A 54061-nucleotide genomic window follows, 5' to 3' on the forward strand; every position below is an offset into this window, starting at 1 on the left:
CGGCAGGTCTGGCAGTGAATCGCGGCATCAAGGTGGATGCCAGCCTGCGCAGCAGCGATGCGGCCATCTTCGCACTGGGTGACTGCGCCGAGATCGAAGGCAAGGTGCAACCTTTCGTGCTGCCAATCATGCATGCGGCACGCGCACTGGCGAAGACGCTGGCAGGCGAAGAGACTCCGGTGGTGTTCCCCGCCATGCCGGTGGTGGTCAAGACACCCGCGCATCCGGTGGCGGTGTTGCCGGTGGCGCGCGACGCGGTCGGCAACTGGCAACTGCGCGCCAACAGCGACGGCGTGAAGATGGCTTTCCTCGATGCGGACGCGCGCATGAGCGGCTTCGTGCTCACCGGCCGCTACGCCGCCGAACGCAACGAGATGAGCAAGCTGCTCGGGCAGCCGTTGCCGGCGGGTACATCGCATGAGGCAAAGGTGTAACATCATCGGTGCAGGGACATGACGCACCATCCATCAACCAACGTGTGAAGGAGAACCATCATGAGCAAGAGCAAACCCGTCGCCATCAACATCGGCATCAACGACAAGGACCGCAAGAGGATCGCCGACGGCCTCAGCCGTATGCTGGCCGACACCTATACGCTGTATCTCAAGACCCACAACTTCCACTGGAACGTGACCGGTCCCATGTTCCAGACGCTGCATCTGATGTTCATGACGCAATACACCGAGACCTGGAATGCCGTCGACCTGGTGGCCGAACGTATCCGCACGCTGGGCTATCCCGCACCGGGCAGCTACAAGCAGTTCGCCGCACTCACCAGCATCAAGGAGAGCGACGGCGTTCCCAGCGCGAAAGAGATGATCCGCCAGTTGGTGGAAGGTCAGGAGACCGTCGCGCGCACCGCACGAGAAGTGTTGCCCATCGCCGAGAAGGCGGGCGACCAGCCCACGGTAGATCTTCTGTCAGCACGCATGGAAGTGCATGAAAAAAACGCGTGGATGTTACGCAGCCTGCTGGAGGATTAGCCGTAAGAAAGAGTGTCGCTGCACTCATGCATTTTTTCGGTGGAGACTCATGCGACAGTCTCATCGTCGCGTGATGTCGGAACCAAAAGAACGCCTGGATGCTCCGTAGCTTGCTCGAGGAGTAAGTGAACGATCGCCCACGGAAATTCTGGCGTTCTTCCGGTGAAGGCTAATATGGCGCTTGCGCCATGTTACGCCGTAGCCCAAATATTGCGTGGATGTTGCGTAGCTTGTAAGAAAGGTGGGCGCAATTGGCAACAGCCATTGCACCGGATGAATGGTCCTGCCTGTCACCGCAGCAGATAATCCCCCGCCACGCCCACGAACACCGCGGCCCCGAACCAGTTGTTGTGCAGGAAGGCCTTGAAGCAATCCTCGCGCTGGCGATCCCTGATCAGCGTGTAGTGGTGCACCGCGATGCCTGCAGCGACCAGCAGCCCGATGAAATAGAGCCAGCCCAGACCGGCCATCACACCCGCCAGCGCCAGCAGGATCAGTGTGATGACGTAGCACGTCATCACCGCCGCCACATCGAAACTTCCGAACAACAATGCCGAGGAATGGATGCCGAGATGGATGTCGTCATCACGATCGACCATCGCGTACTCGGTATCGTAGGCGATGGCCCAGAACACGTTGGCGAGCAGCAGCACCCAAGCCGCCGGCGGCACATGGCCGATCTGTGCGGCGAAGGCCATGGGGATGCCGAAGCCGAAGGCGATGCCGAGGTAGGCTTGCGGGATGGCGAAGAAGCGTTTTGTGAACGGGTAGCTGGCGGCGAGGAAGACAGCGGGGAAGGCCAGAAGCCAGGTGAGCGGGTTGAGTGGCAGGATGAGCGCGAAGGCGAGCAGCGCCAGTATCACCGCCAGCCACACCGTCTCGCGTTCGCTCACCTTGCCGCTGGTGAGCGGGCGATGCTGGGTGCGTTCCACATGCAGGTCGATGTGACGGTCGGCATAGTCGTTGATGGCACATCCGGCGGAACGCATCAGCACCGTGCCCAGCGTAAAGATGAAGATGATGAGCAATGAGGGACTGCCCGCACCGGCGATCCACACCGCCCACAAGGTCGGCCACAACAACAGCAGGATGCCGATGGGGCGGTTCAGGCGGGTGAGCTGGATGTAGAGCGAGAGGCGTTGTTTGAGGTCCATGCCGGGATTTTACCCGAGCGACTCAGCGCTTGAGCTTCAATATCTCGGGCAGAAAGACTTCGGTCACCAGCAGCGGGGCGCCGTGCAGGGTGAACAGCGAGCGGCGCGCCCAGAGTCTTTCCGGGCGGGCGGCGATGGCACAGACGGCACTTTGATACAGCGGGTGGTGTGGGCGCAGGGCGGCGAAGTGCAGCGGGTGGCGCACGACCAGCGGATGGGTGAATAACAGGCTGCCGAGCGAGCGGTTGCCCAATCCCTTCATGGCCTGCCAGGCGCCGCGCAGGTCGTCGGCATGGCAGGCGCTGTGCGCGAACACCACTGGCTGACCGTCGGCATGCAGGAACACCTCGCGCGAATACGCGAGTCGATGCGGTGCGATACCCAGCACGGCTGCTTCGTCGCAGGCGATGCGCGCGAGGCCGCTGCGCACCGGGCGCACCGCGAACTGAGCGCAACGCTGCTGGATGCGCGCAGTGAGCGAGCCGTGGTCGTTCAGCCACGGGCGCATGGCTGCGCTGCAACCCAGCGCGGAGCCGTTCCAGTAGGGATCAGACTTGCAGGAAGTCATGCTTGTTCGCCATCCATCTTTGTAAATGCGTGCGCACCGCGTCCGGGTGGTCGCGCAGCAGTTCTTCAGCGATCTCTCGCGCCATATCCAGCAGCTCTTCGTCTTCACTGATGTCGGCGAAGCGCAGCATCGCCACGCCGCTCTGGCGCGCGCCCAGCAGTTCGCCGGGGCCGCGCAATTGTAAGTCCTGCTGCGCGATGATGAAGCCGTCCGTGTTCTCGTAGATGACGCGCAGGCGTTCGCGCGCGAGCTCCGACAGCGGCTGCTGGAACAGCAGCACGCACATGCTCTCCGCCGCGCCGCGTCCCACGCGGCCGCGCAACTGGTGCAGTTGCGCCAGCCCCATGCGCTCGGCGTGGTCGATCACCATCAGGCTGGCATTGGGCACGTCCACGCCGACCTCGATCACCGTGGTGGCGACCAGCAGTTGCAGTTCGCCTGATTTGAAGGCGGCCATGGTGGCGGCTTTCTCCTCGCTGTTCAACTTGCCGTGGGCGAGTCCGATGCGCAGCTCGGGGAATGTCTCGGTCAGTGTGGCGTGCGTTTCCAAAGCGGTCTGTAATTGCAGCGCTTCCGATTCGTCGATGAGCGGACACACCCAGTACGCCTGTCGTCCCGCAAGGCAGGCGGTACGCACGCGCTCGAACACTTCCTCGCGTCGCGCGTCGCTCACCAGTTTGGTGACGATGGGTGTGCGCCCCGGTGGCAGTTCGTCGATCACCGACACGTCGAGGTCGGCGTAATAGCTCATGGCCAGTGTGCGCGGGATGGGCGTCGCGCTCATCATCAACTGGTGCGGTTCCTTGCCCTTGTTGCGCAACGCCAGCCGTTGCTGCACGCCGAACTTGTGCTGCTCGTCGATGATGGCGAGTCCGAGTTTGTGGAACTCGACATCCTTCTGGAACAGCGCGTGCGTGCCGATGGCGAGCAGGGTATCGCCCGATGAGATGCGCGCGGCGGCCTCGGTCTTGGCCTTCTTCTTCAGGCTGCCGGACAGCCACACCGGTGCAATGCCTAGCGGCGTCAGCCATTCGTGCAGCTTCAGATAATGCTGCTCGGCCAATATCTCGGTCGGCGCCATGAACGCGACCTGATAGCCGTTCTCTATCGCCTGCAGGGCGGCCAGTGCGGCGACGATGGTCTTGCCACTGCCCACGTCACCCAGCAACAGGCGCTGCATCGGGTGTGATTGCGACAGGTCGTGCGCGATCTCGCGCCACACTTTCTGTTGCGCGCCGGTGAGCCGGAACGGCAGCTTGTCGAGCAGGGCATGCGTGAGCTTGTCGTGTGCGGGCAGGGCGGGGGCGGCGCGTTTGCAGCGTTCGCGGTGATGTACGCGCATCGACAGTTGCTGCGCCAGCAACTCGTCGAACTTGATGCGTCGCCATGCGCGGTGGCTGCGCTTCTCCAGCGTGGCGGCGGAGATGTCTGGCGTGGGGTTATGCAGCAGGCGCAGGATGTCGGCGAAGTCGGCGAGTGCCAGGCGCTCGATCAATGCAGCGGGCAGCGTGTCGCTGAGCGGGATGCTTTCCAGTGCGTTGGCGATCAGCTTGCGCAATACGGTCTGCGACAGCCCCGCGGTGGTCGGGTACACCGGCGACAGGCTCTGCGGCAGCGGCGTGTCTTCGTCCACGGCCTTGCATTTCGGGTGCACCATCTCCAGCCCGAAGAATCCGCCGCGCACCTCGCCGATGGCGCGGATGGTCTTGCCGACCGCGAGTTGTTTCTGCTGGCTGGGGTAGAAATTCAGGAAGCGCAGCGTGAGTTCGTCGCTGCCCTGCCGGATACGGCACACCAGCGTGCGGCGCGGGCGGAACATCACTTCGCAATGGGTGACCTCGCCCTGCACCTGCACCGTCTCCCCCGGTAGCGCTTCGCCGATGGGCGTGATATGCGTCTCGTCCTCGTAGCGCAGCGGCAGATGCAGCAGCAGGTCGGTACGGTGATGGATGCCGAGCTTGGCCAGTTTGGCCAGCGTGGCCGGCGCGATTTTCAGCGGCTGGCTCAATCCTGCAGTACGAGCACCCCGTCCGCTTCCACCAGCGCGCCTCGCGGCAGGGTGGCGACGCCGACGGCAGCGCGTGCCGGGTAGGGCTGGCGGAAGTAGCTCGCCATGATCTCGTTGACCTTGGCGAAGTGGATCAGGTCAGTGAGGAAGATATTGAGCTTGACCACGTCGTCCAGGCTGCCGCCGGCGGCATTGGCGACCGCACGCAGGTTCTGGAACACACGGTGGATCTGCTCTTCGATGCCGTCCACCATCTGCATGCTTATCGGGTCTAACCCGATCTGGCCCGACAGATAAACGGTGTCGTTGACGCGCACCGCTTGCGAGTAGGTGCCGATGGCGGCAGGTGCGTCGGGCGTTTGTATGATGGTCTTTTGTGCCATGACATGTTCCTCCTTAAAAAGGACGCGATTCTAACTGACCAGACGCGAGATGCGTTCATCCGCCAAGCGCAGGCGTTCGGCCAGCACGTAAAGGAAGGCCTGATTGAAATGCCCCTGGCAACTGTCGGAAAGTTGCGCGATCTGTTGCGGGTCGAGCTTCATCACCGAGATCTCGGTGTTGGCGGTGACCGTAGCCGAGCGCGGCAGCTGTTTGCCGCGGATGTAGGCCATCTCGCCGCAGCAGTCGCCACCGCGCAGGGCGATCAGCAGGCGCGAGCCGCGCGTGACGCTGACACTGCCGTCGATGATGAAATAGATGGCGTCGCTCATCTCGTTCTCGCGCATCAGCACTGTCTTCTCCGGCTGCTTGTGCCACTCGGCGATGCGCAGCACCTCCCACAGTTCCAGATCGCTGAAGTCACTGAAGAACTTCATCTTGCGCAGGATCTTGAACTTTTCGTTCTCGGCCACCTCGAGGTCGCTTTTCTCGAAATGGCCGAGTGCAGCCAACTCGTCGCCGAACTCGCGCCAGCTGGCATAGCGGTCCTCAGGCTTCTTCTGCAGCGCGCGCATCACGATGCGTTCCAGCTGCGGCGGCAGGTCCTTGCGCAGGGAGGTCGGCATTGGCGGCATCTCGTTCATGATCTGCTGGTACAGGTGCGCCAGATTCTTCGGGCTGTAGGGAGAATGACCGGTGAGCAGTCGGTACATCACCACGCCCAGCGAATAGATATCGGTCAGGTGCGACAGCGATTCGCCGCGCACCTGTTCCGGCGACATGTAGTTGGGCGAGCCGACGTTGCTCTGTGTCTGTTCGATGTCCATGCGCACTGCCGCGCCGAGGTCGGAGATCTTGACGTGCCCGTCCGCGGTCAGCAGCAGGTTGGCCGGCTTGATGTCGCGGTGGATGACGCCGTTGTATTGCGCATAGTTGAGCGCGCGGCAGCATTCGTACATGCGCTCCACGACCGCATCCAGCGGCAGCAGGTTGTCGGAGCGGATATGCTGTTCCAGCGTGCCGCCGGGTACGAACTCCATCGCGATATAACTGATGTCGTCGGCGATCACCGCCTCATAGATATCGACGATGTGCGGGTGGTTCAGCGTGCCGGCCAGTGCGGCCTCGTTCTGCAGATGCTTGCGGTTCTGGCGTCCGTTGCGCGTGTCTTCGAGGAAGGATTGTTTGATGACCTTGATCGCGACTTCGCGCTTGTTGAACGGGTCGAACCCGAGGAACACATCGCTGGTCGCGCCGTGGCCGATCATGCGCAGGATGCGGTAGTTGCCAAGGAAGGCGGGCGGCTGGGTGGTCTGCGGGGATGTGGTGGCTGCGTCCATGCGCGGCAATTTACACCAAGAGGGGAAGCGCGAACAGCCTGCCAGCTTGTCCAGGTTGGCGCTTTAGCCGATAATTCCACGGCACCGAATGCCGGTCATGCCGCATTCGGTTTTTTCCAAGCATGGGACCATCCATTGAACATCGATTTCCAGAGAGCCGTCGACCGGCTGGCCGGAGTACCCATTTGCGCAGCCCTGTCGCTCTATGAGCGGCTGAAGTCGGCGTTCGTCGCACCTGCCACGGTATCCCAGCCCAAGCGCATCCTCATCGTGCTGCTGTCCGAGATGGGCAGCCTGGTGCTGGCGCAGCCCATGTTCGCCGAACTCAAGCGCCGCTATCCGGATGCCGAGTTGTATATGCTGATGTTCCGCAAGAACCGTGAGGTGCTCGACCTGCAGGGCGTGATGCCGAAGGAGAACGTCATCACCCTCAACGACAAGGCGCTGGGCGAATTCGCCGGCGACAGCCTGCAAGCCATCCGCAGGATGCGTGCGCTGGATCTCGACGTGGTGATCGACTGCGAGCTGTTCACGCGCATCAGCAGCATCTTCTCCTACCTGTCCGGCGCCAGGGTGCGCGTGGGGTTCGAACCGCACACCCAGGAAGGCCTGTACCGCGGTTCCTTCATGAACCGCAAGGTGATGTACAACCCCTATCAGCATCTGTCGCAGCAGTTCCTGACCATGGTCGAGGCCATAGAGTCGAAGGGCCGTCCTATCGCCAAGCGCGTGCCGGAAGCGGTCGGCGCACCGCCGCTGCTGAAGTTCGAGGACGGCGAAGTGGCGCGCGAGATCGCGCAACTGGAGCGGGATTTCCCCGTGCTGGGCGGCCGGAAGCTGGTGCTGGTCTATCCCGACGGCGGCATCCTGCCCATCCGTGCCTGGCCGCCTGAGTATTACGAGCAACTTTGCGATGCTTTGCTGGGCGATGGTTATGTGGTCGGCCTGATCGGTCTGCCCGATGCCAAGCCGCTGGCCAAGCGCATCGTCGCGCATTGCAAACACGAGCATTGCATAGACCTCACCGGCTACACGCGCAACGTGCGCCATCTGCTGGCAGTGTTCCAGCGCGCAGTGCTGCTGGTGACCAACGACGGCGGTCCCGGCCAGTTCGCCGCGCTCACTTCGCTGCCGACGCTGGTGTTCTTCGGCCCCGAGACGCCCGCGCTGTACAGCCCGCTGGCGCCCAACATCCATTGCTTGTTCACCGGCCTGTCTTGCTCGCCCTGCCTGACGGCGTATAACCACCGCAACTCCCCGTGTGACGGGGACAACCAGTGTCTGAAACGCATCACCCCTGCTCAAGTATTGGCGCGCGCTCGCGAACTGCTGCAGGAGCAACCGGTCGCATGACGCCGTTCAAGCTCCGCATGCGCACCGCTTCGCTGCTGCGGCGCATCTTCTCCCTGCGCTTCCTCAAGTTCGGCACCGTCGGCGTGTCCGGTATCGTGGTCAACCAGGGGGCGCTGTATGTCATGCAAGAGCATGTCTTCCATGTGCAGAGCGTGGCGGGGCAGGTCGACTGGGTGCTGCTCAATGTCTCGCTATCCGTGGCGATCTTCCTGGCGACACTGAACAATTTCTTCTGGAACAGGCTGTGGACCTGGCGTGATCGCGTGCAACATCAGCACCGCCCGTGGATCGTGCAGTTCGGCCAATACACGCTGGCCTGCGGCGTGAGCATCGCCCTGCAGTTCATGTTCACCAACCTGCTGGCACCGCACGTCTATTACCTGATCGCCAACTTCATCGCCATCGGTGTCACCAGCGTGATCAACTTCCTGCTCAACGACATCTGGACATTCGGCCGCTTAAAGCTCAAGGCTGCGGCTGCACGACAACGCCACGACTGACATGTTGCGCGACCCGATGAGACATCTTGCCGAATCGCGTCCGCTGCAATACCTGGCGGCTGTGGCACTGGCCGTATTCGTCTACTTCTACGCGCTTGATGGTCTGCACATTCCGCGCAACGGCGACGAGAACGTGTATGCACATATCACGCATTTGACCGCGCAAAGCGGCGACTGGCTGCCATTGCAGTCGAATCTGGACAACATGCGCAACACCAAACCGCCGCTGCTGTTCTGGCAGGGCATCCTCTCTACTGAATGGGCGACGGAATGGGACCGCTGGCATCTCCGCTATCCCAGCGTGCTCTACACATTGCTCACCGCCTGGCTGGTGTTCCTGCTCGGGCGCAAGCTGGGCGGCGAGTGCGTGGTGGGCGCGACGGCGGCGCTGGCCTTCCTCGCCTTCTTCAGCACCTACCGCTTCGGTCGCCCCTATCTGGTCAATCCGGCCGAGACGTTCTGGCTGTTCCTGCCGTTCTTCACTCTGCTGTACTGGCGCGAGCGCGCTTTCGATTCGCGCATCGCCGTGCCGCTGTTGCTCGGTGTCTTTACCGGCATCGGCCTGCTGTATAAATCGTTCGCGCTGCTCGCGCCGGTCGGCATCGCGCTGAGCTGGTGGTATCTGAGCCAGCGCAGCTATCGCCTGCGCCCCTTCCTGTTGCACGATGTGATGAAGCTGGTGATCGTCGGCGTGGTCGCGCTGGGGCTGTTCGCGCTGTGGTTCGCGCTCGATCCCGATCCGCAGGCGGTGTGGCAGGAGTTCGTGCTGGGCGAGAACGCCGGAAAGTTCGACCCGCACGGCGGCAGCTACTGGGCGAAACTGCTGTGGGGCGGCAGCAGCGTCTGGGTGCTGCTGCTCGGCTATCCGCTCAACGCCGGTCTGCTCGCCTTTCCGGTGATGGCATTGTTCGTCATCGCCTGGCAACGACGCTATCGCATGAGCGACGAAGAGCGCCTGTTGTGGATGTGGATGATAGCCCTGTTCGTGATCTTCGCCATCCCCAGCCAGCGTTCGGCGCGCTACCTGCTCGATGCCATGCCGGGCGTGGCTTTGCTGCTTGCGTTGAACTGGCAACGCATCCCGCGCGCCGCGTTCGTTGCCAGCCTGCTGGCCTCGGTCGCGGTGCTCGCCTTGTTCGGCTGGCTCGCGTACAACCTGGAAGCGCAGATGGGCGGTTTGTACGACAGGCTGTTCTGGGCAGTACTGATCTTCACTGCTGTGCTTGTCGCCCTGGCGATCTATGCGAAACGCTGGACGCGCGGCCTGACCTCAGTCGTGGCCTTGCTGACCTTGCTCGTGCTCGCCATGTTCCTGCGTCCCTTCGACGGCGCGGCGGGCCGTTACGATGCGGCCGCACAGAAGGCGACGCAGGACCACGATGTGTGGGTGCCATGCGATTTCCGCGCCAGTTGGGAAGACTATCGATTCCTGCTGCCCGCAGCGCGCATTCACGGTTACCATGCGCAGCCGCCGGTGCCGCTGGATGAACTGAAAGCGCACTACGCGCTATTCGCGGTGCAGTTGCCTTTGCAGGACAAGCCCTGTGATGAATGTGAAGTGATCGGTTCCCGTCTGGAGATACGCGGCCGGCATAACGATGCGGAGATCAAAGCCATGCTGGGCGGCGACGTGATGCAGCAACTGTTCGTGCGCGAATGGCTGCTGCGTGCCCCGGCGGGCAACGGAGAGGGAATGCAGAATGAGGAAGGGTGTCGTTGATGGGGAAATATAAGCGCCTCGCTCTGTTGGCGTTCGTGCTGGCGGCGTTCACACTGGCCTTGTCCAAGGCCGCGAGCTGGCAACTGGGTTTCGATTTCCGCCTGCCGGAGCCGGTGGTGCTGGATGCCGAACCTGCACCCGCGCCGGTGGCGAAGAAGCGTCGCGGGCGCCGTGCCGAACCGCCCGAGCCGCGCGTGGTGATGGGCAAGCTGGAAGCGCATCTGGTGTCCAGCCGCCAGCTAACCTCGACCCACGCCGCTTCGCTGGTGGAACTGAAGGACGGCCGTCTGCGCGCGTTCTGGTTCACCGGCAGCCGCGAAGGTGCGGCGGATGTCACCATCAACAGCGCCATCTACGACCCGACCGCGAACACCTGGTGGCGCGAGCATGAAGTGGCGGGGCGCAAGAGCACGCAGCTCGGTCTGCACCGCTACATCGCCAAGGTCGGCAATCCGGTGGCGGTACGCGCGGCCAACGGCGAGCTGTGGCTGTTCTATGTGACGGTGTCGCTGGGCGGCTGGGCCGGCAGCTCCATCACGCTGATGACCTCGAACGATGAAGGCGAGAGCTGGAGTGCGCCGCGCCGTCTGGTCACTTCGCCGTTCATCAACATCAGCACGCTGGTCAAGGGTGCGCCGTTCTTCTATGCCGACGGCACCATGGGCCTGCCGGTGTACCACGAGTTCATCAGCAAGTTCTCAGAGATCCTGCGCCTCGACCATTCTGGCAAGGTGATCGACAAGCAGCGTCTGGCAGCGGGCGGGCAAGGTACTTTGCAGCCGGTGGTGCTGGTGCGCAGCGAGAAAGATGCGCTGGTGCTCAACCGTTATTCCGGCAAGGACGCGGACAAGCGCGTGGTGGTGATGACGACCGACGACGGCGGACGCCATTGGGCGGCACCGCACAAGAATTCCATGCGCAACCCCGATGCCGCGCTGACCGCGCTGGCGCTGGAGGACGGCCGCTTGCTGGCGGTTTTGAACGACCAGCAGCACGGCCGCGAATCGTTGAGCCTGCAACTGTCGGAGGACGGCGGCGCAAGCTGGCATGAGCTGCACCGCCTGGAGGAGATGAACGTGCTGCGCGATATGGAGATGTCCGAGGGTGTCTGCCTGGATGTCACGGAGAAACTGCTGCGCAGCAGCGATCCTCTGTTGCTCAAGGCGGATGCGCAAACGCTGGCACCCTATGTCGAGTCGGCGCGTCCAAAGGTGGTGGGTGGCGGGAACTGCCATTTCGAGTTCTCCTATCCCTACATGATCCAGACGCATAACGGCGACATCCATCTCGCCTACACCTGGAACCGCACCTTCATCAAACATGTGCGTATCGATGCCCTCTGGTTGAAGAACCGGCTGGCTGCGAAAGGAGGCCAGTGATGCTGTTCACCGACTGGATGGGATTGAGCGGACTGGCGCTGGTGTGGCTGCTGTTGGTGTTGCGTCTGCCGTATGCGCAGCGTCTCGACGGCAAGCGCCGTGCATTGCTGGCGGGGCTGGGCTATGTGGCAGTGATGTTCCCGATCGCGGGCTGGTCGCTGGCGATCTGGCTGCGCGGCATGGTGGGTGATCTGAGCATCACCAGCATGCTGCTGTTGTCTTTTGCGGTGTACGCGCGACTGTTCAAGGTGACGCCGCCGTGGGATGCGCGCGAGCGCAGCGCGCTGCTTGGCTTCCTCGCCGTGCTGGCGTTGCTGCTGTATCCGTTCGCGCTGGGACTGGGATCGCTCGATCCGTACCGCTCCGGCTATGGCGGCGTCGGCCTGCTGTTGATGCTGGCTCTGCTTGCGCTGTGGCTGATGCGGCGCGGCTTCTACCTGTTGCCGCTGGTGTTCGCGCTGGCCGCGAGCGGCTGGAGTTTCAACCTGCTCGAATCGACCAACCTGTGGGATTACCTGATCGACGCGCCGCTGGCGATCTATGCCGTGTGGGTGACCATCAAGGTGAACCTGCAATATGTCTTGCGGAGGAAACGTGTCCAGCCTGACGCGCAATGATTACCGCACGCTGACGCTGGCCGCACTGGGCGGCGCGCTGGAGTTCTACGACTTCGTCATCTTCGTGTTCTTCGCGGCGGCCATCTCGCAACTGTTCTTCCCGCCCGACATGCCCGACTGGCTGCGCCAGGTGCAGACCTTCGGCATCTTCGCCGCCGGTTATCTGGCGCGCCCGCTGGGCGGCATCATCATGGCGCACTTCGGCGACCTGTTCGGCCGCAAGCGCATGTTCATGCTCAGCATCCTGCTGATGGCCGTGCCCACGCTGCTCATCGGTCTGCTGCCCACCTATGCCGCTTGGGGCATCGCCGCCCCCTTGCTGCTGCTGGCCTTGCGCGTGCTGCAGGGCGCGGCCATCGGCGGCGAGGTGCCGGGTGCCTGGGTGTTCGTGGCCGAACACGTGCCGCCACGGCATGTCGGATTCGCCTGCGGCACGCTCACCGCCGGCCTGACCGGCGGCATCCTGCTCGGTTCGCTGGTGGCGACGGCCGTCAACCATGCCTACGATCCCGCTGCGCTGCTGGCCGAAGGCTGGCGCGTGCCGTTCATCCTGGGCGGCGTGTTCGGCCTGTTCGCCGTGTGGCTGCGCCAGTATCTGCACGAGACGCCGGTGTTCAAGGAGATGCAGGCGCGCCAGCAACTGGCCGACGAGTTGCCGCTCAAGAAAGTGGTGCGCGCGCACCGCCCGGCTGTGGTGCTCACCATGCTCATGACCTGGCTGCTCTCCGCCGCCGTGGTGGTGATGATATTGATGACGCCGACCTTGATGCAGAAGCTGTTCGCCATCCCCGGCGCCACCGCGCTCACCGCCAACAGCTTCGCCACCTTGGCGCTGACCATAGGTTGCATCGTGTTCGGTGCACTGGCCGACCGCTACGGCGCGGGGCGCGTACTCGCCTACGGCTGCGTGGCATTGGGCGCGACCTCATGGTTGCTCTACCAGCAACTGGCGAGCGGCACGGAACACTTATATATGTTGTACGCCCTGAACGGTTTCTTCGTCGGCGTGATCGGCGTAGTGCCCAGCGCCGCCGTCATGCAGTTCCCGCCCGCCGTGCGCTTCTCCGGCCTGTCCTTCTCCTACAACGTGGCCTACGCCGTGTTCGGCGGCATGACGCCGGTGCTGGTCAGCCTGTTGCTGCCGGTGCTGGGCGCGCAGGTGCCGGCCTGGTATGTGGTGGCGCTGAGTGCGCTGGGGGTAGGCATCGGCCTGTACCTGATGCGGTGCCAAAAGGCCCATTTATGAGAGAATGCGCGCCCAAACTTAGAGAGCGCGTTACGCGCCGGTTCCGATAGGGGAGATCCTTGGATAGTCTGAAAGAGTTGCTTGCGCCGGATATGGCAGCAGTGGATGCGGTGATCCGCGCGCGCCTGCATTCCGAAGTGGTGCTGGTCAACCAGGTCGGCGAATACATCGTCAACAGCGGCGGCAAGCGCTTGCGCCCTGCGCTGGTGCTGATGTCGGCACAGGCATTCGGCTATCAGGGGTCGCAGCATCACAACCTCGCCGCCGTGGTGGAGTTCATCCATACCGCGACCTTGTTGCATGACGACGTGGTGGACGAGTCCGAGTTGCGCCGTGGCCGGGAGACCGCCAATGCACTGTTCGGCAACGCGGCCAGCGTGCTGGTGGGCGACTTCCTCTATTCGCGCGCGTTCCAGATGATGGTAGAGACCGGCGAGATGCGCGTGATGGAAGTGCTGGCCGATGCGACCAACGTCATCGCCGAGGGCGAGGTGCTGCAACTGCTCAATTGCCACGATGCCGATGTGGATGTGGCCAACTACATGCGCGTCATCCATTGCAAGACGGCCAAGCTGTTCGAGGCGGCGATGCGTCTGGGGGCCATCCTCGGCAAAGTCTCGGCGGAAGAGGAAGCCGCCGCCGCGAAATACGGCATGCATCTGGGCACGGCCTTCCAATTGATCGACGACGTGCTGGACTATTCCGCCGACGAGGCGCAGACCGGCAAACATCTGGGCGACGACCTGGCCGAGGGCAAACCGACGCTGCCGCTGATCCACGCCATGCAGCACGGCACACCGGAACAGGCCGCCTTGGTGCGGGCCGCCATCGAGGAAGGCGACGTGGCGCGTCTGCCGGAAGTGCAGGCCATCATCGAGGCGACCGGCGCGCTGGATTTCACGCGCCAGCAGGCGTTGCGGGAAGCCGAGGCGGGATGTGCGGCGATTTCTGCATTGGCGGATACTCAATTCAAACGCGCTCTGTTAGAATTGGCACACTTCGCGGCAACGCGACAGTTCTAAGCAGTTTCAGCAGCACTTCGGAGCGTGGCTCAGCCTGGTAGAGCACTGCGTTCGGGACGCAGGGGTCGGAGGTTCGAATCCTCTCGCTCCGACCAATTCAAGTTGGTCGGTCTTTCTCCAAAACCTATCATCATCCCCAAACAAGACAACGATCCCCGCACGACAGCCTATGTCCGTGCGGGCCTTGTCGCAAAACCTACAAGCTCGCCACTCCGTCTTGTTGCACACAGCGGGGTAGAGCGTACCCGCAAAATAACTTCCATATAAAACAGTAGATTGCATTTCCGGCACGGGCTGGCACACAGCTTGCACTTGATAGGTCGTACCCAACCAATCAAGGAGCCGAACATGATCACTCTCACCCCGACCGCCGCCACTGCCGTGGAGCGTTTCATCAAGGGCGCCGCCGAGCCGGTCGCCGGCCTGCGCATCGCCATCTCCGGCGGCGGCTGTTCCGGCTTCCAGTACGGCATGTCGCTGGAAGAAGCCAGGAACGAAGACGACGTGGTCGTCGAAGTCGGCACCGTCACCCTGCTGGTCGATCCCTTGTCCGCCCCCTTGCTGGAAGGCGTGACGGTGGACTACGTGGAAAGCCTGACCGGCAGCGGTTTCAAATTCGAGAACCCGAACGCCAGCTCGACCTGTGCGTGCGGCTCTTCCTTCAACGCTTAAGGAGCATCGCCATGTGGGACTACTCTGAAAAAGTCAAAGAACACTTCTTTCAACCGCGCAACGCCGGTGTGCTGGAAGGCGCCAACGGCGTGGGCGACGTCGGCTCGATCTCCTGCGGCGACGCGCTGCGCCTGATGCTCAAGGTTGAGCCGGAGACCGACATCATCCTCGACGCGCATTTCCAGACCTTCGGCTGCGGCTCGGCCATCGCGTCTTCTTCGGCGCTGACCGAGATGATCAAGGGCAAGACGCTGGACGAAGCATTGAAGGTGAGCAACCAGGACATCGCCGATTACCTCGACGGTTTGCCGCCGGAGAAGATGCACTGTTCGGTGATGGGGCGCGAAGCACTGCAAGCTGCGGTCGCCAACTATCGCGGCGAGGTGTGGAGCGACGACCACGAGGAAGGCGCGCTGATCTGCAAATGCTTCGCCATCGACGCGGTGATGATCGAAGACACCATCCGTGCCAACAACCTCTCTTCCGTGCAGGACGTGACCAACTACACAAAGGCGGGCGGCGGCTGCTCCTCCTGTCACGAAGGGATCGAAGAGATCCTGGTGAAGGTGATGGCCGAGCGTGGCGACAGCTTCAAGCCCGGCACACCGGCCAAGGAAGAGGCCAAGCCTGCCGGCATGACCAATCTGCAGCGCATCAAGAAGATCGAAGCGGTGCTGGAATCGGTGCGCCCGCAACTCAAGCGCGACGGCGGCGACATCGAATTGCTGGATGTGGACGGCAAGACCATCTACGTCAGCATGACCGGTGCCTGCGCCGGTTGCCAGATGGAAGCGCTGACGCTGCAAGGTATCCAGCAGAAGCTGATGGAGGAGCTGAAAGAGTTCATCAAGATCGTGCCGACCAAGGCAGGGGCGTTGAGCAGGGCGACCTGCCATCCGTAAACGAGTGCTGAGTGCAGAGTACTGAGTACATCAGGCTCGGCACTCGGAACTCAGTGCTCAGTACTGAATTTAGGGGAATTAAATGACCGGCATCTATTTCGACAACAACGCCACCACCCGGGTGGATGAGCAGGTGGTGGAGGCGATGTTGCCTTACTTCACCGAACAGTTCGGCAATCCCTCGTCGATGCACAGCTTCGGCAACAAGGTCGGGCTGGCCATCAAGAAGGCGCGCATGCAGGTGCAAGAATTGCTCGGTGCGGAACACGACTCCGAGATCATCTTCACTTCCTGCGGCACCGAGTCGGATTCCACCGCCATCCTGTCGGCATTGAAAGCGCAACCGGAACGCAAGGAAATCATCACCACCACGGTCGAACATCCCGCCGTGCTGACGCTGTGCGCCTGGCTGGAGAAGGATGGCTACAAGGTGCATTACCTGCCGGTGGACAACAAAGGCCGTCTGGATCTGGATGAGTACAAGAAACTGTTGAGCGACCAGACCGCAGTCGTGTCGGTGATGTGGGCCAACAACGAAACCGGCACTTTCTTCCCTGTGGTGGAGATGGCCGAGCTGGCGAACGCTGCCGGTGCGATGTTCCATACCGATGCGGTGCAGGCCGTCGGCAAGGTGCCGCTGAATCTGAAAGACACCAAGATCGACATGCTGTCCGTGTCCGGTCACAAACTGCATGCGCCCAAGGGCGTCGGCGTGCTGTACCTGAAGCGCGGTGTGCGTTTCCGTCCGCTGCTGCGCGGCGGTCACCAAGAGCGCGGTCGCCGTGCCGGTACCGAGAACACCACCTCCATCGTCGGCCTGGGCAAGGCTGCCGAGATGGCGATGGAAGCGATGGAGTTCGAGAACACCGAAGTGAAGCGCCTGCGCGACAAACTTGAAGCCGGCATCCTCGCCAAGGTGCCGCGCTCTTTTGTGACCGGCGATCCCGATAACCGCCTGCCCAACACCTGCAATATCGCGTTCGAGTTCATCGAAGGCGAGGCCATCCTGCTGCTGCTGAACAAGTTCGGCATCGCAGCCAGCTCCGGCTCCGCCTGCACCTCCGGCTCGCTGGAACCTTCGCATGTGATGCGCGCCATGGGCATCCCCTACACCGCCGCGCACGGCACGGTGCGTTTCTCGCTGTCACGTTACAGCACCGAAGCCGAAGTGGATCGCGTCATCGCCGTGGTGCCGGAGATCATCGCGCAACTGCGCAAGCTGTCGCCATACTGGGAAGGCGACGGGCCAAAAGAGGAGGCGTTCGCGCCTACCTACGCATGAAAACCTTGAGCAAAGCCATCAAGCAGACACACGAGACGACACAGGTCGGCATCGCGCTGTTCGCCATGTGGATGAGCTGCGCCGTCCTGCTGATCGTGGATTGAGAGGCATACCGTGTCCCGCTTCATCACCATCGATGACACCACCCTGCGCGACGGCGAACAGACCGCCGGGGTGGCGTTCACGCTGGAGGAGAAGCTGGACATCGCACGTCAGCTCGATGCGCTGGGCGTGCCGGAGCTGGAAGTCGGCATCCCGGCCATGGGACAGGAAGAGCGCGACAGTATCAATGCGGTTGCGTCACTCGGACTCAATGCAAAGCTGATCGCCTGGAACCGCATGTGCATGGACGACGTGCGGACCTGCGAACAGATCGATGTGCAGATGCTCGATCTGTCCATCCCCGTGTCTGACATCCATCTGCAGAAGAAACTCAAGCGCGACCGCCAGTGGGTGATCGACACCATCTATGAAGTGGTGCCGCGCGCGTACCACATGGGCATGGAGATCATCGTCGGCTGCGAGGATGCATCGCGTGCCGATCCGGAATTCATGCTGCAGGTGGCTGAGGCGGCGCAGGTCGCCGGTGCGCAGCGTCTGCGCTTCGCCGACACACTGGGTGTGATGGAGCCGTTCGGCGTGCACAAGGTGATCTCGGCGATACGCAGTGTGTGCGACATCGAGATCGAGATGCATGCGCACGACGATCTGGGTCTGGCCACCGCCAACAGTCTGGCCGCCGCGCTGGCCGGTGCGACCCACATCAACACCACGGTGAACGGCTTGGGCGAACGTGCGGGCAATGCGCCGCTGGAGGAAGTCGCGCTGGGTTTGAAGAAACTCTACGGTATGAGCACCGGCATCGACCTCACGCATTTCCCTGCGCTGTCGCAAATCGTTGCTGCGGCATCGGGACGTCCCATCCCCTGGCAGAAGAGTGTCACCGGCGAGGGTGTGTTCACCCATGAGGCCGGCATCCATGTGGACGGCCTGCTGAAAGATCCGGACACCTATCAGGGTTATGACCCGGTCGAAGTCGGTCGTCAGCACAAGCTGGTGGTGGGCAAGCATTCCGGCGCGCACGGAATCATCGCCGCCTACGCAAATATGGGGCTGAACCTGAGCCAGGCCGAGGCGCGCGCACTGCTGCCGGACATCCGCAGCTTCGCCGAGCGCGCCAAACGCTCGCCCGCCGATCAAGAGTTGTTGTTCATCTACCAGAAGTTCATCGGCCAACATCACGGCGGGCGCAGCGAGCCCGGCTTGATGGCGCACTAGGAGAACAACATGAACGATACGATGACCGCCACCATTGAAATTGAGAAGCCGTCCCTGCCATCACTGTTGCAGTTGCTGCGCGAGGATGTGCGTTGCGTGTTCCAGCGCGATCCCGCCGCGCGTTCGCGCTTCGAAGTATTGACCACCTATCCCGGTGTGCACGCCATCCTGTTGCAGCGCATTGCGCACAAACTGTGGACCATGAAGCTGCGCTATCTGGCGCGCCTGCTCGGCTGGTTCGCGCGCCTGCTCACCAATATCGACATCCATCCCGGTGCCACCATCGGTCGCCGCTTCTTCATCGATCACGGCGCGGGCGTGGTGATCGGCGAGACCGCCGAGATCGGCAACGACGTGACGCTGTATCACGGTGTGACACTGGGCGGCACGACATGGAACAAAGGCAAGCGTCACCCGACCCTGGCCGACGGCGTGGTGATCGGCGCGGGCGCAAAGATACTGGGCGCGATCACACTGGGCGAGAACGTGCGCGTGGGCGCCAACTCGGTGGTGGTGAAAGACGTGCCCGCACACCGTACCGTGGTCGGCATCCCCGGACGTATCGTTCTGCGCACCGAAGAGGCGGATGCGAACAACATCTACGGTATCAACCTCGACCACCACCTGATCCCCGACCCGGTCGGCCGCGCCATCGCCTGCCTGATGGAGCGCATCGAAGTGCTGGAAGGCCAGTTGCGCAAGCAGGGTGAGCCGGTGGACGGGCAATGCCACACCTGCGAAGCGGACGATCTGTGCGGCACGGAAGTGGCGCGTCAATTGAGGAAAGAATGATGGACCTGCTGGATTTCGACCAAGCCGAACTGTATTTCGACGAGCCGCTGGCACAGGATGTCGCGCGCCTGCTGGTGCAGGCGGCGGACACCTACGGCAGCGAAGAGAGCGAGGGCTATCTGCTGCGCGCCAACCTGATGGCGCCGCAACACCTGATGGTGCTGGTCGCTCTGTACCGCTATTACTTCTACCAGCACAGACTGGACGATGCACTGCTGGTGGCCGAGAGCGCGCTGGCAGTGGTCGGTCGGCGACTGGCGTTTCCCGACACCTGGATCTATCTGCGCGAAGAGAACATCGGCGCCGGTGTGATGCGCTCGATGGGGCTGGTACGCTTCTACCTGATGGTGCTCAAGGCGGCGGGCTATATCAATCTGCGTCTGGGCAATCGCGAGACCGGCCGGGCCATGCTGGAGAAGTTGGTGCAACTGGACAGCCACGATCGCATCGGCGGCAAGGCGCTGCTGGAAGTGGTGAGTGAAGTAGAACATGAAGAAAGGAATATGTGATGACTGACGATCTGACTCTGGAAGAAGCGATGGAGGATCTGGTATCCGCAGAGGATTTCCTGAACTACTTCGAAATAGATTTCGATCCGTCCGTGGTGCATGTGAACCGTCTGCATATCCTGCAGCGTTATCACAACTACCTGAGCAAGGAAGCATTGCCGGAAGACGAGGCCGCGCAGCGTGAGGTCTACACCCGTCTGCTGATCCGAGCCTATCAGGATTTCGTCGAGTCCGACGCGCTCACGGAGAAGGTGTTCAAGGTTTTCCATATGCACGAACCGCAGGTGAAGTTCGTCCCGCTCACCTCCATCACTGTGAACAAGAAAGATGCTGCCTAAGTTCGAATTCGGCGACGAAGTCCGCATCGTGCGCAATGTGCGCAACGACGGCACCTATCCGGGCGTACCCACCGGCACGCTGCTGATCCGTCGCGGCACGACAGGCTTCGTGATGAATGTCGGCACCTTCCTGCAGGACCAGCTGATCTATACCGTGAAGTTCCTCGACCCGGACAAGATCGTCGGCTTCCGCGAAGAGGAACTGATCGGCATCGACGACGAATGGGTGCCCAGCAAATACGAGAGCCGCGAGAAGGTGCGCAGCAAGATCACGCTCACCGTGCGCGGCGAGGTGCGCGCGTCGCCGGGCATGGAGGGCGAAGTGCTGAAGGTGCTGCGCGACGAGGACGGTGGTGTGCAGTATCAGGTCATCTTCCACGACCATGTGTTGCAAGTGCCGGAAGCGACCATCGAGGCGGTGCATGTATATGACGACAGCAAGGAGGCGAACCATGCCTGAAGTGATCGAGAGCGGCGTCGCCTATCTCGCACTGAAAGCCGCGCAGAAACTGTACGGTAAAGCGCCCGCCGCGCTGGAAGCGGACGAGACAGAGCGCGTGCAGAGCATGGCGCAGAAACAGTTCGAACTCGAAGCGCTCATCCTTGCTGCCCCCGAGGCGCGCGACGCGATGGTGCCGCCCGCCACGCTGAAGTCCGCGCTGCAGGAGATTCGCGGCCGCTACGAGAACGAGGACGACTTCGCGGACGATCTGGCCAGCAATGGTCTGAGCGAAACGGCGTTCGCCGCAGCACTCGAGCGGGAGCTCAGGGTGGAAGCCATCCTGGAAAAGGTCGGCACGCATGCCGAGCATGTCACCGACACCGATGTCGAGTTGTACTACCAGTACCATCCCGACCAGTTCCGGCGACAGGAGACACGGCTGGCGCGCCACATCCTGGTCACCATCAACGAGACCATCCCGGAGAACACGCGCGAGGCGGCGCTCCAGCGCATCACAGAGATCGCAAAGCGTGTGCGCAAGGAACCGGGGCGCTTCGAGGAGCAGGCACTCAAGCATTCCGAATGTCCCACCGCGCTGGAAGGCGGCAAGCTAGGCGACCTGCCGCGCGGCAAACTCTTCCCGGAACTGGAACAGGCCCTGTTCGCACTGCAGGCGGGTGAGGTCAGCGACGTGATCGAATCCGAACTCGGCTTCCACGTGTTGCGCTGCGACACCATCACCCCCGCCAGCGTGCTGGACTTCGCGCAGGCGAAATCATCCATCCGCAAAGTGCTGGAGAAGAAGCGCAAGCGTGCGGTGCAGCAGGGGTGGATGAAGGTTTTGTTAGGGAAGTGAGGCTGCCTTTTGCGGCTAACAATTGCAGACCAGCAATCCATCCCATTCTGTCGTATAGCGCCGCGAACCGCTCTCCCTGCGCATCGCCCAACTCTGGTTCGCTCCTTCTCCCAGCAATCTGAGCGTGCCGCTGCCCATCCGGCGGTTGATGTGGTCGAGGGTGTTCATCAGCGATCGTGATCTTTCGCGCGCGGCATCGTCGTCGAACAAAGTGCGCGGGCGTTCGCTGGCAGGGATGATCTCGGCCAGCATCACGCCGACCTTCTGGTAGGCGTAGCCGCTGCGGTAGATCTGGCGCAGGCCGTGCAGCGCCGCTTTGCAAAACGCGCGCGTGTCGTCGCCGGGTTCCTCCAGCGGCACGAGTATGCCTTGCTGGTATTGCTTGTCCTGCTCGCGGTGTGGGTTGGTGCGCACGTAGATGTGCAGCGCACCGGCGAGGGATTTTTGCTGGCGCAGTTTCTCCACGGCGCGCGTGGTGTAGGCGATGGCCGCCTGTTCCAGATCGTCCAGGCTGGAAGTGAGCATGCCGAACGAGCGCGAGCAGATGATCTGCTGCTTGTCGTGCGGCAGGTCGTCCAGCTCCAGACAGGCCACGCCGTTCAGTTCCGACACGATGCGTTCGAACACCACGCTGAAGCGGGTGCGCAATTGCATGGCCGGTGCGCGCTTCAGATCGAGCACGCTGCGGATGCCGATCTCCTGCAACTTCGGCGCGGTGCGCCGACCCACGCCCCACACCTCGCCCACCTCGATGTTGGCAAGCAGCGCATCCAGTTCATATTCATCCATGCTGTTGAAGTCGCACACGCCGTTGCGCTGCGGCTGCTTCTTGGCGACATGGTTGGCCAGTTTGGCCAGCGTTTTGCTCGGCGCGATACCCACGCACACCGGGATGCCCACGCACTGGCGGATGGTGTGGCGCATAAGTTGTCCGTACTCGGTATGGCTGCCGGGCATGCCGGTCAGCTCCAGAAATGATTCGTCGATGGAATACACCTCCTGCTGCGGGCTGAACTGCGACAGCAGCGACATCACGCGGTTGGAGATGTCGGCATACAAGGCATAGTTGGAAGAGAAGGCCACGATACCGTGCCGTTTGGCGAGCGCCTTCATCTGATACCAGGGCGCCGCCATCTTCATTCCGAGGTCCTTAACCTCCTGCGAGCGCGACACCACACAACCGTCGTTGTTGGAAAGCACAACCACCGGCTTGCCTTCCAGCTTGGGCTGGAACAGGCGTTCACACGAAACGTAAAAATTATTGCAGTCGACCAGTGCGATGGCGCGCTTCATTCCGGGGACCTCTGAAAATTCAAAGTAAGCGCTGATTGATTCGTCATACCGGCGGAGGCCGGTATCCAGCACAAAAGACTAACCCGCGAAGCGGACAACGCCATGATGTTGGCTCACTTTCGTGGGAACTTGTTTAATCATCTGGATTCCGGCCTTCGCCGGAATGACGGGTTCCTTCTAATGGAAACCAGGGTTCAAACCTTGTGCACATTCCACTGCACCACCCCCCAGATGGAAAAATCCTGTTCGTCGCTGATGACGATGTCGGGATAGTCCGGGTGGGCGGCGCGTAGCACTTTTCCTTGCGGGGTGTAGTGCAGTTGCTTCACGGTGAACTCGCCGTCGATCACAGCGACCACCACGCAGTCTTGCGTGGCGGGCAGGGCGCGGTCGATGATCAGCAGGTCGCCGTCATAGATGCCCAGCTCGCGCATGGAGTGGCCCGCCACGCGCATGAAGAAGGTGGATTCCTTGTGCTGGATCAGGTGCTCGTCCAGGCTCAGGCGGCGCTCCACATAGTCGTCGGCGGGCGAGGGGAAGCCGGCCGGAACGGCTTTGCGCAACAGCGCGCGCTGCTTCTCGAACATGGTGCGGTTGGGGCGGGTCAGCGACAGCAGCGCCGAGTGGGGCATGTGCGCGCCGCGCAAGGCGGTGTTGGGGGGCAAACGGATCATGGCAATCTCACACAGAACGAACGTTCTTCGCACTGTAAAGAACGTTCGTTCTGACGTCAAGCGCCAATCATGCTGTACTGCGTATGACTCTGTTCTTACCGGCATCTTTTGCCGCATAAAGGGCTTTGTCCGCCGAACCCAGCAGCGCATCGAGGTTGCCGTTGGCGGGCCCGAGAGTGGCGACGCCGATCGAGATCGTGAAGTTCTGGATCAGGCTTGGGGGTGCCATGACTTGTGCATTGGCGATGTTCTCCCTTAATCTTTCGGCGACCTCTTGTGCATCATCGATACCGGTCTCGGGCAATATCACCGCGAACTCCTCGCCACCGATGCGACCGGGCACATCGACCTCGCGCAGGGTGGCGCGGCAGACTTCCGCGAGTTTCTTCAATACTTCGTCGCCCGCCTTGTGGCCGTGCGTGTCGTTGACCTTCTTGAAGTCGTCGATATCCATCATCAGCAGGGACAGCGGCTGGGCATACCGCAAGGCACGGGACACTTCGAGTTCGGCCCGTTGCATGAAGTGGCCGCGGCTGTGCAGTCCGGTCAGATTGTCGTGGTGGGCCTGTCGTTCGAGCTCCGCCTGCAGCCGCTTGCGCTCCGTTATGTCGCGCACCACCGCCTGCAGCACATGCCGCCCGTTGAAGTCCATGGCGTTGAGCAGCACCTCGGCGGGGAAACTGCGGCCGTCATCCAGGCGCTGGTGCACCCATTCGAAGCGGTTGCTCGATTCGCGCATGGCCTTCGCGATCTGCTGCTGGGCCAGGGCGTCTGAGTCGGTGCCGTCGGGTTGTTGCGGCGGTGACAGGTCGGCCGGTTTCTTGGTGACGAAGACCTCCTTCGACGGGCAGCCGAACATTTTCAGCGTGGCCGGGTTGCATTCAAAGAACCCGCGCTCGTCGAGCAGCATCACCGCATCGCTGGTACTTTCGAACAGGGTACGCATGCGGATCTCGGATTCCCGGATCAGTTGCTCGTTGCGCTCCCAGGTCATCAGCAGCATGCCGATCACGGTCAGCAGCGTGGAGACGATAGTCATCAGGAAGGTCAGCGTCTGCAGCGGGCTGGAAGCGGTGATGGTGGAGATCGGCAGCGATCCGTTCAGTGCGCCCAGCAGGCGCATGAGCATGACCACGATAAGGAGCAGCGTGCTGGCCATCACCACATAGCGCCCCCGGCTCTGGAAATCGCTGCGGTAAGCGAACCATCCGATGAGACCGCCTTGGAAGATGTAGACCACGGCACTGAACACGACGCGGGCGATGAAGTCGTCCAGCAACAGGCTCAGGCCGAGTGCGATGATCGGCACCGGTACCCAGATCAGCCACAGGTAGGGTCTGCGGCCGCTGATATTGCGTATCCCGCCCGCAAACAAAGCGAGCATGGTGGAGATGGCGGTGCTGGCGACGACGATGCTGAGGAAGTCGCTGATCTCCCCGCGCAGGCTGAAGAAAACATAGGCGATGCCGTGCAGCGCGAGCCCGAATGCCCACGGCATCAGTCCGTGCCTGCGGCCGAGGCTGACCATGGCGATCGCGGCGGCGAGCGCGAAACTGATCGTAATGATAACAAGGAAGATAGTAGGGATATGAGCTTGCATGCGTACAAGATAGCAGCACGGCGTATGTTCGTCACCGTATCGGATGCCTGGACGGGAAGGAGGGATGTTGTATCAGGAGGCTACGTCTAGACCGGCATTTGCAGGAGTGCGCCAGCCTGTTCCCGACAGTTGGTGCTTATCACCTTGTCCAGCGTGTCCAGCCAGTCCTTGCGCATGCCTGCCATCCCATACATCGCCCCCGCCAGCATGCCGGCGATGGCACCGGTGGTGTCGGCATCGCCGCCGCGATTGACTACATCGACCAGGCAATCGTGCAGATCGTCGGTATCGAAGAAGCTCTGGAACACGGCTGGCATAGTGTCGGCGATGTAGCCGCTGGGATTGGCGGCGGGTTTGACGGCGCGGAATTTGAACGAGGGATGTTGTTGCGCGAGGGGGTGGGCGTGTTTGTGTAGCAGGTCGTTCTTGCTTGCGCCGCGCAGTGCGTCTTGCACCATCAGCACCAGACATTCACAGGCAGCATCCGATAGTGCGCAATGGTGGGTGACGTGCGCCTGTGCGCGGCAGGCGGCGCGCACCGCGTCTTCGCTTTGGCCGAAGGTGGCGAGCGCGACGGGCAGCACGCGCATCGCTGCGCCGTTGCCTGCGTCGTGGTCGGAGTAGGGCGCTTCGGGATTTCCGGTCTTGCGGAATTGCAGAAGGTTGCGGCGCACGGTGTTGCCGATGTCCACCGGCTTGCCGCGCATCCAGTCGTCGAAGGCTTGCGCGGCGGACAGCGCGTCGACCTTGCCTGCTTTGAGTATGGAGGTGCCGAGTGCGAGCGACATGGTGGTGTCGTCGGTGACCTGGCCGGGTTTTAGATGCAACCAACCGCCGCCGATTAGTTTGTCATGTACGCCGTATTTCGCTTTGATCTCGCGCGGCGTCATGAACTCCACCGTCGCACCCAGCGCATCGCCGATGGCGAGGCCGAGGTAAGCGGCGATGGCGTGGTCAGAAGCGGACATTTTGCAGTGGCTCCGTCATTCCCGCGAAAGCGGGAATCCAGCCGATTCAAAATCCTCCCGCGAAGCGGTGCAACAGCGGTTTTGACTGCTTCGCAGGATGTGTGAAATTCGCTGGATTCCCGCCTGCGCGGGAATGACGGTGCACATTTATTCTTCAGGCCCGAAACATTTCTGATAATCCGCACACACCTCACAACTCGGTGCACGGCAGACGCGTATCTCTTCCCTTTCGCACAGTTGCTTGTAGAGGAACTTCTTCCACTTCATGTCCTTGTCGTTCTTGGCGGCAAGGGTGGGGAAGTTCTGCGTCATCAACTGGCTGAGATATTTGCGCGACCACAGGCCGAGGTCCTGCCACAGGTGGTCGTTCGCCATGCAGGCGGCGGTGACGATCTCCGCCATCCAGCGCTCGGATTCGTCGTGCAGCGCGCGATGTTCGAGAATCAACGCGAGCACGTCGTCGCGCTCCAGCGCGCGTTCATCGGCATCGGGTGCGGCGGCTCGCAGTACCAGTTGCATGCCGGGGAAGTGGCGCGACAACAGCGCGGCGAAGTCGTCCTCGCCCAAACCCAGACCGGGCGGCAGTGCGCCGATGCCGGCAGTCTGGCTGGCGATCATCTGCGCGAATATCTCATCATTGGGCAGCCCGGCCGCGTGCGTCATCAACTCCGCATGCAGGCCTTCCGGCTGCGGGGGCGTTCTGGTTGCGAGCATGACGGCGGGCTGCATGATCGGCTCCTATTTGCTCGGGTATTCGATCAGCACGTCTTCGTCGCGCAGCACCATCTGGCAAGCCAGACGCCATTCGCTGGTGACTACGTCGTTCACCTTCATCGCTTCGATCTGCGCGGCGGTGATCTTGCCTTCCTGCTTCAGAACGGTGATCTCGCGGTCGGTCAGCGGACCGGCCATCGGGCCCTTGTTGGAGAGGTTGGTCACCTTCACCAAGCAAGTCGCGCATTCGCCGTTCTCGCAACCGAAGTCGATGGGGATGTGATTGTCCTTGGCCAGTTTCAGCACGGTCATGGTGTGGCTGCCCGCTGTCGCGTAGACGGTCTTGTCTTTGTGCAAGGGGCTGGAAAAAGTGATGTTAGGCATTGCAATATCTCCTGGTTAAAAAGTAAAAAATCATCAGTCCACGAAAAACACTAAAGTCACGAAAAAGAAACCTTCACGTCTTGCTGGTTGTTCGGTAGCGATACGTGGGGTGGGTTCGTTCGTGTCATTTCGTGTTTTTAGTGGACAGTCATTACGCCTTCACGACGATATCGCCGCCCAGCACCTGCGCCTGACAGGCGAGGCGGTGGCTGCTGCCGGCCATGTTCTCTTGCAGCACTTTGTCTTCCAGCACCGAGCGCTCGCTCATGTGTTCCATGCCGGAAACGATCTTCATGATGCAGGTGCCGCATTCGCCTTCGCGGCAGCCGTAGGTGATGCTCGCGCCCACCTTCTCGCTGATCTCGATCAGGCGCGTGCCTGCCGGGACGCTGATGGTGACGCCGAGTTTTTCGAAGGTGACGTTGGCCTTAGGCATGCGATTGCTCCTAGGAAAGTAGTTCTGACATGGAGATGACGCGGCGTTGCAGATTGCCGGTCAGATGTTGTGCAAGTTGTTTGCCCAGATCGCGGCAGCGCTGCAACTCTTCCTCGTTGGGGATCAGCTTGGCGCGCACGCCTTTTACCGGCACACGCAGCTTGAGTCCGCGCAGGCGGTCTTCGATCATGTTGATCGCTTCGCCGCTCCAGCCGTAGGAACCGAACGAGGCGCCCAGCTTGTCGCGCACCTTGATCACCGCCAGCGAAGACAGCAGATCCCACACCGGCTTCACCGCATCGCCGTTGATGGTGGGTGAGCCGATGGCGATGCCGTCTGCTTCCTCGATCAGATCGACGAAGGGCAGGCCGCCGCTGGCTTGCAGGTCGTATAGCGACACGCGCACACCGGCTTCCGTCTCCGCGCCTTCGGCCACGGCCTGCGCCATCTGCGCGGTGTTGCCGTAGGAGGAGATGTAGAACACCAGCAATGACTTGTCGTTCGCGCCGACCTCGTTGTGCAACAACGGTGCGGCCAGTTGTTTGTAGCGTTGCAGATAACTTTGCGGCGCGTCGCGCAGGATGGGGCCGTGCGCGGGTGCGATGGTCTTTAGCTCCAGTGGCTCCAGCAGTTCGAGTGCTTCCAGCACATGCTCGCGGAACGGCCGCATGATGTGCTGGTAGTAATACTCGAACGAGAAACGGAAATCGCCGACCTTGTCGTTGAACAGACGCGGGTCACAGAAATGGCAGCCGAACACATCGCCGCTGAATAGCATGCCATGTTCTTCCACCAGCGTGCATTGCGTGTCCGGCCAGTGCAGGAAGGGCGTGCTGAAGAACTGCAGCGTGCGCCCGCCGAGTTGCACGCGGTCGCCGGTGGTGACGATGTTGAACTGCAGGTCGTCGGTCTTCACCAACGCCTTCAGCATCAGTTGCGCTTTGGCCGAGATGTAAAGCTTGGCCTGCGGCGCGCGCCGCATCAGCTCCGGCAGTGCGCCGCTGTGGTCAGGTTCCAGATGGTTCAGCACGATGGTGCTGATCTCGTCGTAGCGCGCGACCTGTTCCAGTCGCGTGAAGAACTCTTCCGCGTGCGAAGCCTTCACCGTGTCGATGATGGCCACGCCATGGTCGCCGCGCACGCAGTAGGAATTGTAGGTGGTGCCGTTCGCCGTCTTCAGGATGATGTCGAACTCGCGCAGGGCAGGATCGAGCGCGCCGATCCAGTGCGTGCCGGGTGCGAGCTCGACGGCGTTCGGCGAGGCGATCATGTGACCGTTTCCGGTGCCGGACAGGGGTCGGTGCGGTGGCAGACGGGGCTGGGCTCGTCCTTGGGCTGGCTGTCGTTGAGGCCGATCCAGGCATCCACGGCCTGGGCATCGAAACCGGCGCGCAGCTCGCCGCCCACCTCCATCAGTGGGCGGCGGATGAGCAGCGGTTGTTGCACCATCATCGCCAGAGCTTCCTCTGCGGAATATTCGGCAGGGTCTATCTCGCCGGATTTCACGGCGGGTGCGGCAGGGTTGAACCATTGCGCGACCGGCATCACGCCGAAGAAGGGACGCAATCTTTCCGCCGTCCATCTTTCGATGAGCAGGTTCTTCGCCAGCACGGTATGACCCGACGCGGCCAGCCACACCTTTTGTTTGGTGTTGTTGCCGCAGCCGGGTTTCTCGTAGAAGACGATGGTCGCCATGATGGTTATGCGGCCAGCTTCTGCAGCGGGATGCCGGTGAGCGAACCGGGCGGGTTGAGCTCCTCGCCGTCCTCGTTGAGGATCGCGCCTTCGATCGGGCAGATGCTCGCGCACTGCGGCTCTTCAAAATCGCCCGCGCACTCGGTGCATTTGGCCGGATCGATCAGGAAGTGCGGCTTAGCCTCATAGATCGCCTTGCTCGGACACAAGGGTTCGCAGGCATAGCAGTTGGTGCAGTACTCGATGATTTCAAATGCCATGATGTATTTCCTTTGCAAAAACCATATTCACTAATCCGTCATTCCGGCGAAGGCCGGAATCCAGCTGATCTCAATATCCTCGCGCAGCGAGTCATCAGGTGTTGTCTGCTGCGCAGGTTTTTCCTTTGACTGGATTCCGGCCTTCGCCGGAATGACGGTCAAGCTCAAGCCGCTTTCTGCGCAGCGTCGGGTTCCGCTGCCAGCTTGCCCGCGACACGCATCTCTTCATATACCGCCAGCACCGCATCCTCGATGGCTTCCATCGCATGCTCGCCGTTGGGCTGGATGCCTGCGGCTTCCAGCGGGCCCCATGGCTCGTAGCCGACCTTGCTGCACAGCACCACTTCGCAACCGGAGAGTTCGCGGATGGTCACGTCCAGCGCGCTCTCGCCGTCGCCACAGGTGTCGCCGCCTTCGCAGTAGGGGATGGTCTTGCGGTGGCCGATGAAGCGCACGCCGTTGCCCGATGCTTCGTAGATCAGGAACTCGCTGGCATGGCCGAAGTGTTCGTTGATGACGCCGCCGCCTTTGGTGGCGACCGCCATCAATACCGGGCGGGTCGCTTCCTTCTTCAGGCCTTCGATGCTGACCAGCTTGGTTTCCTTGGCCTTGTGTTTACTTTCCAGTTCCTCGTTGATGGCCGCGTGCACCTCGGCGCGCATCTTCATCGCGGCTTCGTAGTCGATGTCCATCGCCTCGATCTTGTCCAGCGTGAACTCGGCACCCCTGTCCTCGCCCAGCAGGCCAACCGCGTCGGCGCGGCACTGGCGGCAGTGACGCATCATGTTCATGTCGCCCGCGCAGGCGTCCTGCAAGGCCTGCAATTCCTCGTTGGTCGGGCCGCGCTGGCCGGTGAGACCGTAGTAGGTGCCGTGTTCCTCCTCAGAGATCAGCGGCATCACGTTGTGCAGGAACGCACCCTTGGCCTTCACGATCTTCGAGACTTCTTCCAGATGCTTGTCGTTCACGCCGGGGATCATCACCGAGTTCACTTTCACCAGCACGCCCTTGGCGACCAGCATCTCCAGCCCCTTCTGTTGCTGCTCGATGAGGATGGCTGCGGCCTCGCGGCCCTTGATGCGCTTGTTGTTCCAGAAGATCCACGGATAGATCTTCGCGCCCACGTCCGGGTCCACGCAGTTGATGGTGATGGTGACGTGGTCGATGTTGTACTTGCACATCTCTTCGACGTTCTCCGGCAGGGCCAGGCCGTTGGTGGAGACGCACAGTTTGATGTCGGGTGCCTGCTCGTTCAGCATGCGGAAGGTGTCGAAGGTGCGCTGCGGATTGGCCAGCGCGTCGCCGGGGCCGGCGATGCCCAGCACCGTCATCTGCGGGATGGTGGCGGCGACGGCCATCACCTTCTTCACCGCCTGTACCGGATTGAGCACCTCGGAGACCACGCCGGGGCGCGACTCGTTGGAGCAATCGTACTTGCGGTTGCAGTAGTGGCACTGGATGTTGCACGCCGGTGCGACGGCGACGTGCATGCGCGCGAAATAATGGTGTGCTTCTTCGGAATAGCAGGGATGGTTCTTCACCTTGTCGCGGATGCTGTCCGGCAGGTGGCTCATCTGGTCGTCGGTCGAGCCGCACGATCCGGCGGAACATCCGCCTTTTGGGGCTTCGCTTGCTGTGTTGTTCAGTACGGGCAGTTCCACAATATGTCCTCCGGTTAGGTCCGCCTGACTATCAGCAAGCCGCGTGCCTGACCGGCCGGCACATCTAAGCCTTTGTTTCATTGGGTGCCTGACTCTGTGTTGTGGGTTTGCATGTTGCAAATTGCACATGACTTGCGCGAAAGCTTGTGGCGAAGGCGACAAAAATCTTCGCCATGCATGCATGGGGGCGGGGAGTAGGAGCTGGCGTAAAGATGAATATGCCGTGCGCACAATGGCTTACAAGAACAGTGCGGTATCCGTTGCGGGCTGGCATCCAACTTGCCTGTATAAAGGCATGAAACTCCACCTCGACTGGTCAGCTTATGAAACCGCCGGACAGGGCGATGCCTATGCGGGCATCCCCGCGCGCGGCGGCGACTTCGCCAAGGCGGTCGCGGTGTGCATCAGCGACAAGCAATGTCAGCGCAAACCCAAGGGCGTGATGTGTCCCAGCTTCCGCGCAACGGACGATGTCGCACATTCACCGGGCGGTCGGGTGCAGGTACTCAAGGCGGCCTTGAACGGTGAGCTGGGCGAGCACGCTTTCGCCGGCGCTGAGCTTGCGGCGGCGTTGGAACTGTGTGTCGGCTGCAAAGGTTGCAAACGCGAATGCGCCAACCAGGTCGACATGGCTGCCATCAAGATCGAATATCAGGCGCAGCGCAATGCGCAGTTGGGCGTGTCGCGACGCGAACGATTGATCGCCGGTCTGCCGCAGCAACTGCATCGCTATCCCGTGTTGCGGCGCATCATCCGCTGGCGCAATCGCGCACCGTGGCTGGCGAAGCTGGGCGAGCGGCTGTTCGGCATCTCGGCCAAACGCAAACTGCCAGAGCCTTCCGCCGCACCCTATGTAGCCCCTGCGTTCTGCACAACGAAGATCAAAGATGATCGTGCCGTCATCCTGTTCGTCGAAACCTTCGCCCACCACTTCGATCCTGAGATCGCGCACGCCGCGCAGCAGGTGCTGACTGCCGCCGGATATCGCGTCACCACTTTGCAGCCGGATCTGTTCGATGAAGAGCCAGAGCGCGCACTGTGTTGCGGCCGCACTTATCTTTCGTTGGGGCAAGTCGAACAAGCCCGGTACGAAGCGCGCCGCATGCAACTCGCGCTGCGCCCCGCGCTGGCGGCGGGCACACCCATCGTCGGCCTCGAACCTTCATGCATCCTCTCTTTGCGCGACGACCATCTGAAACTCGGTCTGGGTGATGCGGCGGTCGCACTGTCGAAACAGGTCTATCTGTTCGAGGAATTCATCGCACGCGAACACGACCGCAAGCGCTTCACGCTCGAATTCAAACCGTTGCCGGGCAAGACACTGGTGCACGGCCACTGTCACCAGAAAGCAGTCGGTGCGATGAAGTCGCTGCGCAAAGTTTTGCGCATGATCCCCGAGTTCGATTTCGAATTCATCGAAGCGAGTTGTTGCGGCATGGCCGGCAGTTTCGGGCTGGAGGCAGAGCACGCCGATATCTCCATGCAGATGGCCGAGCTCGACCTGCTGCCCGCACTGCGCGCCGCACCGGACGCCGCCATCCTCGCCAACGGATTCTCATGCAGACACCAGATACACGAAGGTACACAACGCAAGGCACAACACGTCGCACTGCTGTTGCGCGACGCACTAAAGGAGAGCACAACATGCTGACTGGCGCACTACTCGGGCTCATGGAACAGCTCGCCCTGAACATCATCACCCTTACCGAGGAGAGCGGGGAACGCGAATTCTTCGACAGCCGCATCACGCGCGCGCAGACATTGATGATGCTGGGCAACCTGGCGAAGGCCGCGAACAACCTGCCGCCCGATGCGCGCGCGAAGTTGCACCAGATCGACTGGGATGCCTGGCATGGATTGTGCATCGCATTGGCCAAGCCCGACGATCATCCCCTGAAGATATGGGTGGCGATCAAGGAATTGACACCGATGACGTTGCAGCACCTGTACGACTACAAGCGCACGCAGCCGCAATTGTTCTCGATGGTGATGTGACAGTCGCAAGGACTTTGCAGCAAGACCGCCAATGTGGCGGGAAACGAAAGGAGACGGACATGACTGAATTCTGGACACTGATGGCAGGTATCGCGGCAGGCATAGCGATATTGATGGTCGGCATCATCATCGATCGCGACCCCGATCAAAGCATGGGAGATGCCCTGCTTGAGGGCACGCGCTGGGGCGCATGGTTCATGACGGTGTTCGGCAGTCAGGCGCTGGTGATCAGCAGTCTGTGAAAGAACAGGACTGACGCAGTTCCACATTCAAACGCAGGGGAATACATGATGAACGAATTTCTGATGATGATGGCGATGGTGGTGGCGGGAACGGTGATCCTGATGGTCGGTATCCGCCTCAACCACAACGAGGCGCGCAGTCTGGATGGCACCACGACCGAAGCCGTGAGCTGGGGTTCGGGTTTCTTCGTGACTTTCACCAGCCACGCGGCGCTGATCTCGTTCTTCTGATCCGCAAGAGGAGCTAGGCTAGCGTGCAGTGAGCCGGTACACCTTGTATTCGGCGCGTATGCAGGGCAGCGCTGCCGATACCGGGTCGGCCTCGAACACGCTCTCGACATAAGTCAGCGCGATATCGAAATCGCCCGTGTACAAACGCGCGATCTCTTCATCCACACCGGCCGCCTGCTGCATCGTCGCATCCTCGGCAGCATCCTCAACCGTGAGCAGGAACACCACGGCAGTGTCCGAGACAAGCCGGCTCAATTGCGCGACATAGCGTCCGCGTATCTCCTCCGGCAAAGCAGTGAGCGCGGATCGGTCATAGACCGTATCGATCATGCCTAGGTCGCTTTGTGTCAGAGCGAAATAATCGCCGCACAGGATGCTGATGCGGCCATCGTGCCACAGCGTGAATGCGCCGAGCTGCTGTTGCGTCGGCTGCAAACCGTTCTCGCTGAAGAATGCCTCCACCGCCACCGGACTCAGTTCGATACCGATCACCTCGTGTCCCTGCTGCGCCAGCCACAGCATGTCCAGACTCTTGCCGCACAGCGGCACGAACACGCGACTGCCCTGCGCAAGCCCTAGCTCAGGCCAGAACTTGCTCAACAATGGATTGACGACCGACTGGTGGAAATCCGTGCGCTGATCGCGCCAGAATTGCAGCCACAAGTGGTTGTCCTGATCGATGCGTGGCGCATCAGAAGACTGACCACGATTTGCTGCAGAGTCCATGCTGACTTTCTTTGACATGCATCCGTGTATGCATCGAAACCCAGTCTAACCGATTCGCCGTGACGGGAATGCTCAGTTTCCGCAGGCGCGAACTGCTATCGTCTCCGCAGACGGAACAGCCCGTTGACTTCGCTGTCGCTGCTGAAATACAGCGCGCCGTCCGGGCCGAACGCGATACCGGCCGGGCGCGCCCAGCGTTCGCCGTCCGGCAACTGGAAGCCGCCGGCCAGTTCGTCCACACGCACCGCGCGCTCCCCGTCGAAGCGCACCGCCACCAACGCGGGCGGGCGGCGCGTGGCGTTGGGGCCGAAGAAACCGCCGCCGGGTTGCGTGCCCCACGAGCCGTGCAGCGCCACCACCGCATCGGATTCGAATCGCGCATCCAGCGCTCCCTTGGGGACGAAAGCCATGCCCAGCGGCGCGTTGCGCGAGGGGAAGGTGGCGACCGGCAGTGTCACTTCGGCGATGGGGCGCGGCGGCGGACTCGACACGCAATCGTCGCGCTGCAGATCTTTCCCGTCGAACTGGAACCACGGCATGCCGTGGAAGGAGTTGGCATCGAGCCGGCTGAAATATTCCGGCGGTTGCCCGAAACCCAGATGGTCCGGCCCGTTGTTGTTGGCGTAGAGCGCGCCGCTCTGAGGATGCCAGTCGAAGCCGACCGGGTTGCGCAGCCCCGAGGCGTAGGTCTGCCACGTGGCCTTGCCGCCGCTCTCTTGCAGCACCAGCACACCGCCGCGCCTGTCATCGAAATCGTAACCGGTGCCCAGATACTGGTCGCTGCAATTGCGCTGGATGCCGAGGCTGACATACACCCGCCCGTCCGGCCCCACGGCCACGGTGCGGCTGTTGTGGCCGCCGCCGGCGGGCAGCGCGGCCAGCAACTGCAACGCTTGCGGCGCGAGGCGCGCCTGCCCGAGGCGGTAGGGCGCGCGATACACGCCGTCCGTCTTCGCGATCAAAATCTCGCCCGGCCGGAACGCCACGCTGTGCGGATAGTCGCCGGTGTCGACCAGCACTTCCGCCCGCGTGTAGGGCGGTGGCAGGCGATACACCTTGCCCGCACGCGAACCGGCGTACAGGTCGCCGTTGGTGGCGAAGGTCAGCATGCGCGGCCCGTCCATGGCGGCCAGCCATTCGAGCAGGTAACCCTTGGGGACGCGCACGATCCGGCGTTCGCCTTCCACCATCAGGGCTTGGTGTTCGTAGGTCAGCGCTTGGGTGCCGGCCTGCGCCGGTGTGCCGGCGAGCGCCACCGCCAGCGGCAGGAGCAAGCCAAGCAGTTGTGCTGTAGCGGGGTGTATCAGGTGGCCGAGTTGGACAGGCATGGCATGCGTCGCGAGTTTCAGCGCAAGGTCTGAGGATCGAAGTAGGGGTTCTGGATCAGGCCGAAGCGGTTGCCGAACGGGTCCTGCACCGCCGCCACCTTGATGCCCTCTCCGACATCGGTCACCGGATCCAGTGCGGTCGCCCCAGTTCGAGCAGGCGCGCGTGTTCCGCTTCGATGTCGGTCACGCCCCACAACGGTTGCGGCCCTGCGGTCGAGGGCTCCGCGCCGGGCAACAGCCCCAGCTCGAAACCGCCCACATTGAAGCCGACATAGAACGGCTGGTCGAAGTAGGGGGCCTGGTCCAGCACCTTGCGATACCAGCGCTTGGCGAGGTCCAGGTCGGGAACGGGATAGATGGCGGTGTGCAGGCCGAGGATCATGATGTTCTCCTTTGCGATGCTGCGGGTGTGGCGGGATGGGTGGAGCGGCGGGCGGAAAGGATATTTCCCGTGCCGCATGCGAGGCAGGGTATGCAATTCTCCGGACGAGTGCAATACCGCCCGCGTCCGACGCTCAGCTACTGCTCGCCAATCGCCACAAGGAAGTGATCTCCGCTGCGCGTGCCGCATACAGCGGATCGCTCTTGTCGGCAGACTTGGGGTGATGCGGGCGGATGTCCATACGTTCGATCACTTGCAATCCGGATGCGTCGAAAAGCGCCAGCAGTTCTTCGCGTGTGCGCAGGCCTAGATGTTCGGCGATGTCGGAGAGGATCAGCCAGCCTTCGCCGCCGGGCGTGAGATGCGCCGCCAAGCCCGCGAGGAAACCGCGCAGCATGCGGCTGTCCGGATCGTAGATCGCATGTTCCACCGGCGAGCTCGGGCGCGCCGGGATCCATGGCGGGTTGCACACGATGAGCGGCGCTTTGCCTGCCGGGAACAGGTCTGCTTCCACGACTTCCACTTTTTCGTTCAGTTCGAGGCGCATCAGGTTGTCGCGTGCACAGCTCAGCGCGCGCGCATCCTGGTCGGTGGCGACGATGTGCTGCACGCCGCGTTGTGCCAGCAGCGCAGCGATCACGCCGGTACCGGTGCCGATGTCGAACGCCAGCTCGGTCGCAGGCAGCGGCGCCTGATTCACCAGTTCCAGATATTCGCCGCGCACCGGCGAGAACACACCGTAGTGCGGATGGATGCGCGCGTTCAACAGCGGAATCTCCACGCCTTTCTTGCGCCACTCGTGCGCGCCGACCAGGCCGAGCAGTTCACGCAATGAAGCGACCGAAGGTTTACTGCTGCGGCCGTAGGCCTCGTTGCAGGCCTGCCGCATGTCCGGCGCGCGGCGCAGCGGGATGGTGTAATCACCGTCGAGCGGGATGAGGATCATCGCCAGTGTGCGCGCGCGTTGCGACATCGCCTGCCGATGCAGATGGAAGGCTTCACCCGGTAGTTCGGCGGTCTTGCGCGAACGTTCCGCCTTGCGCGTGTTGCGGCGCGACATCGCCTGCAGCAACTGCTTCGCGTTCTGGAAATCGCCGCGCCACAGCAGCGCAGTGCCCTCGCACGCCAGACGGTAAGCGTCGTCCGCCTTCATCGTGTCGTCCGCGATCATCACGCGCTTGGGCGGCGCCATGCCGCTCTCGGAACGCCATTGGGCCGAGTGCGCTTTGTTCGATTCGTTCCAGGTGATGAGTGGTTGCATGGGATTCCTGTGGGGGGGCGGTGCAGGAAGATCGCGCACCGGCGAGAACGGTCACCGGGAAGGTGCGCGCGCAGTAGTCTCATGTGTCAGCGACATCACATGCGATACCAACACCTTGTCTACCCTGTTCTTGTCCATGTCCATGACTTCGAAGCGGTAGCCGCCGGTCTCGAAATTGTCGGCTGCCCTGGGGATGTGGCCGAGGACATACATCACGAATCCGCCCAGTGTGTTGAACGCATTCTCTTCTTCCCCTGGTAATTCCGTCTCGATGTCCAGCACGGATTTTATGCGTTCAATGGTGACGCTACCGTCGATCAGCCATGAGCCGTCGTTGCGGGTGACGATGTCCAGCTCTTCGTGGATGTCCGAGGTCGGCAGATCGCCGACGATGGAAGTCAGCACGTCGGTCAGTGTCACCAGACCCTGCAGTTCGCCATACTCGTCCACTATCAGCGCGCATTGCTGGCGGGCCTTGCGGAAATTCTCCAGCAAGTGGGTGGTCGAGACGCCTTCCGGAACATAGAGCGGAGGACGCAATGACCGTTCGATCTCAAGCGGAATGCCGGACAGCGCATCCTTGAGCAAATCGGCTGTGCGTAATATGCCCACGATGTGATCCAGTCCGCCCCGGCAGATGACAGCGCGCGTGAAAGGACATTCGGCGATCTGGCGACGGACCTCGTCCTCCGGATCCTCAAGATCGAGCACATAGATGTCGTTGCGGTGTGTCATGATCGCCCCGATGCGCTGTTCATCCAGGCGCAGCACATTCGAGACGATGGCCTGTTCGCTTTCGTGGAAGACTCCGGCCTCCGATCCCTGTTCCATCAGCACCTTGATCTCTTCATCGGTGACAGGCGGTTCCTCGTGGCGCTTGGCGCCCAGTATGCGCAGAAGGGAATCCGACGATACCGAAAGCAGCCAGACCGCAGGGCGCGTGATGCGCGCCAGCATGTTCATCGGCGGGGCGATCAGCGAGGCGGTCTTCTCAGGTGCCAGCAGCCCCAGTTGTTTTGGCACCAGCTCGCCGACAACGACGGAAAAATAAGTCAGCCCGACAACGACGGCTGTCATCGCGATGCCGCGTGCGTAGGGTTCCAGCAGGGCGAATCCGGACAGCCATGTGGTCAGCGGATCGGCCAGCGCGGTCTCGCCGATCGCGCCGCTCAGGATGCCCACGGTGGTGATGCCAACCTGAACGGTGGAGAGGAAGATGGATGGTTCGTTGCTCAGGGCCAGCGCCGATTTCGCGCCGGGGCTGTCGTCATCTGCCAGCCTTTGCAGACGCGCCTTGCGGGAAGACACGACGGCGATCTCGGACATCGCCAAGACGCCATTGAGAAGGATGAGGAAAAGAAGTAAGGCTATATCCACTACAAAGTCGCCCAGCACCGTTAGGCGTGCGAACCAGGATCAAACGGGGGGCGATTCTAGCATCACTAAGGATGCTGTCGAAATCGGGTGGTTAATACGCGCGGGATTTGAGCGTCAATGCAGCCAGACAAATGCGGAAAAGTTCCGGATGCGACCCTAGAAGCGATAGAGCAACTCGACCATATGCATATCCGCGCCTATGGTGCCGGGGGCGTAGAAACCGGCATCGGAATAATGCATGAAGCGGTAGCCGGCAGCGATATTGCCGAACAGCGGGACTTCGATACCCAGTGTCAACGCGAACTGCAGCGGGCCGCCGAAATCCTGCAGGTCGAAGCGATGCCTACTTAGATAGGCCAGCCCCAGACCGGTGTCGATCAGGAAGCTGCCGCTCTGTGTGCCGAGTGCGATCGTGGGGATGGCCACCGCGACCAGCGCCGAATCGCTTTGTCCTTTGAGTACGCCGGCATGCATCACCAGTCTTGTGCGCGCTTCCCATCCGGATTGCAGCGGGCGCTTCCAAGGCAGACCGAAGATTGCCTCGACATCCGATTCGCGAAACGATTCCGGCTGCAGTGCACCGATCACATGGCTCTTCTCGCCGATCTGCAAGCGCACGCCCACGCTCTGCAATTCCATATCGACAGCCTGGCTGTGCAGCGGTGTGGCCAGAAAAGCCATCGTCAGAGTCACGGCGATCCTGGCCGCGATAGTGATCATAAGCATAGGGTGCAGGATGTGCATCTACACACTCAGCACATGCGCCACCCTCAGCAGCTCCATGTCGAACCGGGTACGCTGTTCCCAGGCGTCGCTGAGCGGGCGCAGTTGCAGTTGCTGGCCGGACACACCGACCATCTTGCCGGCTTCGCCCGCCAGCAGTGCTTCGACCGCGCGCACCCCCATGCGGCTGGCAAGCACGCGGTCCATGGCAGTGGGGCTGCCGCCGCGCTGCAGGTGGCCGATGACGGTGACGCGGTTGTCCTTGTATTCGGACTGGTCGCTCACGCGCTTGGCGAGCACCATGGCGCCGCCGTATTCGCACCCTTCGGCGACGATGATGATGGAAGATTTCTTGCCGCGTTTCTGGCCGGTGCGCAGGCGCTCGATGAGGGTCTCGACGCTGGTTTCGACTTCCGGCAGCAGGATGTCTTCCGCGCCGCCCGAGATGCCGCTGATCATGGCGACGTAGCCGCTGCGGCGGCCCATCACTTCGATGAAAAATATGCGGTCGTGCGAGTTGGCGGTGTCGCGGATGCGGTCGATGGCTTCCATCGCGGTGTTGATGGCCGTGTCGAAGCCGATGGTGTAGTCGGTGCCGCCGATGTCGTTGTCTATGGTGCCGGGCAGGCCGATGCAGCGGGTGCCGAACTCTTCATGCAGCTTCTGCGCGCCCTGGTAGGAGCCGTCGCCGCCGATGACGACCAGCCCTTCGATGCCGTGTTTCACCAGATTCGCCGCCGCCTTTGCGCGGCCCTCCGCTTCCATGAACTCCTTGCAGCGCGCGGTGTGCAGGATGGTGCCGCCACGATTGATGATGCCGCTCACGTCGCGCGGGCCGAGCGGGTGGATGTCTCCCTCGATCAGGCCCTTGTAGCCGCGTTCGATGCCGGACACTTCGAGTCCGTTGAAAGTGGCCGCGCGTACCACGGCGCGTATCGCCGCGTTCATGCCGGGCGAGTCGCCGCCGCTGGTGAGTAATCCGATGCGTTTCATCTTGTTCCGTTCAGGCGTTTATGTAATGTTGGGATTCTAGTGGATGGCGGGCCATGAGACAGACTTTAGGTTGCCCTTACGCCTGCCACACCCCGAACCCCGCACTACGCAGGTCGATGCCGACCTCCACTTCCTTGTCGCAGGCATCGTCGTAGCCCATCGGGTTGAAGCCTTCGTACAGGTCGGGCAGCAGGCGCAGACCGTACTGCATCACATAGCGGTTGGACTGGATGCCGGCCTTGTGTTTGTCGAAACGGACGTCGGGGTCGAGCCCGGTCATGCCGACATAGACGCAGGGCTTGCCGGGGCGGTAGTCCGGGTTGCACTTCTTGAATTTGGCTTCGTACAGCACGTCCTTCGACAGCTCGATCACATAGACGTGGTAATGCTTGCGGCGGGTGCTCATGCGGCGACTTTAGCGGAGCGGCAGTGAAAACGCCACGCATAAAAACGCCCCGGCACTTGCGCGCCGGGGCGTCCGGGTTCGTGGCGTCAGAGGGAGGCGCTGATGGATGTGAATGTCGGCAGCGCGACGACGAAAGAGACAACGCTGGCGATGACCCAACGAACGAACCTTGCCACACCTTCATAAGCTTTTTTCATTTGATACCTCTTTAGTTAACGCAATGGTGCCCGCACGATGCGGACGTGCTTCAGAGTGCAATACTTGAGGAAAGTTCCCGGATATTTCCCCAGGCACGTCAGGGCTGTTCTTTACGCCGACTTGCGCCGAGGACAGGAATGCGCCAGATTCCGCTAATCGGATGACAGGAGCGGGTGATGGCGGGTTGCGGATGTGAGATGGAAGCAAGGAACGAGCAGGAGCGGCGCACGCTGCGCATCGTGCTGGGCATCAATGCCGCCATGTTCCTGTTCGAGATCGTGCTCGGTTGGCTGGCGCAGTCCACCGGGCTCATCGCCGATTCGCTCGATATGCTGGCGGATGCGCTGGTGTATGCCATCAGCCTGTATGCGGTGGGTCGTGCGGATGCGCTGAAGGATCGCGCGGCGCGCTTGAGCGGCATGCTGCAGATAGGGTTGGCCGTGCTGGTGCTGGTCGATGTGCTGCGCCGCTTCATGTATGGCAGCGAGCCGGTGAGCCTGATGATGATGGGCGTCGGCGCGGTCGCGCTGGTGGCGAACAGCATCTGTCTCATGCTCATCGCGCGGCATCGAGACGGCGGGGTGCACATGCGCGCATCGCTGATCTTCTCCGCCAACGATGTGATCGCCAACCTCGGCGTGATCGTCTCGGGCGGCTTGGTGTGGTTGTTGGGCAGCCGCTACCCGGACCTGCTCATCGGCTTCGTCATCGCGGGTCTGGTGTTGTACGGCGGTATCCGCATCCTGCGCGAGGTCGCCGCGCATCGGGCGAAAGGCAGTTGCAGTACCAAGAGTGATGGCGGAACAGACTTAGGCTTGACCATTCGGCAATGGATGGAGTAAAGGCTGGAACCTGACTTCCACTGCTTCATGATTGGCTGCCAGGCAGGTCAATACGCTTCAGCCTTTGAATACAACATCAGCTTTCATGCGCACGCCGATGGCGCACCTTCTTGACCATCTTCTCCGCCACATAAGTCGCGAATGCTTCCTCGTTGTTGTACTCCTGGCTGAGAGCGAACTCAGCCAGCGCATCGATCAGTGCGCGCGTCTGCTCGATCTCGGCGAAACTGCGGTCACAGGTGATGCAGCGTTCGCCGTCGTCGCGGCAGGCGGTCTTGCCCTTGCACGGATTTAAACTGCTCACGCCGCGTTTCCCTCCGCGTCGAACACCAGCAGGGTGGTCTCGCCATCGATGTCGGTGATCTCGGCACCGCTCAGTTTGCCGTTGTCGTGGTAGGTGTAGCGGTGCGCGAGTTCAACTTCACCGTAGGCGTACTTGTCGAAGCCGAGCAGGCGGTCATCGTCGTAGTAGCCGCAGAAGTAAGTGTTGCGGTTCTGCACTTCGTGCGGCTGCAGTTCGTTGACCAGCTTGAACGGCATCTTGATGCCTGTGTAGGTGACGAAGTAGCGGCGCGTGCCGGGCAGGTCGCTGTCGCTCATGGTCAGGCCCGCAGCAGCGCCTTGGCCATGCGCTCGGAGAGTTGGTCTGCGGTGAACTGCGGTTCGTTGGGCGGATACAGTTCATCCTCGATGAAGTCGAATCCGCTGTCCTTCGCCAGCGTGAGCAGTTCGCGCACTTTCATGCAGGCCTTCAGTTGTTCACCCAGCGCCGCATCGCTGCGTGCCTTGTCGGAAAAATCCTTGATGTTCTTGATCGCCATGTCGGTCTCTTAATTTTGGAGTAAACGGAACAACGGGCTGCGCTGCATCCCGTATTTGTCGGCTGTTGTAGCAAGAGATCAGCCTTGCAGGGCTGGCAGCAAAAAGCGTGCCGCTATTCGGCGAGATGACAGAGGCGTTCGAACTCGGCCAGCGGCACCGGCTTGCCGAACAGATAACCCTGGAAGCGGATGCAGCCGTACTGGCGCAGGAAGGCGTGCTGCTCGTCGGTCTCCACGCCTTCGGCGATGATGCCGAGGCCGAAATTGTTGGCGATGCTGATGATGGTGCGCACCATCACGCTGCTGTTCTTGTCGCGGGTGATGTCGCGCACGAAGGATTGGTCGATCTTCAGTTGGTCGAGCGGCAATCGTTTCAGATAGGACAGTGAGGAATAGCCGGTGCCGAAGTCGTCCATGGCGAAGCAGACGCCGATGTCGCGCAGCTCCCCCATCTTGACGATGGCCTCTTCCACGTCATCGAGGATGAAACTCTCCGTGAGTTCGAGTTTGAGGCGCGCCGGGCGCACGCCGTACTTCTCCATGGTGTCCTTCACTTTTTCCACGAACCAGGTCTGGCTCAACTGGCGCGGGCTGACGTTGATGGACAGGACCAGATGGCGCATCGAGGCATCCATCTCCCACAGCTTGAGCTGGGCGCAGGCCTGTTCGATCACCCAGTCGCCGATGGGCAGGATCATGCCGGTCTCTTCCGCCAGCGGGATGAACTCACCCGGCGATACCATGCCGCGTTCACGGTGCTGCCAGCGGATCAGTGCCTCGGCACCGATGATGCGTCCCGAATCGTCCACCTGCATCTGGTAGTGCAACTGCATCTGCTGGCGACGGATCGCGGCACGCAGATCCTCCTCCAGATCGGCGCGCAGCTCCATCGCCACCTGCATCGCGGGATCGAAGAAGCACACCCGGTTGCGGCCGGTGGACTTCGCCTGATACATCGCCATGTCGGCCTGCTTCAGCACTTCGTCGATGCTGTTCTGGTGGCCTCGATACAGGCTGACCCCAATGCTGGGTGAGCTGGCGTGCTCGATGGTCTTCAATTGGTAGGGTTGGCTCAGTTCGGCGCGGATCTTCTCGGCGATGGTCTCGGCCTGGGTCACCGCATCCGTTGCGATGCCGCTCAGCGACTCCAGCGCCACCACGAACTCGTCGCCGCCGAGACGCGCCACGGTGTCGCCCTCCCGCACATTGCGGCTAAGGCGGGCGGCGACCGCCTGCAACAGCTCGTCGCCCACATCGTGACCCTGTGTGTCGTTCAGCGTCTTGAAGTTGTCGAGGTCGATGAACATCACCGCACCATATTTGCCGCTGCGCGCACTGATGGACATGCTTTGCAGTAACCGCTCATGCAGCAGGCGACGGTTGGGCAGATGTGTCAGCGAGTCGTAGAAGGCCAGCCGGTGGACTTCCTCTTCCGAGTGTCTGCGTGCGGTGACGTCCTGCACCATCACCATCACCGCAAGCTCCCCGGCCATCTGTGCCAGCGAGATGTCGGCCATGAAGGTGCGCGGTTTGCCTTCGATGATCTGGTCGAACCCAAGCTCGTGACAATGCTTGCCGCTGGCGAGCACCTGCGCGATGCGCTCGTTCAGTTCCGGCAAACCAAGATAGACACCCGGAGTGCAGTGTCGCCATGCATCATCGTCGGGCAGAGCGAACATCTGCTGCAGCGTACGGTTCACCATGCCGATGTTGCCGCGCGCATCCAGCATGAGGAACGCGACCGGCAGGTTGCACAAGATCTGCTCGGTATAGGCGCGCGCCAACTGCCGCGCTTGGCGCTGCACGGTCACGTCCGGAGAGAAGAGGGCAGAGGTCATGCGAATGGGATGCGGTGGCTCAGATCTGCTTCACCTTGATGTTCAGCGTCTGGATGCGGTAGGCGATCTGGCGTGGCGTCATGTCGAGCAGGCGCGCGGCCTTGGCCTGCACCCAGCCGGCCTGCTCCAGCGCGGCGATGACGCGCTCGCGTTCGTCCAGATGCGGATCGTCGAGGTCGACGTTCTGCACCGGCCCGCGCGAAGCGGAGATCTTCTCGTCGATACCGGTGAGCAGGATGGCGTCACGGTCTATGGTCTCGCCTTCGGTCATCACAGAGGCGCGCTCCAGACAGTTCTCCAGTTCACGCACGTTGCCCGGCCAGTCATGGTGCATCAGCACGCGCAGCGCGGCTTCTGTCAGGGAAAGCTTGCGGCCCTGCTGCGTGCTGACCTTGTCCACCAGGAATCGCGCGATGTCAGGGATGTCTTCCATGCGTTCGCGCAGCGGCGGCAGGGTCAGCGGCATCACGTTGAGGCGGTAATACAAGTCTTCGCGGAAGCGGCCCTTCTCCACCTCGGCTTCGAGGTCGCGGTGGGTGGCAGCGACGACGCGCACATCGACCTTGACGGTCTTGGTGCCGCCCACGCGTTCCAGCTCGCCTTCCTGCAGCACGCGCAACAGCTTGGCCTGGAACGATGCGGAGATCTCGCCGATCTCGTCGAGGAAAACGGTGCCGCCCTCGGCTTGCTCGAAGCGGCCCTTGCGTTGCGCCACCGCGCCGGTGAACGAGCCTTTCTCGTGGCCGAACAGTTCGCTCTCCAGCAAGGTCTCTGGCAGCGCCGCGCAGTTCAGTTTGACGAACGCGTTGCGTGCACGCGGCGAGTTGTAATGGATGGCGTTGGCGATCAGTTCCTTGCCGGTGCCGGTCTCGCCGCGGATCAGTACGGTGGTGTTCCACTTCGCCACCAACCGCACTTGCTCGAAGATGCGGCGCATCGACTGAGTGTGTCCGATGATGTTGTCGAAACCGTATTGCGCGCGCACGGTGCGGCGCAGACCGTCGCGCTCTTCCGCCAGCTCCTGTTTCTCCTGTGCCACTTCCTGCGACAGGCGCACGCTCTGCCCGATCAGGTTGGCCACCATCTCCAGGAAGCGCTTGTATTCGGCGAGCGGGATCAGCACCTCGGTGGAAGGTTGAGCGGCCAGCACGCCGACCACCTTCTTGCCGACCCTGATCGGTACACCGACGAAGGCACCCATGGGGTTGTAGATGCCCATGCGCGACAGGAAGCGCGGCTCGTCCATGATGCGCTCGACCACGATGCTGTCGCCGGTCTTGAGGATGGTGCCGACCACGCCTTCGCCCGGCAGGTAGCTCACCTCCTCGGTCACCGTGTCGGACACGCCGTACACCAGCGACACCTGCAACTCGCCGCTGGCTGCGTCGATCAGGCTGACCATGCCGCGCTCAAGCGACATGCCCTCGTGCAGCGTGTGCAGCACGCCGTCCAGCGTCTGCTTGAAATCGAGCGAATGCGACAGCACGCGGCTCACCTGGTACAACGTCTCCAGCTCGGCACGCAGCTGCTGCAGTTCGATGCGCGGATCAGCCATGCTGGCCTCCTGCGTTGAGTGGAAGTTGCACGCGCATGCGGCAGCCGTTGTGATAGTCGGGGTCTATGTCCAGCGTGCCGCCATGGCGGCTCACGACTTCCTGTGCCATGGCGAGTCCGAGTCCGAGGTGCTGTTTGCCGGCACCTTTTGTTGTGAAGAATGGCTGGAACACGGTGTAGCGCAGTTCGTCCGGCACGCCGGGGCCGCTGTCCTCCACCGTCACTTCCAGATGGTCCTGGTGCACGGTGCAGGCGATGCGCAATTCGCGCGCGCCGCCGCGCCGTTCGTTCATCGCTTCGATGGCGTTGGCCACCAGATGCTTGAACAGGTTTGTCAGCTGTGCGGGATGTGCGGCCAATGAGGCGGGCTGCGCGGCGGGCGACCATTCCACCACGATGCCCGCGCCGAGCAGCTTGGCGGTGGCGAGTTTCAGCACATCCACCAGCACGTCGTTGATGTCGATCAGTTGCAGCGTCTCGTCGTCCTGCTCCGGGATGCAGGCGCGCAAGGTCTCCAGCGCCTCGCGGCTCTTGCTGATGGCTTCCTCCAGTGCGCTGGCGGAGATGTCGCCGGAACCGGCAGGAACACTTTGGTTGGCAAGACGACGCTCCAGCATGGCGGTGGCCGCACTCAGCATGTTGAGCGGGCCTTCCAGCTGGAACACCGCGCCGGCCAGCGTCTCGCGCAATCCCTGGATGCGTTCTTGCTCCGCCAGCAGCGCGCGCAGGCTGTTGATGCGCAGGTCTTCCTGCTGGCGTTTCAGTTCGCTGATGTCCTGGATGGTGAGCAGCAGATAGTGTCGGCGTGCGGGCGCATAGAAGGCGTCGGCACCGACATCCTGTTCCTCGAACCAGGATACCGCGCAGGAGAACCAGCGCGTCGTTTTCTTCGGCGTCTCGATCTGCACTTCGCGCGCGGCGATGTTGCGGTGCTTCTGGTATGCGGTCGTGAACGTCTCGCCCATCTGCGCGCGAAGCGCGGCCAGCAGACGCGCGGCCGGCTCCTTGCCGAGGTCACCGATCAGTTTCTTGTATTCCTGGTTGTCGAGCAGCACATGCTCCTGTTCGTCCAGCAGCACGATGGCGACCTGCGCCGCGTCCACCACCGATTCGATCAATGTCTTCTGGTTCTGCACCTGGCGTTCCAGGCGGTGCACCTCGGTCACATCGCGCTGCATGCCGAGGAAGTGCGTGGTCTCGCCCTGTTCGTTCACCACCGGCGTGATGGTCACGTCGGCGAGATAGCGGCTGCCGTCCTTCCTTTTGTTAACCAGCAATCCGTTCCACGGACGCTGGCGCTGGATCTGCGCCCACAGCGTCTCGTACACCAGCTTGGGCGTGACGCGATAGGACAGGATGGATTCGTTGTGGCCGACGATCTCGTCCTGCCCGTAGCCGGTGATGCGCGAGAACGCATCGTTGGCATAGAGGATGTTGGCGCGCGCGTCGGTGATCGAGATCGCCAGCGCGGCCTGCGCGACAGCCTGCCGGAACAGGTGGGTCGGCAGGTTCTCCGGGGGCTGTATCGGGTCGGACATGGTTACTCCAGATTGGATGACACCATACATTCAGCAATAAGCATGCCCGACTCTTTCTGTTTTGCACTCAACGCCGCAGACACTGGGCGGATTGTTGTGTTTGCTACATCGGTGCCAGCACGGACCCGACAACGACAAGGGTTTTTTGCACCGTGCTGGTGCGGTGCGCGCCCAAATACCTGATTCAGTGCTCCCCCTTTCGGTGCGCGGCAGTTGGCACGGGCCTTGCAGAGCAGGGCACAGGAGAACGAACGCGATGGCTGAGATATTTCTACTGATATTGGGCACGGCACTGGTCAACAACGTGGTGCTGGTGAAGTTCCTGGGACTGTGTCCGTTCATGGGCGTGTCCAAGAAGATGGACGGCGCGCTCGGCATGGGCATGGCGACCACCTTCGTGCTCACCTTCGCCACTGCCGCCAGCTGGATGCTGGAGCACTGGCTGCTGCAGCCGCTGGGAATCCAGTATCTGCGCATCCTCGCCTTCATCCTCACCATCGCGGCGACCGTGCAGTTCACCGAGCTGGCGATCCGCAGATTCAGTCCGGGCCTGTATCAGGTGCTGGGCATCTATCTGCCGCTGATCACCACCAACTGCGCGGTGCTCGGCGTCGCGCTGCTCAACGTACAGGAGAAGAACGGTTTCATGCACAGCCTGTTGTACGGCTTCGGTTCCGCGCTCGGTTTCATGCTGGTGATGCTGCTGTTCACCGGATTGCGTGTGCGCCTCTCTCTGGCGCAAGTGCCCGCCGCGTTCGCGGGTGCGCCCATCGGTTTCGTGGTCGCCGGTCTGCTGTCGCTGGCGTTCATGGGTTTTGCCGGTTTGGCTTCTCATTGAGGAATAAAAGATGTTAGTCGCCGCCATCGTCAGTCTCACCGTCCTCGGCACCGTGCTCGGTCTGCTGCTCGGTCTGGCCGCGCGCTATCTGCGCGTGGAAGGGAATCCGATCATCGCCGAGATCGAGCAGATGTTGCCCGGCTCGCAATGCGGCCAGTGCGGCTACCCCGGCTGCACCGGCGCAGCGCAGGCACTGGCGGACGGTAGTGCGCCGGTCACACTGTGTCCGCCGGGCGGTGTGGCACTGGCGCAGGCGCTGGCGGACAAGCTGGGCGTGGAGGCCGACCTGTCCGGCGTGGAAGACAAGGGCCCGCAGGTGGCCGAAGTGAAGGAAGAGATCTGCATCGGCTGCACGCGCTGTTTCAAGGTCTGTCCCACCGACGCCATCATGGGCGCGGCGCAGCAGATCCATGTGGTGTTCCGCGAAGCGTGCACCGCATGCAGCAAATGTGTGGACGTGTGCCCGACCGAAGCACTGTCGCTGCAAGCGGTGCCGGTGACCTTGCAGTCCTGGTACTGGCACAAGCCAAAGTTGGAGGCAGTGTGAAGATATTCGAAAGATTCTTCTCCGGCATGCGCGGCGGCGTTCACCCCGAGGGCCGCAAAGACCTGTCGGCGGCGCGCGGCATCCGCGCGTTGCCGTTGCCGCAGCAGTTGTTCGTGCCCCTGCAGCAGCACATAGGCGCACCGGCCAAACCGGTGGTCAATGTGGGCGAACGCGTATTGAAGGGCCAGCTCATCGCCGCCGCGCAGGGAAACGTCTCCGCACCGGTACACGCGCCGACCTCTGGCATCATCGTCGCGCTGGGCGACCATGTCGCGCCACATCCTTCCGGCTTGCCGGTGCCGACCTTCACGCTGGCCTGCGACGGGTTGGAGGAGTGGGTGGCATTGCAAGCATGCGACGAGCCGTTCTCACTGGAAGCGGAAGACATCTCTGCGCGCGTCGCGGCGGCCGGCATCGTCGGTCTCGGCGGTGCGACCTTTCCTTCCGCACTGAAACTCAACCTCAGTCGCGGTGTGCAGACGCTGATCATCAACGGCGGCGAATGCGAACCGTATCTGACCTGCGACGACCGCATCATGCGCGAGCGCGCCACCGCCATCGTCGAAGGCATCACCCTGATCGCGCAGGCCGTCTCCGCCAAAGAGGTCATCGTCGGCATCGAGGACAACAAACCGGAAGCCATCGAGGCGATGCGCGGCGCGGCACGCGCGGCCAGCATGAAAGTGGTCGCCATGCCCAGCATGTATCCCATGGGTTCGGAGAAACAGATCATCCAGGTGCTCACCGGGCAGGAGATCCCCGCAGGCGGACGCCCCGCCGACATCGGTGTGCTGGTGCACAACGTCGCCACCGCCTTCTCCGTGCAGCAGGCGATCCGCTACGGCAAGCCGCTCATCTCGCGCATCGTCACCGTCAGCGGCGGTGCGATCAAGTCGCCCGGCAATGTCGAAGCGCTGGTCGGCACGCCGGTGCAACAACTGATCGATTTTGCGGGCGGCTATTCGCGTCCGGCTGCACGCATGGTGCTGGGCGGTCCGATGATGGGCCAGCACATCACCAATACCAATGTGCCCGTGGTGAAGGGCAGCAGCGGCATCCTCGCACTCACTGCGGACGAGATCGGTCAGGACGAAGCCTCACCGTGTATCCGCTGTTCCACCTGCGTGCGCGCCTGTCCGGTCGGCCTCCTGCCGCTGGAGATGGCGGCGCACATCCGCACTTCTGATTTGAGTGGCGCGGTCGATCTCGGTCTCAAGGATTGCATTTCCTGCGGCTCCTGTTCCTATGTGTGTCCGGCGCACATCCCGCTGGTGCATTACTTCAACTACGCCAAGGGCGATCTCGCCGCGCAGGAGCGCGCCAAGCTGAAACAGGAAGCCACCAAGAAACTGGCCGATGCACGCAGCGAACGCATCGCGCGCATCGAACGCGAACGCGCCGAGATGATGGCGAAACGCAAAGCGGCGCGCGAAGCTAAGGAACGCGCTGCGAAAGAAGCAGCAGCGAAAGCGGCCGAGGAGACTGCATGAACCCCATCGCCCATTCCCCCCACGCGCATGCGCAGAGTTCCATCGGCAAGGTGATGCTCACCGTGATGCTGGCGCTCACCCCGGCCACGCTGTTCGGTTTCTGGCTGTACGGTTGGCCTGCCATCCATCTGTGGGCGGTGGCGATCATCGCCGCCATCTTCGGAGAGGCTTTCGTCATCCGCATCCAGCAGCGCGCGGTGCGTCCGGTCATCATGGACGGCTCCGGCATCCTCACCGCATGGCTGCTGGCCTTGTCGCTGCCGCCGTATGCGCCGTGGTGGATCGCGGTGCTGGGCAGTCTGTTCGCAGTGGTGGTCGGCAAGCAGATCTTCGGCGGGCTGGGACAGAACGTGTTCAATCCGGCGATGGCGGCACGCGTGATGTTGCTCATCTCGTTCCCGCTGGAGATGACGACCTGGGGCGCTCCATTGCCGCTGACTTCTCCGAACGGATTGAATCTGATCGAGGGTCTGCGTGTCACCTTCCTGTCGCAACCGATAGACGGCATGGCCAGCGCTTCGCTGCTCGGTCATGTGAAGACCGAATTCACGCGCGGCATCGGGCTGGATCAGGCACTCGCCGGTTTCTTCACACCTATGGACGCGCTGTGGGGGATACGTGCCGGCAGTCTGGGTGAGACGGCAGCGTTATTGTTGCTACTGGGCGGTCTGGTCCTGATCGCGCGCCGCATCATCACCTGGCATGCGCCGGTCGCCATGTTGCTCGGTGTGGCCGTGCCCGCGCTGATCTTCAGCCTCATCGACGGTAACCACTATGCCGGGCCACTGGTGCATCTACTGTCCGGCGGGGTGATGCTGGGCGCGTTCTTCATCATCACCGATCCGGTCACTTCACCGAATACGGCCAAAGGTCAATTCATCTTCGGTCTGGGCTGCGGCCTGCTCACTTGGGTCATCCGCACCTGGGGCGGCTATCCGGAAGGCGTGGCCTTCGCCGTGCTGCTGATGAATGCCGCCACGCCGCTGATCGACCAATACGTCAAACCGCGCATCTACGGCCGCGACAGCAAGGGCGCTGCATTGCCCGCGAAGAAGGGGGTGTGATGAAGCTCGCAGAATTGCGCACCAGGCTGGGATATCAGTCGCTGCTGCTGGGCGGTGTGGCCTTGCTCACCAGTGCGGCGCTGGCTTTCGCCGCGCTGCTCACCGGGCCGGAAATCAAGGCTGCGGAAGAGGCCGATCTCAAGCAATCGCTGACCCAGGTGTTGCCGGGCAGCTACGACAACGACTTGCTGAAAGACACCGTCTCCCTGCACGGCGAAGCAGGAGAAGTGCTGGTTTATAGAGCAAGACGCACCGGCAAGGTGGAAGCGGTGGTGTATCGCGTCACCGGTTACGGCTACTCGGGTGCCATCGTATGCATGATGGGCGTGTCGCGCGAAGGGAAGGTTCTCGGCGTGCGCGTCATCAAACATGCGGAGACACCTGGTCTGGGCGACAAGATCGAACCGGCCAAGGCGAAATGGATATTCGACTTCGACGGCAAGTGGCTGGGCGAACCGCCCGTAGACAAATGGGCGGTGAAGAAGGATGGCGGCGTGTTCGACCAGTTCGCCGGCGCCACTATCACGCCGCGTGCAGTGGTGAAAGCGGTGAAGGGCGGCTTGGTGTTCTTCGAAGCGAACAGGGCGGCTTTGCTGGATGAAGCGGGAGGTGTGAGATGAACGAGAAATACGGCCGTATCACGCGCGAAGGCCTGTGGAGCAACAACGTGGTGTTTGCGCAGATGCTTGCGCTGTGCCCGACACTGGCGGTGACCAGCACGGCCACCAACGGATTGGGCATGGGGCTGGCGACCACCGCAGTGCTGCTTCTATCAAACATCATCGTGTCCGGCGTGCGCCAGTTGGTCAGTCCCGAGGTGCGCATCCCGGTCTACATCGTGCTGATCGCCACACTGGTGACACTGCTAGACATGGCGCTCAATGCTTGGGTGCATGAACTCTACAAAGTGCTCGGCCTGTTCATCGCGCTGATCGTGGTGAACTGCGCCATCCTTGGCCGCGCCGAATCGTTCGCCTCGAAGAACGGTGTGGCGGATGCGGCGCTGGACGGTTTGATGATGGGCCTGGGTTTTACGCTGGCGCTGGTGGCACTGGGCGGCGTGCGCGAGATACTGGGCAGCGGCACCTTGTTCGCCAACGCGCACCTGTTGCTGGGCTCCGCGTTCGCCTTCCTCGAGACCACTATCGTGCCGGACTACAAGGGCTTCCTGCTGATGATCCTGCCGCCGGGCGGCTTCATGGCGCTGGGTTTCCTGTTGGCGGCCAAGCGCGTGTATGACCGCCGTCGCGCCGAACGTGCAGAAGCCGTGGCCGCCGCCACGGTCGCGGGCTAGGAGAACGGAATGCAAGTCGGCATCGCATACTCCGAACCCGTCAACCAGCTCTGGCTGCGTATCGAAGTGCCGGAGGAGGCCACCGTGCAGCTCGCAATCGAGCAGTCCGGCATCCTCAGGAAATTCCCGCATATCGACCTGGCTGTGTACAAGGTCGGCATCTTCGGCAAGCTGGCCGAGCTGGATGCTGTGCTCAAGCCGGGCGATCGCATCGAGATCTATCGTCCTATCACTGCCGATCCGGCGACGGTGCCGCGCCGCGTGTTCGCCGGTGAAGACGACGATGAGTGACACCATTTTTCTTTAACCAACCGACAGGAAGTAAAACCATGCTATTCGATACCTACGAAACCAAAGGCCTGCTGTTCAACATGAACTTCAAGGAGACAGACGGCAAGTACGCCGGTTATCGCGGCGACCTCGTGCTGGAACTGGGCGAAGTGGGCGATGCACTCGGCCACCGCAAACCGCCCGTGTCCACCATCAAGAACACCGTGGTGCTGGCTGAAGACGACAAGATCAAGATGTATGTCGGCAGTCTGGACGATCTGGCATTGCTGCCGCGCATCCTCGACTACTACAAGGCGGACTTCGCCGCCGATGTGAAGATCATCCTGTTCGTGGTGAACATCGCCAAGCCGCTGGTGATCGAGAAGGATGGTTACTCCATCATCGCCATCTCCATGCAGGAAGGCCTGATCTGGAACGAGCTGATCGACATGGCCGCGCTGGACAAGGGCGACTTCAAGGGTCAGTCTCCGACCACCAAGATCGTGACCGTGTACAAGGCGCTGTCCGACTACAAACCCAAGGGCGACAAGGTGTCGTTCGACGAAGCACTGACTCGTACCGTCGAGTTGACCAGAGCCGGTCGCGGCCCGGTCTAAGTCTCATGCCCAGAGTCGGCTTGTTCTTCGCCAGCAGCACCGGCAACACGCGGCGCATCGCCAAGGCCATCAAAAAACGTTTCGACGACGAGACGATGGCCGAGGCGTTGAACGTCAACAAGGCGACGCCGGAACTGTTCGCCAGTTACGACCTGCTCATCCTCGGCACCTCGACCTTGGGTGCGGGCGCCTTGCCGGGGCTGTCGACCGACTGCATGGGCGGCGGCTGGGAAGAGTTCCTGCCGCAACTGGAATCGCTGGACTTCAGCGGCAAGACCATCGCCCTGTACGGACTGGGTGACCAGAACAAATATGCGGAGGAATTCGTCGATGCGATGGGTATCCTGTACGAGTTCTTCAAAGCACGCGGTGCAAGTTTCGTCGGCGCATGGCCGGCCGATGAATACGAGTTCATCGCATCCAAAGCACTGGTCGACGATGACTTCGTAGGCCTCGCGC

General features: G+C 62.1%; 64 protein-coding genes and 1 tRNA gene (2 of these 65 running past the window's edge). 33 read left to right on the plus strand and 32 right to left on the minus strand.

The window, feature by feature from the left end:
• Together ACYPYQ_RS01345 and ACYPYQ_RS01350 are read left to right on the plus strand one after the other, a co-directional pair.
• Positions 1-434, plus strand: partial view of an FAD-dependent oxidoreductase gene (locus ACYPYQ_RS01345; protein WP_459718289.1) — the 3' end only. Its footprint begins 739 nt before the window's first position; the window shows 434 of its 1173 coding nt (coding positions 740-1173); its start codon lies off the left edge, out of view; it ends in the stop codon at positions 432-434.
• A 60-nt stretch (positions 435-494) separates the two neighbouring features.
• The gene (locus ACYPYQ_RS01350; RefSeq protein WP_459718292.1) at positions 495-983 is read left to right on the plus strand and encodes a Dps family protein; all 489 of its coding nucleotides are present in this window, start codon (positions 495-497) and stop codon (positions 981-983) included.
• 290 nt (positions 984-1273) lie between these two features.
• On the opposite strand, the gene ubiA is transcribed toward ACYPYQ_RS01350, so the two are convergent.
• Genes ubiA through ACYPYQ_RS01375 form a run of 5 tightly spaced genes read right to left on the minus strand, consistent with a single transcriptional unit; the run spans position 1274 to position 6434 of the window.
• The gene (gene ubiA, locus ACYPYQ_RS01355; RefSeq protein WP_459718296.1) at positions 1274-2137 is read right to left on the minus strand and encodes a 4-hydroxybenzoate octaprenyltransferase; all 864 of its coding nucleotides are present in this window, start codon (positions 2135-2137) and stop codon (positions 1274-1276) included.
• A 22-nt stretch (positions 2138-2159) separates the two neighbouring features.
• A complete protein-coding gene (locus ACYPYQ_RS01360; RefSeq protein WP_459718299.1) occupies positions 2160-2705 on the minus strand; it encodes a chorismate--pyruvate lyase family protein in 546 nt (181 codons plus the stop codon).
• Positions 2686-4713, minus strand: coding sequence for an ATP-dependent DNA helicase RecG (gene recG / locus ACYPYQ_RS01365; RefSeq protein WP_459718302.1), 2028 nt, complete (start codon positions 4711-4713; stop codon positions 2686-2688). Before recG ends, ACYPYQ_RS01360 begins: the two co-directional genes overlap by 20 nt.
• Entirely contained in the window at positions 4710-5096 is a 387-nt protein-coding gene (locus ACYPYQ_RS01370) for a RidA family protein (protein ID WP_459718305.1), read from the minus strand. Before ACYPYQ_RS01370 ends, recG begins: the two co-directional genes overlap by 4 nt.
• 30 nt (positions 5097-5126) lie before the next feature.
• A complete protein-coding gene (locus ACYPYQ_RS01375) occupies positions 5127-6434 on the minus strand; it encodes a protein kinase domain-containing protein (RefSeq protein ID WP_459718309.1) in 1308 nt (435 codons plus the stop codon).
• Positions 6435-6569: 135 nt separating this feature from the next.
• Between ACYPYQ_RS01375 and ACYPYQ_RS01380 the strand changes: the two genes are divergently transcribed.
• The 17 genes from ACYPYQ_RS01380 (at position 6570) to nifM (ending at position 21342) form a co-directional block, all read left to right on the plus strand.
• Positions 6570-7787: a glycosyltransferase family 9 protein gene (locus ACYPYQ_RS01380; RefSeq protein WP_459718314.1), complete on the plus strand. Its 1218-nt coding sequence runs from the start codon at positions 6570-6572 to the stop codon at positions 7785-7787.
• A complete protein-coding gene (locus ACYPYQ_RS01385; RefSeq protein WP_459718317.1) occupies positions 7784-8287 on the plus strand; it encodes a GtrA family protein in 504 nt (167 codons plus the stop codon). Before ACYPYQ_RS01380 ends, ACYPYQ_RS01385 begins: the two co-directional genes overlap by 4 nt.
• Positions 8288-8303: 16 nt before the next feature.
• Positions 8304-10007 carry an ArnT family glycosyltransferase gene (locus ACYPYQ_RS01390; RefSeq protein WP_459718321.1) on the plus strand — a complete coding sequence of 568 codons (1704 nt, stop codon included), beginning with the start codon at positions 8304-8306 and terminating at the stop codon, positions 10005-10007.
• A complete protein-coding gene (locus ACYPYQ_RS01395) occupies positions 10007-11386 on the plus strand; it encodes a sialidase family protein (RefSeq protein WP_459718324.1) in 1380 nt (459 codons plus the stop codon). The genes ACYPYQ_RS01390 and ACYPYQ_RS01395 overlap by 1 nt, the downstream gene beginning before the upstream one ends.
• A complete protein-coding gene (locus ACYPYQ_RS01400; protein WP_459718327.1) occupies positions 11386-12003 on the plus strand; it encodes a hypothetical protein in 618 nt (205 codons plus the stop codon). The genes ACYPYQ_RS01395 and ACYPYQ_RS01400 overlap by 1 nt, the downstream gene beginning before the upstream one ends.
• Positions 11981-13249 (plus strand): MFS transporter, encoded by a 1269-nt coding sequence (locus ACYPYQ_RS01405; protein ID WP_459718329.1) that lies wholly within the window; start codon positions 11981-11983, stop codon positions 13247-13249. Before ACYPYQ_RS01400 ends, ACYPYQ_RS01405 begins: the two co-directional genes overlap by 23 nt.
• A gap of 59 nt (positions 13250-13308) precedes the next feature.
• Positions 13309-14271, plus strand: a complete 963-nt coding sequence (gene ispB / locus ACYPYQ_RS01410) for an octaprenyl diphosphate synthase (protein WP_459718333.1) — start codon at positions 13309-13311, stop codon at positions 14269-14271.
• 18 nt (positions 14272-14289) lie between these two features.
• A tRNA-Pro gene (locus tag ACYPYQ_RS01415) sits at positions 14290-14366 on the plus strand.
• A gap of 253 nt (positions 14367-14619) precedes the next feature.
• The gene (gene erpA, locus ACYPYQ_RS01420) at positions 14620-14943 is read left to right on the plus strand and encodes an iron-sulfur cluster insertion protein ErpA (protein ID WP_459718336.1); all 324 of its coding nucleotides are present in this window, start codon (positions 14620-14622) and stop codon (positions 14941-14943) included.
• Between the two features lie 11 nt (positions 14944-14954).
• The gene (nifU, locus tag ACYPYQ_RS01425; protein ID WP_459718341.1) at positions 14955-15845 is read left to right on the plus strand and encodes a Fe-S cluster assembly protein NifU; all 891 of its coding nucleotides are present in this window, start codon (positions 14955-14957) and stop codon (positions 15843-15845) included.
• 82 nt (positions 15846-15927) lie between these two features.
• Positions 15928-17127: a cysteine desulfurase NifS gene (nifS, locus tag ACYPYQ_RS01430; RefSeq protein WP_459718345.1), complete on the plus strand. Its 1200-nt coding sequence runs from the start codon at positions 15928-15930 to the stop codon at positions 17125-17127.
• A 114-nt stretch (positions 17128-17241) separates the two neighbouring features.
• Positions 17242-18405, plus strand: coding sequence for a homocitrate synthase (gene nifV / locus ACYPYQ_RS01435; RefSeq protein ID WP_459718348.1), 1164 nt, complete (start codon positions 17242-17244; stop codon positions 18403-18405).
• Positions 18406-18414: 9 nt separating this feature from the next.
• On the plus strand, positions 18415-19197 hold the full coding sequence (gene cysE / locus ACYPYQ_RS01440) for a serine O-acetyltransferase (RefSeq protein WP_459718351.1): 783 nt from the start codon (positions 18415-18417) through the stop codon (positions 19195-19197).
• Complete coding sequence (locus ACYPYQ_RS01445) at positions 19197-19706, plus strand: hypothetical protein (protein ID WP_459718354.1); 510 nt, start codon at positions 19197-19199, stop codon at positions 19704-19706. The genes cysE and ACYPYQ_RS01445 overlap by 1 nt, the downstream gene beginning before the upstream one ends.
• Positions 19706-20044: a nitrogenase-stabilizing/protective protein NifW gene (gene nifW, locus ACYPYQ_RS01450; RefSeq protein WP_459718357.1), complete on the plus strand. Its 339-nt coding sequence runs from the start codon at positions 19706-19708 to the stop codon at positions 20042-20044. The genes ACYPYQ_RS01445 and nifW overlap by 1 nt, the downstream gene beginning before the upstream one ends.
• Entirely contained in the window at positions 20034-20504 is a 471-nt protein-coding gene (locus ACYPYQ_RS01455; RefSeq protein WP_459718360.1) for a nitrogen fixation protein NifZ, read from the plus strand. The genes nifW and ACYPYQ_RS01455 overlap by 11 nt, the downstream gene beginning before the upstream one ends.
• Positions 20497-21342: a nitrogen fixation protein NifM gene (gene nifM, locus ACYPYQ_RS01460; RefSeq protein ID WP_459718364.1), complete on the plus strand. Its 846-nt coding sequence runs from the start codon at positions 20497-20499 to the stop codon at positions 21340-21342. Before ACYPYQ_RS01455 ends, nifM begins: the two co-directional genes overlap by 8 nt.
• A gap of 15 nt (positions 21343-21357) precedes the next feature.
• Here the strand turns inward: nifM and ACYPYQ_RS01465 are convergent, their stop codons facing one another.
• From ACYPYQ_RS01465 to nifB, 12 genes are all read right to left on the minus strand, one after another.
• Positions 21358-22635: a Y-family DNA polymerase gene (locus tag ACYPYQ_RS01465; RefSeq protein ID WP_459718367.1), complete on the minus strand. Its 1278-nt coding sequence runs from the start codon at positions 22633-22635 to the stop codon at positions 21358-21360.
• A gap of 194 nt (positions 22636-22829) precedes the next feature.
• Entirely contained in the window at positions 22830-23309 is a 480-nt protein-coding gene (locus ACYPYQ_RS01470; protein WP_459718370.1) for a LexA family protein, read from the minus strand.
• A gap of 67 nt (positions 23310-23376) precedes the next feature.
• The gene (locus tag ACYPYQ_RS01475; RefSeq protein WP_459718373.1) at positions 23377-24909 is read right to left on the minus strand and encodes a sensor domain-containing diguanylate cyclase; all 1533 of its coding nucleotides are present in this window, start codon (positions 24907-24909) and stop codon (positions 23377-23379) included.
• 86 nt (positions 24910-24995) lie between these two features.
• A complete protein-coding gene (gene draG, locus ACYPYQ_RS01480; RefSeq protein WP_459718377.1) occupies positions 24996-25877 on the minus strand; it encodes an ADP-ribosyl-[dinitrogen reductase] hydrolase in 882 nt (293 codons plus the stop codon).
• Between the two features lie 147 nt (positions 25878-26024).
• Positions 26025-26606: a nitrogen fixation protein NifQ gene (locus tag ACYPYQ_RS01485; protein ID WP_459718380.1), complete on the minus strand. Its 582-nt coding sequence runs from the start codon at positions 26604-26606 to the stop codon at positions 26025-26027.
• Positions 26607-26615: 9 nt separating this feature from the next.
• Positions 26616-26975, minus strand: coding sequence for a 2Fe-2S iron-sulfur cluster-binding protein (locus ACYPYQ_RS01490; RefSeq protein ID WP_459718382.1), 360 nt, complete (start codon positions 26973-26975; stop codon positions 26616-26618).
• A gap of 151 nt (positions 26976-27126) precedes the next feature.
• On the minus strand, positions 27127-27411 hold the full coding sequence (locus ACYPYQ_RS01495) for a 2Fe-2S iron-sulfur cluster-binding protein (protein WP_459718386.1): 285 nt from the start codon (positions 27409-27411) through the stop codon (positions 27127-27129).
• Positions 27412-27421: 10 nt separating this feature from the next.
• Entirely contained in the window at positions 27422-28681 is a 1260-nt protein-coding gene (locus ACYPYQ_RS01500) for an FprA family A-type flavoprotein (RefSeq protein ID WP_459718389.1), read from the minus strand.
• Entirely contained in the window at positions 28678-29106 is a 429-nt protein-coding gene (locus ACYPYQ_RS01505) for an ArsC/Spx/MgsR family protein (RefSeq protein ID WP_459718392.1), read from the minus strand. The genes ACYPYQ_RS01500 and ACYPYQ_RS01505 overlap by 4 nt, the downstream gene beginning before the upstream one ends.
• A 5-nt stretch (positions 29107-29111) precedes the next feature.
• Positions 29112-29366: a 4Fe-4S dicluster domain-containing protein gene (locus ACYPYQ_RS01510; RefSeq protein WP_459718396.1), complete on the minus strand. Its 255-nt coding sequence runs from the start codon at positions 29364-29366 to the stop codon at positions 29112-29114.
• 30 nt (positions 29367-29396) lie between these two features.
• Complete coding sequence (locus ACYPYQ_RS01515; RefSeq protein WP_459718399.1) at positions 29397-29534, minus strand: hypothetical protein; 138 nt, start codon at positions 29532-29534, stop codon at positions 29397-29399.
• Positions 29531-31027: a nitrogenase cofactor biosynthesis protein NifB gene (gene nifB, locus ACYPYQ_RS01520; RefSeq protein ID WP_459718402.1), complete on the minus strand. Its 1497-nt coding sequence runs from the start codon at positions 31025-31027 to the stop codon at positions 29531-29533. Before nifB ends, ACYPYQ_RS01515 begins: the two co-directional genes overlap by 4 nt.
• Positions 31028-31322: 295 nt before the next feature.
• Between nifB and ACYPYQ_RS01525 the strand changes: the two genes are divergently transcribed.
• From ACYPYQ_RS01525 to ACYPYQ_RS01540, 4 genes are read left to right on the plus strand one after another with little or no spacing between them, the layout of a single operon-like run.
• Positions 31323-32678 carry a (Fe-S)-binding protein gene (locus ACYPYQ_RS01525; RefSeq protein ID WP_459718408.1) on the plus strand — a complete coding sequence of 452 codons (1356 nt, stop codon included), beginning with the start codon at positions 31323-31325 and terminating at the stop codon, positions 32676-32678.
• Complete coding sequence (locus ACYPYQ_RS01530; RefSeq protein ID WP_459718411.1) at positions 32672-33022, plus strand: hypothetical protein; 351 nt, start codon at positions 32672-32674, stop codon at positions 33020-33022. Before ACYPYQ_RS01525 ends, ACYPYQ_RS01530 begins: the two co-directional genes overlap by 7 nt.
• A 59-nt stretch (positions 33023-33081) precedes the next feature.
• Entirely contained in the window at positions 33082-33264 is a 183-nt protein-coding gene (locus tag ACYPYQ_RS01535) for a hypothetical protein (protein WP_459718415.1), read from the plus strand.
• 48 nt (positions 33265-33312) lie between these two features.
• Positions 33313-33495 carry a hypothetical protein gene (locus ACYPYQ_RS01540; RefSeq protein WP_459718418.1) on the plus strand — a complete coding sequence of 61 codons (183 nt, stop codon included), beginning with the start codon at positions 33313-33315 and terminating at the stop codon, positions 33493-33495.
• Positions 33496-33513: 18 nt separating this feature from the next.
• On the opposite strand, the gene ACYPYQ_RS01545 is transcribed toward ACYPYQ_RS01540, so the two are convergent.
• The 9 genes from ACYPYQ_RS01545 to ACYPYQ_RS01585 form a co-directional block, all read right to left on the minus strand.
• Positions 33514-34221 carry a thiopurine S-methyltransferase gene (locus ACYPYQ_RS01545; RefSeq protein ID WP_459718421.1) on the minus strand — a complete coding sequence of 236 codons (708 nt, stop codon included), beginning with the start codon at positions 34219-34221 and terminating at the stop codon, positions 33514-33516.
• A 95-nt stretch (positions 34222-34316) separates the two neighbouring features.
• Positions 34317-35549 (minus strand): PQQ-dependent sugar dehydrogenase, encoded by a 1233-nt coding sequence (locus ACYPYQ_RS01550; protein WP_459718424.1) that lies wholly within the window; start codon positions 35547-35549, stop codon positions 34317-34319.
• Positions 35550-35566: 17 nt separating this feature from the next.
• A complete protein-coding gene (locus tag ACYPYQ_RS01555) occupies positions 35567-35674 on the minus strand; it encodes a VOC family protein (RefSeq protein ID WP_459718427.1) in 108 nt (35 codons plus the stop codon).
• Positions 35671-35931, minus strand: a complete 261-nt coding sequence (locus ACYPYQ_RS01560; protein WP_459718430.1) for a VOC family protein — start codon at positions 35929-35931, stop codon at positions 35671-35673. The genes ACYPYQ_RS01555 and ACYPYQ_RS01560 overlap by 4 nt, the downstream gene beginning before the upstream one ends.
• Before the next feature lie 133 nt (positions 35932-36064).
• Complete coding sequence (locus ACYPYQ_RS01565) at positions 36065-37192, minus strand: methyltransferase (RefSeq protein WP_459718432.1); 1128 nt, start codon at positions 37190-37192, stop codon at positions 36065-36067.
• 51 nt (positions 37193-37243) lie between these two features.
• The gene (locus ACYPYQ_RS01570) at positions 37244-38587 is read right to left on the minus strand and encodes a hemolysin family protein (RefSeq protein WP_459718435.1); all 1344 of its coding nucleotides are present in this window, start codon (positions 38585-38587) and stop codon (positions 37244-37246) included.
• 138 nt (positions 38588-38725) lie between these two features.
• Entirely contained in the window at positions 38726-39295 is a 570-nt protein-coding gene (locus ACYPYQ_RS01575; protein ID WP_459718438.1) for an acyloxyacyl hydrolase, read from the minus strand.
• Positions 39296-39313: 18 nt separating this feature from the next.
• Positions 39314-40285: a 6-phosphofructokinase gene (gene pfkA, locus ACYPYQ_RS01580; protein WP_459718441.1), complete on the minus strand. Its 972-nt coding sequence runs from the start codon at positions 40283-40285 to the stop codon at positions 39314-39316.
• A gap of 76 nt (positions 40286-40361) precedes the next feature.
• On the minus strand, positions 40362-40691 hold the full coding sequence (locus ACYPYQ_RS01585; RefSeq protein WP_459718444.1) for a hypothetical protein: 330 nt from the start codon (positions 40689-40691) through the stop codon (positions 40362-40364).
• A 395-nt stretch (positions 40692-41086) separates the two neighbouring features.
• Here ACYPYQ_RS01585 and ACYPYQ_RS01590 point away from each other — a divergent pair, with 395 nt between their 5' ends.
• Positions 41087-41731 carry a cation diffusion facilitator family transporter gene (locus ACYPYQ_RS01590; protein WP_459718446.1) on the plus strand — a complete coding sequence of 215 codons (645 nt, stop codon included), beginning with the start codon at positions 41087-41089 and terminating at the stop codon, positions 41729-41731.
• 76 nt (positions 41732-41807) lie between these two features.
• Here the strand turns inward: ACYPYQ_RS01590 and ACYPYQ_RS01595 are convergent, their stop codons facing one another.
• The 6 genes from ACYPYQ_RS01595 to nifL form a co-directional block, all read right to left on the minus strand.
• The gene (locus tag ACYPYQ_RS01595; RefSeq protein WP_459718449.1) at positions 41808-42035 is read right to left on the minus strand and encodes a hypothetical protein; all 228 of its coding nucleotides are present in this window, start codon (positions 42033-42035) and stop codon (positions 41808-41810) included.
• Positions 42032-42331, minus strand: a complete 300-nt coding sequence (locus ACYPYQ_RS01600; RefSeq protein WP_459718452.1) for a DUF6156 family protein — start codon at positions 42329-42331, stop codon at positions 42032-42034. Before ACYPYQ_RS01600 ends, ACYPYQ_RS01595 begins: the two co-directional genes overlap by 4 nt.
• A 2-nt stretch (positions 42332-42333) precedes the next feature.
• A complete protein-coding gene (locus tag ACYPYQ_RS01605; RefSeq protein ID WP_459718454.1) occupies positions 42334-42552 on the minus strand; it encodes a Nif11-like leader peptide family natural product precursor in 219 nt (72 codons plus the stop codon).
• A 113-nt stretch (positions 42553-42665) separates the two neighbouring features.
• Positions 42666-44390, minus strand: a complete 1725-nt coding sequence (locus ACYPYQ_RS01610) for a putative bifunctional diguanylate cyclase/phosphodiesterase (RefSeq protein ID WP_459718457.1) — start codon at positions 44388-44390, stop codon at positions 42666-42668.
• A gap of 19 nt (positions 44391-44409) precedes the next feature.
• Positions 44410-45945 carry a nif-specific transcriptional activator NifA gene (nifA, locus tag ACYPYQ_RS01615; protein WP_459718460.1) on the minus strand — a complete coding sequence of 512 codons (1536 nt, stop codon included), beginning with the start codon at positions 45943-45945 and terminating at the stop codon, positions 44410-44412.
• Positions 45938-47482: a nitrogen fixation negative regulator NifL gene (gene nifL, locus ACYPYQ_RS01620; protein ID WP_459718462.1), complete on the minus strand. Its 1545-nt coding sequence runs from the start codon at positions 47480-47482 to the stop codon at positions 45938-45940. The genes nifA and nifL overlap by 8 nt, the downstream gene beginning before the upstream one ends.
• Before the next feature lie 256 nt (positions 47483-47738).
• Here nifL and rsxA point away from each other — a divergent pair, with 256 nt between their 5' ends.
• The 9 genes in view from rsxA to ACYPYQ_RS01665 are tightly spaced (at most 38 nt apart) and all read left to right on the plus strand, a layout consistent with a single transcriptional unit that may run on beyond the window.
• Positions 47739-48320 carry an electron transport complex subunit RsxA gene (rsxA, locus tag ACYPYQ_RS01625; protein WP_459718465.1) on the plus strand — a complete coding sequence of 194 codons (582 nt, stop codon included), beginning with the start codon at positions 47739-47741 and terminating at the stop codon, positions 48318-48320.
• A gap of 10 nt (positions 48321-48330) precedes the next feature.
• On the plus strand, positions 48331-48867 hold the full coding sequence (locus tag ACYPYQ_RS01630) for an RnfABCDGE type electron transport complex subunit B (protein ID WP_459718468.1): 537 nt from the start codon (positions 48331-48333) through the stop codon (positions 48865-48867).
• Positions 48864-50357 carry an electron transport complex subunit RsxC gene (gene rsxC / locus ACYPYQ_RS01635; RefSeq protein WP_459718471.1) on the plus strand — a complete coding sequence of 498 codons (1494 nt, stop codon included), beginning with the start codon at positions 48864-48866 and terminating at the stop codon, positions 50355-50357. Before ACYPYQ_RS01630 ends, rsxC begins: the two co-directional genes overlap by 4 nt.
• Complete coding sequence (locus ACYPYQ_RS01640) at positions 50354-51421, plus strand: RnfABCDGE type electron transport complex subunit D (RefSeq protein WP_459718474.1); 1068 nt, start codon at positions 50354-50356, stop codon at positions 51419-51421. The genes rsxC and ACYPYQ_RS01640 overlap by 4 nt, the downstream gene beginning before the upstream one ends.
• Entirely contained in the window at positions 51421-52041 is a 621-nt protein-coding gene (rsxG, locus tag ACYPYQ_RS01645; RefSeq protein WP_459718477.1) for an electron transport complex subunit RsxG, read from the plus strand. The genes ACYPYQ_RS01640 and rsxG overlap by 1 nt, the downstream gene beginning before the upstream one ends.
• Complete coding sequence (locus ACYPYQ_RS01650; RefSeq protein WP_459718480.1) at positions 52038-52715, plus strand: electron transport complex subunit E; 678 nt, start codon at positions 52038-52040, stop codon at positions 52713-52715. The genes rsxG and ACYPYQ_RS01650 overlap by 4 nt, the downstream gene beginning before the upstream one ends.
• Before the next feature lie 9 nt (positions 52716-52724).
• Positions 52725-53006, plus strand: a complete 282-nt coding sequence (locus ACYPYQ_RS01655) for an RnfH family protein (protein WP_459718483.1) — start codon at positions 52725-52727, stop codon at positions 53004-53006.
• A gap of 38 nt (positions 53007-53044) precedes the next feature.
• The gene (locus ACYPYQ_RS01660; protein WP_459718487.1) at positions 53045-53602 is read left to right on the plus strand and encodes a hypothetical protein; all 558 of its coding nucleotides are present in this window, start codon (positions 53045-53047) and stop codon (positions 53600-53602) included.
• 5 nt (positions 53603-53607) lie between these two features.
• Positions 53608-54061, plus strand: the 5' portion of a protein-coding gene (locus ACYPYQ_RS01665; protein ID WP_459718490.1) for a flavodoxin. 89 nt of this gene lie beyond the right edge of the window; 454 of the gene's 543 nt are visible here — the first part of the coding sequence; the start codon lies at positions 53608-53610; its stop codon lies off the right edge, out of view.

It is taken from the genome of Sideroxyarcus sp. TK5 (assembly GCF_054601595.1).

Coding starts and splice junctions, on each gene's coding strand:
- ACYPYQ_RS01600 (WP_459718452.1), bottom strand. CDS start 42,331: ATGAGCGACAGCGACCTGCCCGGCACGCGCCGCTACTTCGTCACCTAC.
- ACYPYQ_RS01445 (WP_459718354.1), top strand. CDS start 19,197: ATGGACCTGCTGGATTTCGACCAAGCCGAACTGTATTTCGACGAGCCG.
- nifM (WP_459718364.1), top strand. CDS start 20,497: ATGCCTGAAGTGATCGAGAGCGGCGTCGCCTATCTCGCACTGAAAGCC.
- ACYPYQ_RS01505 (WP_459718392.1), bottom strand. CDS start 29,106: ATGGCGACCATCGTCTTCTACGAGAAACCCGGCTGCGGCAACAACACC.
- ACYPYQ_RS01395 (WP_459718324.1), top strand. CDS start 10,007: ATGGGGAAATATAAGCGCCTCGCTCTGTTGGCGTTCGTGCTGGCGGCG.
- ACYPYQ_RS01485 (WP_459718380.1), bottom strand. CDS start 26,606: ATGCAGCCCGCCGTCATGCTCGCAACCAGAACGCCCCCGCAGCCGGAA.
- ACYPYQ_RS01565 (WP_459718432.1), bottom strand. CDS start 37,192: ATGCAACCACTCATCACCTGGAACGAATCGAACAAAGCGCACTCGGCC.
- ACYPYQ_RS01655 (WP_459718483.1), top strand. CDS start 52,725: ATGCAAGTCGGCATCGCATACTCCGAACCCGTCAACCAGCTCTGGCTG.
- ACYPYQ_RS01495 (WP_459718386.1), bottom strand. CDS start 27,411: ATGCCTAAGGCCAACGTCACCTTCGAAAAACTCGGCGTCACCATCAGC.
- rsxG (WP_459718477.1), top strand. CDS start 51,421: ATGAAGCTCGCAGAATTGCGCACCAGGCTGGGATATCAGTCGCTGCTG.
- draG (WP_459718377.1), bottom strand. CDS start 25,877: ATGTCCGCTTCTGACCACGCCATCGCCGCTTACCTCGGCCTCGCCATC.
- nifL (WP_459718462.1), bottom strand. CDS start 47,482: ATGTCCGACCCGATACAGCCCCCGGAGAACCTGCCGACCCACCTGTTC.
- nifU (WP_459718341.1), top strand. CDS start 14,955: ATGTGGGACTACTCTGAAAAAGTCAAAGAACACTTCTTTCAACCGCGC.
- nifW (WP_459718357.1), top strand. CDS start 19,706: ATGACTGACGATCTGACTCTGGAAGAAGCGATGGAGGATCTGGTATCC.
- ACYPYQ_RS01375 (WP_459718309.1), bottom strand. CDS start 6,434: ATGGACGCAGCCACCACATCCCCGCAGACCACCCAGCCGCCCGCCTTC.
- ACYPYQ_RS01475 (WP_459718373.1), bottom strand. CDS start 24,909: ATGCAAGCTCATATCCCTACTATCTTCCTTGTTATCATTACGATCAGT.
- ACYPYQ_RS01455 (WP_459718360.1), top strand. CDS start 20,034: ATGCTGCCTAAGTTCGAATTCGGCGACGAAGTCCGCATCGTGCGCAAT.
- nifS (WP_459718345.1), top strand. CDS start 15,928: ATGACCGGCATCTATTTCGACAACAACGCCACCACCCGGGTGGATGAG.
- ACYPYQ_RS01500 (WP_459718389.1), bottom strand. CDS start 28,681: ATGATCGCCTCGCCGAACGCCGTCGAGCTCGCACCCGGCACGCACTGG.
- ACYPYQ_RS01465 (WP_459718367.1), bottom strand. CDS start 22,635: ATGAAGCGCGCCATCGCACTGGTCGACTGCAATAATTTTTACGTTTCG.
- ACYPYQ_RS01560 (WP_459718430.1), bottom strand. CDS start 35,931: ATGATCCTCGGCCTGCACACCGCCATCTATCCCGTTCCCGACCTGGAC.
- ACYPYQ_RS01385 (WP_459718317.1), top strand. CDS start 7,784: ATGACGCCGTTCAAGCTCCGCATGCGCACCGCTTCGCTGCTGCGGCGC.
- rsxA (WP_459718465.1), top strand. CDS start 47,739: ATGGCTGAGATATTTCTACTGATATTGGGCACGGCACTGGTCAACAAC.
- pfkA (WP_459718441.1), bottom strand. CDS start 40,285: ATGAAACGCATCGGATTACTCACCAGCGGCGGCGACTCGCCCGGCATG.
- ACYPYQ_RS01510 (WP_459718396.1), bottom strand. CDS start 29,366: ATGGCATTTGAAATCATCGAGTACTGCACCAACTGCTATGCCTGCGAA.
- ACYPYQ_RS01575 (WP_459718438.1), bottom strand. CDS start 39,295: ATGCTTATGATCACTATCGCGGCCAGGATCGCCGTGACTCTGACGATG.
- ACYPYQ_RS01630 (WP_459718468.1), top strand. CDS start 48,331: ATGTTAGTCGCCGCCATCGTCAGTCTCACCGTCCTCGGCACCGTGCTC.
- ACYPYQ_RS01650 (WP_459718480.1), top strand. CDS start 52,038: ATGAACGAGAAATACGGCCGTATCACGCGCGAAGGCCTGTGGAGCAAC.
- nifA (WP_459718460.1), bottom strand. CDS start 45,945: ATGGCTGATCCGCGCATCGAACTGCAGCAGCTGCGTGCCGAGCTGGAG.
- ACYPYQ_RS01535 (WP_459718415.1), top strand. CDS start 33,082: ATGACTGAATTCTGGACACTGATGGCAGGTATCGCGGCAGGCATAGCG.
- ACYPYQ_RS01605 (WP_459718454.1), bottom strand. CDS start 42,552: ATGGCGATCAAGAACATCAAGGATTTTTCCGACAAGGCACGCAGCGAT.
- ACYPYQ_RS01525 (WP_459718408.1), top strand. CDS start 31,323: ATGAAACTCCACCTCGACTGGTCAGCTTATGAAACCGCCGGACAGGGC.
- ACYPYQ_RS01530 (WP_459718411.1), top strand. CDS start 32,672: ATGCTGACTGGCGCACTACTCGGGCTCATGGAACAGCTCGCCCTGAAC.
- cysE (WP_459718351.1), top strand. CDS start 18,415: ATGAACGATACGATGACCGCCACCATTGAAATTGAGAAGCCGTCCCTG.
- ACYPYQ_RS01585 (WP_459718444.1), bottom strand. CDS start 40,691: ATGAGCACCCGCCGCAAGCATTACCACGTCTATGTGATCGAGCTGTCG.
- ACYPYQ_RS01370 (WP_459718305.1), bottom strand. CDS start 5,096: ATGGCACAAAAGACCATCATACAAACGCCCGACGCACCTGCCGCCATC.
- ACYPYQ_RS01470 (WP_459718370.1), bottom strand. CDS start 23,309: ATGATCCGTTTGCCCCCCAACACCGCCTTGCGCGGCGCGCACATGCCC.
- ACYPYQ_RS01390 (WP_459718321.1), top strand. CDS start 8,304: ATGAGACATCTTGCCGAATCGCGTCCGCTGCAATACCTGGCGGCTGTG.
- ACYPYQ_RS01540 (WP_459718418.1), top strand. CDS start 33,313: ATGAACGAATTTCTGATGATGATGGCGATGGTGGTGGCGGGAACGGTG.
- ACYPYQ_RS01550 (WP_459718424.1), bottom strand. CDS start 35,549: ATGCCTGTCCAACTCGGCCACCTGATACACCCCGCTACAGCACAACTG.
- ACYPYQ_RS01640 (WP_459718474.1), top strand. CDS start 50,354: ATGAACCCCATCGCCCATTCCCCCCACGCGCATGCGCAGAGTTCCATC.
- ACYPYQ_RS01590 (WP_459718446.1), top strand. CDS start 41,087: ATGGAAGCAAGGAACGAGCAGGAGCGGCGCACGCTGCGCATCGTGCTG.
- ACYPYQ_RS01660 (WP_459718487.1), top strand. CDS start 53,045: ATGCTATTCGATACCTACGAAACCAAAGGCCTGCTGTTCAACATGAAC.
- ACYPYQ_RS01400 (WP_459718327.1), top strand. CDS start 11,386: ATGCTGTTCACCGACTGGATGGGATTGAGCGGACTGGCGCTGGTGTGG.
- ACYPYQ_RS01490 (WP_459718382.1), bottom strand. CDS start 26,975: ATGCCTAACATCACTTTTTCCAGCCCCTTGCACAAAGACAAGACCGTC.
- ACYPYQ_RS01350 (WP_459718292.1), top strand. CDS start 495: ATGAGCAAGAGCAAACCCGTCGCCATCAACATCGGCATCAACGACAAG.
- ubiA (WP_459718296.1), bottom strand. CDS start 2,137: ATGGACCTCAAACAACGCCTCTCGCTCTACATCCAGCTCACCCGCCTG.
- erpA (WP_459718336.1), top strand. CDS start 14,620: ATGATCACTCTCACCCCGACCGCCGCCACTGCCGTGGAGCGTTTCATC.
- ACYPYQ_RS01610 (WP_459718457.1), bottom strand. CDS start 44,390: ATGACCTCTGCCCTCTTCTCTCCGGACGTGACCGTGCAGCGCCAAGCG.
- ACYPYQ_RS01360 (WP_459718299.1), bottom strand. CDS start 2,705: ATGACTTCCTGCAAGTCTGATCCCTACTGGAACGGCTCCGCGCTGGGT.
- ACYPYQ_RS01545 (WP_459718421.1), bottom strand. CDS start 34,221: ATGGACTCTGCAGCAAATCGTGGTCAGTCTTCTGATGCGCCACGCATC.